Consider the following 57,671-nt stretch of genomic DNA (forward strand, 5'->3'; position numbering starts at 1 on the left):
TCGGTGACGCGTTCCACGTCCCCCGCGGTCGGTTCGACTCGCCGCCACAGCAGTTCGGCGAGGCGGGCCACCACCGCCGCCCGATTCGTACCCTGCCCGGCCGGCGAACCCGGCACCCGCATGTACCGCACCGGCGACCTCGTCCGCTGGAACACCCACGGCGACATCGAATTCGTCGGACGCAACGACTTCCAGGTCAAAGTCCGCGGCTACCGCATCGAACTCGGCGAAATCGACGCCGTCCTCGACGCCCGCCCCGACACCGCCTTCGCCGTCACCATCGCCCACCGGCAAGGCAACGCCCCCGCAATGCTGGTCACCTACGTCGTGCCCGCACCAGGCGCCACACCCACCGCCGCCCAACTCACCACCGCACTCGCCGACGCGCTCCCGCCCTACATGGTGCCCGCCGCCGTCATGATCCTCGACGCGATCCCACTGTCGCCCAACGGCAAACTCGACCGCAACGCACTACCCGAACCCATCCTGCACACCGAAACATTCCGCGCACCCGCCTCACCGGTCGAAGAAATCGTCGCCGGCATCTTCGCCGACCTCCTCGGCCTCGACACCACCATCGGCGCCGACGACAACTTCTTCGACCTCGGCGGCAACAGCCTCGTCGCCACCCGCGCCGCCGCCCGCATCGGCGCCGCCCTCGACACCCGCGTCCCCGTGTCGATGATCTTCGACGCGCCCACCGTCGCCAAACTCGCCGCCCGCGCCGAATCCCACGCCGACACCCGCCGCATCGCCCTCACCGAACAACCACGCCCACAACACATCCCACTGTCCTACGCACAACAGCGGATGTGGTTCCTCAACCGCTTCGAACCCGACACCCCCGCCTACAGCATCCCCATCGTCATCCGGCTCACCGGCCGCCTCGACACCCACGCCCTGCACGCCGCCATCGGCGACGTCATCACCCGCCACGAAGTACTGCGCACCATCTACCCGGCCGTCGACGGCGAACCCACCCAGAAAATCCTCCCGGCCACCGAAGCCGTCCCACCCCTCACCATCACCCGCATCCCCGAAACCGAACTCCCACACACCCTCTCGGCGCTACTGGCCACCGTCTTCGACGTCACCACCACCGTGCCGCTGCGCATCCGGCTCTACGAGATCGCCGACGACACCTGGATCCTCGCCCTCGTCGTCCACCACATCGCCGGCGACGGATCCTCCCTCGCACCACTGGCCCGCGACCTCACCCTCGCCTACACCGCACGACTCGACGGCGACGCCCCCGCCTGGCCGCCGCTGCCCGTCCAATACGCCGACTACGCCCTCTGGCAACGCACCGTCCTCGGCGGCGACGACGACCCCGACTCGCTGCTGCACGCCCAAATCGACTACTGGACAACCCAACTCGCCGACGTGCCCGCCCTGCTCGCCCTGCCGACCGACCGGCCGCGACCGCCCGTGCAAACCTACGCCGGCGCCACCGTCCCCCTCACCGTCGACCCCGAACTCCACGCCCGGCTGCAACACATCGCCCGCGCCCACAACACCACCCTGTTCATGGTGTTCCACGCCGCACTCGCCGCCGTCCTCGCCCGCCTCGCCGGCACCGACGACATCACCATCGGCACCCCCTACGCCGGACGCGGCGAACCCGAACTCGACGAACTCGTCGGCATGTTCGTCAACACCCTCGTCCTGCGCAGCCACCTGCGCACCGACATGACGTTCACCGACCTGCTCGACCAGGTCCGCGACACCGACCTCGCCGCCTTCGGACACGCCGACGTCCCCTTCGAACGACTCGTGCAAGAACTCAACCCGGCCCGCTCCCACGCCCACCACCCGCTGTTCCAGGTCATGCTCGCCTTCCAAAACCTCACCGGCACCGAATTCGAACTCCCCGAACTCACCCTCTCCGCCGTCGAAGCCGACATCGACACCTCACTGTTCGACCTGCAGATCACCGTCTCCGACAGCTACGACGACCACGGCGGCCCCGCCGGCATCACCGGCGGCATCACCTACGCCCGCGACCTGTTCGACCCCGACACCGTCACCGGCATCGCCGCCCGCCTCGACCGGTTGCTGCGCGCCCTCGTCGCCGACCCCACCGGCCTCGTCTACGACGTCGACCTGCTCGACGCCGACGAACACCACAACGTCGTCGACCGCTGGAACACCACCCACCACACCCTGCCCACCGACGAAACACTGACCTCCATGTTCGCCGACGCGGTACCGGCATACCGCGACCGCACCGCCGTCACCTACGGCGACCTGTCGCTGACCTACGCGCAGTTCTCCGCCCGCGTCAACCGGCTCGCCCGCTGGCTCATCACCCGCGGCGTCGGCCCGGAAAAGCTGGTCGCCGTGCGGATGCGCCGCTCGCTCGACCAGGTCACCGCCCTCTACGCCGTGCTCGCCGCCGGCGGCGGCTACGTCCCCGTCGACCCCGACCTGCCCGCCGACCGCATCGACTACATGCTGGCCACTGCCACACCCGTCGTCGTCCTGTCCACCCTCGACGACATCGACCTGTCCGCATTCGACGACACACCCGTCACCGACCACGACCGCCACGCCCCACTGCGACCGACCAACGTCGCCTACGTGCTGTTCACCTCCGGATCCACCGGCCGCCCCAAAGGCGTCGCCGTCCCGCACGGCGCCGCAGTCAACCAGATCCGCTGGCTCAGCGACGAATACGGCCTCGACGCGGACGATGTGGTCCTGCAGAAGACACCGGCCACCTTCGACGTCTCGGTGTGGGAACTGTTCGCCACCCTGGGCGTGGGCGCCCACCTCGTCATCGCCCGCTCCGACGGCCACACCGACCCCGCCTACCTCGCCGAAACCATTGCCGCACAACAGATCACGATCACCTCGTTCGTGCCGTCCATGCTCGCCGTCTTCGCCGAAGCCGCACCCGTCCGCACCCTGACCTCGCTGCGCGCACTGCTCATCGGGGGAGAGGCATTCGGGTCCGACACCGTCGCCGCCGTCCGGCGCGTGCTGCCCGACGTCGAACTGCACAACCTGTACGGGCCCACCGAATTCACCGTGCACGTCACCTCCCACCACGTCACCGACACCGACCAGGGCAGCGTGCCGATGGGCATGCCCGTCTGGAACGCGCGCGCCTACGTCCTCGACGCCCGGCTCAACCCGGTACCGCCCGGCGTGGCGGGGGAGCTGTACCTCGCCGGCACCCAGATCGCGCGCGGCTACCACGCCCGCCCCGTCCTCACCGCCGAACGGTTCGTGCCCGACCCCTACAACAACGGCGGACGCATGTACCGCACCGGCGACCTCGTGCGGCGCCGCCGCCGCGACGGCGAACTGGAATACCTGGGCCGCACCGACTTCCAGGTCAAACTGCGCGGACTGCGCATCGAACTCGGCGAAATCGAAACCGTGCTCGCCGAACACCCCGGCGTCGCCCGCGCCATCGCCGTCGTCCACTCCAGCGAGATCGCCGCCCAGCTCGTCGGGTACCTGGTGCCCGCCGCCGGCGCCACCGTCGACACCGCCGCGGTCCTCGCGCACGCCGCCGCCGAGTTGCCCAACTACATGGTGCCCAGCACCCTCATGGTGCTCGACACCGTGCCGCTCACCGCCTCCGGCAAACTCGACCGCGCCCGGCTGCCCGAACCGGTGGCCGCGGTAGGGGAGTTCCGCGAACCGTCGACCTGGCTCGAAGGTGAGGTCGCGCGCGCCTTCGAACACGTCCTCGGCCTCACCCACGTCGGCGCCGACGACGACTTCTACGCCCTCGGCGGCAACTCGCTGCGCTCGGTGCAGGTCGCCAGCGAACTCACCAAGGAACTCCACTTCGAGATCCCGCTGGGGTGGATGCTGTCGGATCCGAATCCGGCCGACCTGGCCAAGCGCATCGAAACCGGAATGAGCAACGGCCACCACGAATCCGGGCCGGCGGCATTCGGTCTGGACGTCGTGCTGCCGATCCGGACGGGCGGCAGCCGGCCACCGCTGTTCTGCATCCATCCCGCGTCGGGCCTGTCGTGGTGCTACTACACCTTCGGCGACCACCTTGCCGGCGACCGCCCGATCTACGGTCTGCAGGCGCCGCAGATCGGTGGGGAAGTGCCGGGCCCGCAAACGTTCGAGGAGATCGCGCGCCGCTACTTCCAGGAAATCCGCGCCCTCCAGCCGCACGGGCCCTACCATCTGCTCGGCTGGTCGCTGGGCGGGCAGATCGCACACGCCGTCGCCGCCGAAATGCGTTCGGCCGGTGAGGAAGTCGCATTGCTGGCGCTGCTGGACGCCGAGGCCGAAGGGATCGACGCCACGGAGGTCACCGAGGCCACGCCAGGGGAGCTGATCAGCAATCTCGGTCCGGTCATGGGCATCGACGTCGTCGGCGCCGACGCGACCGCGGAAGAGGCCGCCGAACTGATCCGGCAGCAGCTGGGGGACAGCTTCGCCATCGACGCCGCGACCATCGAACGCATGACCGACGCCTACAACCTGTCCATCCGCGCCGCGAGCGCCTGGCAGCCACCGGTCATCGATGCCGACATGCTGTATTTCACCGCCACGACGGACCGGCGTGACGACGCCGCGGGCCACGAGGGTTGGGCCCGGTTCGTCACCGGTCAGATCTCCAACGTCGACATCGCGGCCGAGCATCTGGCGATGACCGAACCCGGGGTGGTCGCCGAGATCGCGAAGATCCTCAATCGTCGGCTGGATCGGTGAGGGGATCGGGCCCCGGGGACCGCGACTGCCGTGCCGTTACTGGTAACCCTGCGTACTCGATCCCTGCATAATCGTTCTACCCCTGACGACTGCCCGGATGAAAAGCCATCGTGATCGTGTTCGACCATTCTCCGAGCGTATCGGTCGGTCCGTGCCGTGTGTATGCCGATAGGCTTTAACGCGATCAGACCAGACTTCCCTTCTGCAGTACCACCAGAGAGTTTGCGATGGCTCGCTGGATCACCTCAGGAACGCCACCGTCGTCATCGTTGACGAAGACCCTTACGTCGTTCTCTGCCCGGCTGATCCCGAGGTAGAGGAGCGACAACAGTCGGGTAATCTCGCTCGGCGTGCGCGATCCATGACTCAGATCGGGAATCCCGGCGACCAGCACGGTGCCGAATTGGAGTCCGGCGAGATACTCAGCGGGGCCGACTACCAGTCCGCGCTTTCGATACCCCAGGCCTTCTACGTCCCCACGCCCAGCGATAGTTGAAACGTGATACTTTTGGGACTGGTCTATCAGCGACGCAAGTTCACTAAACCGACTCCACTGTCGAGTATCGACGACCGCCAGCGCAATCGTCCCCGTCTGATACCGGTCGTGTATTGCTCGAACGATGTCGGTCTCTTCGCCAGTACGGCTGGCGGAAGTAACTAGCGTTGGCACCGGCCCATTCTCACGTGCAGACTCGACCGAGCTGAAATCGATATTCCAATCGCGACCCAAGTCCAACGTAGGAAACTCGTGGTGGACATGTTTTACCAGTCGAAGGATCTGCGGCGTATACCTGTGGACGTGGTTCAATTCGAAGCTCGTGACCTCCCCGAGACCGTCGCCAGCCTCAAGCGAGGCTGAGGACCTGGTGCCGTCGGATGCCAAGCCGATGAATGCCTCTGATGGTGACTGCCGGGGATCGAGGGCCATGAAGATTCTTGGATACACCGTCACATCGCGGGAAAGGTAGTGAAGAACCTGCCGCTCCAAGGGGTTAAAAAGGTGGAACTCGTCTACAAAGATCAGGTCATACCCTTTGTCGCGCCGTGACCGGTTCCAGGAGTGTTTCTGAAGGTCGTTCAAGAGATCCGCAAGTACTTGGTCGCTAGTCCAGAGTCCGCGAGCGTCGAGGCTGTCCATATAACGGCTATACAACTCGAAAATCACTCGCATGTCGGCGCGACCTGAGAGGGGAAGCATCCACGATGCACGCTCCAAGTTGAAATATCGGCTCTCTGAGCCGGCGCCTGGGAAAATTGCCGCAGCGCCTATGACAGAGCCGAACTCGATCAGGAGATCCCAGGCAAGTGCCAGTCGCTCGTCCGAGTCCGACGAATCAAATCGATCGCGCAGCGATGGGTTGACATCAGCCTTATAGGTGATCCAGTCACCTGCGACGAAATCACTAAGTAGGTCCAGGATCTCATCAAGCTGTGCCTGCTTTCCGCTGAAGCTGTCATCACCGATGAGTTTGTACGAGCCGTCGCTATTCCCACCTGGTGAGATCTCTGCTGCGATCTCCAACAATGGAAAGGCATCGATCTCGTGCAACGACCCAAGACCGAATGCATCGGTGGAATCCGCAATCTCCGTCGCCAGTGACCAGCTGTGGGTGACCATAAGAATCCTGAGTTGCTCGCCGGATTCGCGGGCTTTGAGGAGCTCGTAAACAGCCTTTAACGTGAGGGTCAGTGTTTTGCCAGAGCCCGCAGGACCGCGGAGTCGGATGGATCTGTCGGAGGGAGCGAGCACAAACGCACGTTGATCGGCACTGATGGCTTCCATCCATTGGCCGTAGGTCCAATTTTGTGTCGCGGCGCGTTCGAGCTCTGGTAGGGCGATTTCAACGTCAGACGGTTGAGGGCGCTTCGCGGCCTCAAAGTGTATCGCTGCGGCCCCCGCAGCTTCGATCCACTCGTTGTTCCGCAGGGGGTTCGGCGGCTTCGTGGCATCGAACTCCTCTAGACTCGTCTTCTCGTCAGATGTTGTCGCCTCCCAGAAGACGACATCTGAGCTGTCACCTGTCAATACTTCGGCAATCCAGCGTGTTGTTTCCGTGTCCCGCCCCGGCACTGCGAAGAACGCCATCAAGTTGTTGTGTTTGTACTGGCGCCAGGCTCGGGGCAATGTGATCGGACCTGCCGTCCGCGCGCGCTCGGCGAATGCGGCCATCCGGCTAAGCACCGCCCGACGATCAACTCTGAGATGGTCCGGGACGAAGGGGTCGCTAATGAATGAGTCTCGAACGACTACGACGCGCTGATCGCCGGCATAATCACTGTTCGTGAGCAAGTAATCGGCACCTACACCTTCCCACGAGAACAGGGAAGTCGAGGTTGAAATGGCAGACGGAGCCACGCCGGTTGCCAGCTCCTTAAGGGCACTTGCTGTCGTAACCAATGGCTTCACGAAATGTCCTCTACGAGTAGGTCCGAGTGAAGGTTACGCATCTCTTCGTATGCGTCAGGTAGGCCAATCGCCGTAAACACGAGCCCAAACCGCTGCGCAATTGCATGGGTGAAATTGTCTTGCAGCCGGGATAATCTGCGGTATTCCATTACCTTGCGTGAAGGACTAAGCGCCACTCGGGGCTCCCAGATCTGTTCCAGATGTCGCAAATAAACGAAGTATCCGTAGTCGTGGCCGTCGGCGATCGCCGACAGGAATAGTGCGTCACCAGGCGGATTCTTGAAGACGTTCTGGAGTGTGTTAACTATCTTCCTTCTCAGGTTCTTCTCGCTTTGAGGGTTTGGTAATTGGAGCTGTGCTTGGACCAGAATGTTCGTTGTTTCAGCGAGTGACGACTCGCTCATACCTAGTGCGCGAATGGCATCAAACATGCCGCGTACGGTGTCGTGCTCGTCAGCTGGAATTGGCAGAGACGTCAGAATTCTTTCGGTGGACTGCTCGGTGGGCCACTCTCTCAGGCGCGCCTCCGAGATGCTGATCGTTCCCAGTTTTGATAGCAAATCTTGTAGGCTCTTCGTAAGGTCAACGACTGCCTTACTACGGAGCTTTGGTATCTGGAGTTTGACAAGGTATTCGTCCTTGGTTAACAACGGTACGCACGTCACCCTACCGTGATGCTTGTTATGTGCGAAATCGCAATCTGCTGTCATCACCAGCAAATGCCGATTCCAGACAGTCGAATCATCTGCTACGCGCTCCAAAATGTCACCCTGCCGAAGGGGCTCCGTGATTGCGATTGATCGATACTCGACAAAACTGTTCGTTCCAACCATCGTGTCTACTTCCGAATTTCATGAAAAAGACTCAGAGCGCGCGGCCTTAACCTTGCGCGAGCACCGCGCGATCTTGAATCATCGTTGATTCGACTTAAACGGTTTGCCTCTTGCGGAGCTGGCGAGGAATTAGCCGCTGAATGCTGCGTCAGATGGCGTGCGCACCCTTCGTGTTGTGTGCTGATTGCATCGTTCAGGAGTACTCGCGCACGTAGCCGAGAGCTTTCTCGAAAACGTCGTTGCAAGGCCGTCGTGGACGAGGTAATACCGGGCCTGCCCTTCTTCTCGTGCGGACCTGACGAGATTACACTCAGTCTCGTCGGGGCGGAGGCGGTCATTGGTTTCGTCTGTAATATGCAGTAGTTGACTTGACATAATGTAGATTATCGGCGCAATGGAACGGGTGTCGGAGGCTGCATTTACCGTTGCGTGTCAGCATGTTTCGGCATCCGTCTCCCACGCTCGGCCGCGCTGCTCGGCTGTCCCGCATGCTGTCGACATTCGCGTTCGGCGCCGCCGTCTCGCGTAAATCTGCCGAATCCCTCCTGATGAACTTTTTCGCCGCCGGTCCAATTTGCCGGAAAATTTACTGGCGCGTCCATCGGGTAGATCCCGCTCCTATCGGCCACTTCCCTAGCTTCCCATTCCCGTCGTGAAACGTCACAGTGACGTATTGGGGGCGCTGGGCCCCGGTCTGCCGCCGACGGATCCGATACACATCACCGCGCGCCTCCCGCACGTCTTGTGATTCGAAGGCAGTGCGCACCGCCCGGTTTGGTACCCGCCACGAGACCGTCGCGGCCGCGGTGGTGACTTGTTAGCGTCCTCGGTAGGAGGTGTCATGAAGGCAGCGCGGCCTTTCGATGTCGATGTGGTGATCGTCGGATCCGGATTCGGCGGCAGTGTGACGGCATTGCGATTGGTGGAGAAGGGATATTCGGTCGCGGTACTCGAGGCCGGGCGACGCTACGAAGACGCCGACTTCGCCACCACGAGCTGGGATCTGCGGCGATATCTGTGGGCGCCGGCACTGGGCTGCTACGGCATCCAGCGAATCCACCGGCTGCGCGACTGCTTCATCCTCGCCGGCGCCGGAGTCGGCGGCGGCTCGCTCAACTACGCCAACACCCTCTACAAACCGGGGCGCGCGTTCTTCGAGGACCGGCAGTGGGCCGAGATCACCGACTGGGACGCCGAACTCACCCCGCACTACGACCAGGCCCGGCGCATGCTCGGTGTCGTGGAGAATCCGCACACCACCCCGGCCGATGAGATCATCCGCTCGGTGGCCGAGGATATGGGCGTCGCCGATACTTACGTCCCGACGCCGGTCGGCGTGTACTTCGGCGAGCCCGGAGTCGTGAGCGCAGACCCCTATTTCGGTGGCGTCGGACCGGAGCGCACGGGGTGTATCGAATGCGGCGAGTGTATGACCGGTTGCCGGCACGGCGCGAAGAACACGCTGGTCAAGAACTATCTCGGTTTGGCTGAAAGCGCTGGGGCGCAGATACATCCGATGACGACGGTGACCGCGCTGCGACCGCAGGACGACGGCAGCTGGCGCGTCGACACGCGCCGGACGGGCCGATTGCGGGGTGGCAAGCGCAGCTTCTCGGCGCGGTACGTGGTGCTGGCGGCGGGGACCTGGGGTACGCACCGGTTGCTGTTCCGGATGCGTGATACGGGGGTGCTGCCGGCGCTCTCGCCGCAGCTGGGCGTGCTGACCCGCACGAATTCGGAGGCGATTCTGGGCGCGGGCCGCACCCGGGTGCACACCGGCCTGGATCTGACGGCGGGTGTGGCGATCACCTCGTCGTTCCATCCGACCGCCGATACCCATATCGAGCCGGTGCGCTACGGCAAGGGCTCGAACACGATGGGGTTGTTGCAGACCTATCTGGTCGACGGCGGGAAGGCCGTGCCGCGGTGGGTGCGGGTGCTGGCGATCGCGGCCACCCATCCGGTGCGGACGGTGCGGTTGCTGCGGACGCGGCGCTGGAGTGAGCGGACGTTGATTCTGCTGGTGATGCAGAGTCTGGACAATTCGATCACCACGTTCACCCGGCGCGGGCTGTTCGGTCGCCGCTACACCAGCAGACAGGGCTACGGCGAGCCGAATCCGTCGTGGATTCCGGCCGGGCACGAGGTGACGCGGCGGGTGGCCGGCAAACTCGGCGCCACGGCGGGCAGTACCTGGCCGGATATTTTCGGTGTGCCGATGACGGCGCATTTCATCGGTGGGTGCGTGATCGGCGGCGACCGCGAGCACGGTGTGATCGATCCGTATCACCGTGTGCACGGTTATCCGACGTTGAGCATCGTGGACGGGTCGGCGATTTCGGCGAATCTCGGTGTGAATCCTTCGTTGACGATCGCCGCTCAGGCCGAGCGGGCGGCGTCGATGTGGCCGAACAAGAACGAGCGGGATTCGCGTCCGCCGATGGATCTGCCCTACCGGCGCATCGATCCGGTCCCGCCGGTGGCGCCGGTGGTTCCGCCCTCCTCCCCTGCCGCGTTGCGGCTGCCGATCGTGGAGGTCCGTCACACGGCCGCGGATGGCCGCCCGGCCTGAACCGGCGCGGCTGCGGTTCTGGGCGTCAACGTGTGAGGCGCCCCAACAGTGCTGAGGCACAGGCGATTCCGAGGAGGGCGGCCAGGACGAGGACGCCGAAGTCGGTCCACAGGTCGGCGGTGCCGCCGACGAGCAGGCCGCGCAGGGCGTCGACCTCGTAGCTGAGCGGGTTGACGTGGCTGACGGCGTCGCGGTCCCAGATCAGTTGGATGCCGTAGAAGATCGCGATGAACAGCGCCGATTGGGCGATGATGCCGGGTGCGAGGAAGTCCAGGTAGGGCATGTCGCCGTATTTTCCTGTGAGTCTCCTCCGGGTTCCGGGGCGGCTCCGGCGATCACTCCTGTGTTACGTTGTGATCGACATCACGCGGCCGGCGGTGTTCCCGGATTGGACGCCAGTGATCTCGGACGGCCGGTCGCCCATCGCACGGACCGGAAGGAGATCGCTGTGGCCACCGACCGGATTCTGGTCATCGTCACCAATGCCGGAGAGTACGAGAAGGTCGGCTATCGGACCGGGCTGTGGCTCGGCGAGCTGACCCATTTCTACGACTATGTCACCGAGCAGGGCTATACCGTCGACATCGCCAGTCCCGCAGGCGGATTCGTGCCCATCGACCCGGAGAGCCTGGCGCACGACGTCCTGGCCGACCTCGGCACCGACCGCCGTTACCGCGACCGGGAATTCATGGATCTGCTCGACCGTACGCGCAGCATCGGCGAGGTCGAGGTCGAGGATTACGACGCGATCTACTTCACCGGCGGGCACGGGGTCATGTTCGACTTCGGCGGCGACGATCTCGGCGCGCTGACCGCGGCGTTCCACGACAGCGGCCGTGTGGTGTCGGCGGTGTGCCACGGGCCGGTCGGTTTGCTGAACGTCCCGCTGGAAAGCGGGGCCGCGCTGATCGCCGGGCGGCGGGTGACCGGGTTCTCGTGGCCGGAGGAGGAAGCCGCCCAACGTGCGGACGCGGTACCGTTCAACCTTCAGGACGAACTCGTGAAAGTGGGCGCCGACTACAGCATGGCCGACGAGCCGTTCGGGGTTCACGTCGTGACGGACGGGCGGCTGATCACCGGTCAGAATCCCGCCAGTGCCCGCGGCGTGGCCGAAGCTGTGGTCGCGGCCCTGAGAGGAGATCAGCGGTGAGCGATTCCGGCAGCGATATCGATGTCGAGGTGCCCGCCAGCGGGACCGGTTGCGCGGAGTGTGTGGCCGCCGGCGGCTGGTGGGTGCATCTGCGTCGGTGCGCGCGCTGCGGGCACGTGGGTTGCTGCGACACCTCCCCCGCCCAGCACGCCACCGCCCACTTCCGCAGCACCGGCCATCCGATCATCCAGAGCTTCGAACCGGGTGAGGACTGGTTCTACGACTACCGCGACGGTGCGGTCGGTGAGGGTCCGCAATTGGCGCCGCCGACCAGCCGTCCGGAGACGCAGCCGGTGCCGGGGCCGGCGGGGAAGGTGCCCGCCGACTGGCAGGACCATATCCACTGACGCAGGCGCGGCGCCGGGCCCCGGTGGTGTGGCGAGGCCGCCCACTGGGGACGTTCGTCCTCATCGCATGAGGTACGCCGCCTCTGGGAGGGGTCGCGCGCCGGGGTGCAGGCTCGACGTATGACTCACGAAACTGTTCGCATCGCAGTCGTTTTCGCCACCGCGCAGGGCTCGACCCGTGAGATCGCCGACTATATCGGGGCGGCGCTGGCCAACCGCGGAGCGGATGTGGAGGTCGCCGATGTGGCGCATGCGCCCGAGTTGTCGCGGTTCGACGCGGTGATCCTCGGCAGTGCCGTGCACAACATGGATGTGCTTCCCGAGATGTCGGGGTTCGTTCGGAGTCATCGCTACGAGCTGGCCGCGACGAATGTGTGGCTGTTCACCGTGGGGCTCGGACCGGCGCTGCGGGGGCCGCTCGGGCGGCGGATGGGCAGAATCGTGCCGCCGAAGATCGCCGCGTTGCGCGATTCGATCCATCCGGTCGGCTACCGCGCCTTCGCGGGCCATTTCGAGAACGTGGGGGTGTCGTTGAAGGCGCGGATCATTTACCGCCTGCTCGGCGGGGGTCGCTTCGGTGACCTGCGCGACTGGCCCGCGATCGGCGAATGGACGGCCACGATCGGCCGGATCCTGCTTCTGCCCCAGCCCGCCGCGAATATCGCCTATCCGTAGTCCGCCCCTTGCGGCCGGTGAGAGGAAGGTGCGCCGTGACATCGGAACCTGTTCTCGTGGCGTACGGCTCCACACGGGGCGGTACTGCCGAAATGGCGGAGTGGATCGGCGAGTCGCTGCGCTCGGCCGGTGTCGACGCCGAGGTCCGCAATGCGCGTGAAGTCCGCTCCCTCGACGGCTATGGGGCGGTGGTCCTCGGCGGTGCGCTCTACACCGGTCGCTGGCATCGTCACGCCCGCCGCTTCGCCCGTCGTTTCGCGCGGCAGATGCGCATGCGGCCGGTCTGGCTGTTCGCCAGTGGGCCGCTGGACGACTCGCTCACCTCCGGCGGTCCCGAAAAGGTGCCGGGGGTCAAAGCCGTCGAGCGAGCCGCCCGTCGCGTGAATGCCCGGGATTACACGATTTTCGGTGGCCGCCTGCAGGCCGATGCCCACGGTTTCCCGGCCGCGGCGATGGCCAAGACGGTGGCGGGCGATTTCCGTGACCCCCAGCATGTGCGCGAGTGGGCGAGCGGTCTGGCCGCCGAGCTCGTTCCGGGCCCGCGTTGATCGCTGCGCCGGGCCCGTATCGGGCTGTCGTTCAGGACTCCTCGTAGCGGATGCTGTGGGCCGCGGCGATGGGGTTGATCTTGCGTGGGTCGAGCGCGCCGTCGGTGAGCACGGTGGGTCCCGCGTCGAACAGATCTTCCAGATAGCATTCCCATCCGCCCGGTGACGATATCTGGATCACTGTGGGCGGCGGGTTCGAGACCGCGCGCAGGGCGTGCGGGATGCCGTGCGGCAGCAGGACGAACGTTCCGGCGGGCGCGACGTACGACCGGTCGTCGAAGTCGACGCCGAGTTCACCGCTGAGCACATAGATGGCTTCGTCGGCCACCTCGTGGGTGTGTCGCGGGATGTCGCGGGCCAGGGTCACCTCGAGCAGGGAGAACCGGCCCTCGGTGTCGGCGGTGGTGGCCTTGACCGCGAAGGCGGGCGGCATCGGAATCCGGCCCGGGCGTACCTGGCCCGGGGCCAGTCGGAGAAATCTGTTGTGCGGCATCGTGTGCTACCCTTCCGGCGACAAAACGGAATCGGAATCCGCTTCCGTCTAGATGGTAGCCGGAAAGGACGCACGGATGTCAACGCCCCCGACGCCACGAAAGACACGCGCCGACGCGGCACGCAACCGCGACCGCCTCCTCGAGGCTGCTCGGGAATTGTTCGCCGAGAAGGGCTCTCAGGTGCAGTTGCCCGACGTGGCGCGCGCGGCGGGTGTCGGGGTCGGCACGGTCTATCGCCACTTCCCCACCCTCGCGGAACTGGTCGACGCGGCCGCCGAACAGCGCTTCGCGCAGATCGAGAACTACGCGCGCACAGAATGTCTCACGCATGCCGGTGCCGGCGAGGGGCTGCGACGCTATCTGATGCATGTCGGTGAGCTGCTCAGCGCCGATCGCGGCCTGTCCGCAGCCGTCGAAGCCGCCCGCCGCTCGCCCGGTAGCGAGCCGCGCGGAATGTCTCGCGCCCGGCTGGAAGCCGTTGTCGGCGAGATCATCGCGGGCGATCGCGAGGCCGGTGCGCTGCGGCAGGACTGCACCGCCGCGGACGCCTACCTGCTCGTCGGTGCGATCTCGGCGACGATCCGCACGGGCAGCGGGGACTGGCGGCGCCTGCTCGACCTGATGCTCGACGGCCTACGGCCGCGTACGTCGTAGCCGTCGCGGATCAGCCGAGTTGTCGTGCGGCCGAGGGGTTCACGGGGACACCGCGGTCGACGAGGTCGGCGGCGAAACGGCGCAGCAGTGGATCGGCGGGGGTGGCGAGCAGGCAGACGAGATCGCGGGACACGCTGGGGTGCAAGCGTTTCAGGGTCGCGGGCAGGCCGGGGCCCAGAGCGGTGACGGGGACCAGGGCGATGCCGAGTCCGGCCGCGGCCAGTTGTGCCGCGGTGCCGGCCTGCCGGGTGCGCATGACCGGGCTGAGGGTGACGCCGTGGACCGCGGCTCGGGCGTCGAGCCAGCCGGCGAGGCCGTTGTCGGGGTGGTAGTGCACCACCGGTTGGTCGTGGAGGTCGTCGAAGCCGAGCCGATCCTGCCGGGCCAGGGCGTGGTCGGCGGGGAGGACCGCCACGATCTCCTCGGTGCCGACGAGTTCGGATGCGCCGGTCCAGCGAGTCGGCCGCGGCCCCAAAGCCAGGTCGGCCGTTCCGGATTCGAGGTGGCGGACGAGGTCGTCGGCGCTGGTGGCCTCGGTGAGCGTCACGTGCACCGCGGGGTGGCGACGCAACCAGGTACGCAGTACGGGAGCGAGCAGACTCGCGGTCAGGCTCTCCGCACAGGCCAGTCGCAACAGGCCGCCTTCGCCCCGGGCCGCGGCCCGCCCGCCGTCGACGACGCGAGCGGCCGCGGTCAACGCCGCACGGGCGTCGGCTTCGATAGCGCGGCCGATGGCGGTGGCGCGCACCCCGCGCGGGAGCCGTTGCAGCACCGGTGCCCCGATCTCGCGTTCGAGCGCCGCCAACTGGTGCGACAGCGCGGGCTGTGACATGTGCAGTGCGGTGGCGGCGTCGGTGATCGAGCCGGCGTCGAGCACGGCGAGGAGGCATTCCAGTGCCCGCAGCGTTGGCATTCGTACATCCTATGGCAGCGATCGAAAACATTCATTCGGCGAAGGGATTATCCGGCGCTGTCGCGCTGCTGAACCGGGCATGACAACGCTGCAAGACAAGAAGATGGTCATCGTCGGCGCCGGATCGGGCATCGGCCGTCGTCTGGCCGCCGACGCCGAAGCACAAGGAGCGCAGGTGATTTCGGTCGGCCGGCCCGAACTGGACCTGGCCGACGAGGCAACCGTGCGTGCCGTGGCCGAACGTATCGGCGAGGTGGACTACCTGGTGTCACCGGCCGCCGACCACGCCAACGGTCCGGTCACCACACTCGGCCACGATGCGGTGCGCCGCGCCTTCGACGCCAAGGTGATCGGGCCGATCCTGCTCGCCAAACACTTCGCTCCGCGATTCCGCGCCGGAGGTGCGATGCTGCTGTTCTCCGGTGTCGCGGCGTGGCGACCGTCCCCGGGACGGTCGGTCATGGCCACCACCAACGCCGCGGCCGCCGCTCTGGCCGAGGCGCTGGCGGTCGAGCTGGCGCCGGTGCGCGTCACCGCGATCTCCCCCGGCATCGTCGACTCGGGCGTGTGGGACGGCCCCGGCAAGGAGGAGTTCTTCCGGACCGTCGCCGATCGCAATCCGGCTCGCCGGGTCGGGACACCGGCCGACATCTCCGCCGCGGCACTGCTGGCGCTGACCAACCCCTTCCTCACCGGCACCACCCTGCATGTCGACGGCGGCGGGAGACTGGCATGAGGATCGCGCTGTTCGTCTGCGCCGCACTGCTTCTGGGTGCCTGCTCGGCGCAGCCGCCGCACCCGGCCGACCCCGTCGACCGTTCCGGCGACCTGGTCGTACCGCGCGCCGTGCACATCGACGGCGGACTCGACGCCGACCGGGCCGCACGCGAAGTTCGTGCGGCACAACGGCTCTACACCTTCTGGAACACCGGCAACGTCGACTACCTCCAGCAGGCTGTCACACCGTCGTTCCGGGACAACACCCTGCCGCCGGGCCGGCCGCAGGGACCGGCCGGACCCGCCGCGGCGTCGAAGGCCTTCCGCGCCGCCGTCCCCGACCTCACCTGTGAGCTGTCGGATCTGTACGTCACCGGGGACACCCTCACGGCCCGGCTGGTCTTCCGCGGCCATTTCACCGGCAGCTACAACGGGGCCGGCGGTTCCGGGCAGGCCGTCGAATTCGACGCCATCGACATCCAGCACCTCGGCGACGACCACGCCCGGATCGTCGAGGATTGGCATATCGAGGACAACCTGAGGTTCCTGCGCCAGATCGGGTAGACACCGTGACCGGCCGTCCCGATCGGCAGGGTGGGACCGAGCGCTCCCAATATCGCCTTACGGCCGGATTGACACCTGTAAGGTGCAGGCTGCCGGGGTCGTGCGACGGCGCCCGGCAGCCGCCGACAGGCGATCTCGTGATGTGGGCAAGCGTGATGTGGGCAAGGAGGTGACACGTCGTGCACGAGGACATCGACCTCACCGACCTGGACCGGTTCACCAACGGCTTCCCACACCGGATATTCGATCGGCTGCGGCGCGAAACGCCGGTCTGGTTCCATCCGCCCACCGCGCACAGCCCCGGCGGCGACGGTTTCTGGGTGCTCAGCCGATACGCCGACATCGTCGCCGCGGCCACCGACACCACGGTATTCTCCTCCGAATCCGGCGGCGGACGCGACGGCGGCGGCACCACGCTCGAGGATATGCCGCTGGGTGTGCCGGTCGGGGCGCTGCTGAACATGATGGACGATCCCCGCCACGCGAAAATCCGTCGCCTGCTCGCCCCCAGCACCACTCCCCGAGCGCTGCGGCGGATCGAGAACGACCTGCGCCGGCGCGCGGCCGATATCGTCGACGCGGCCGTGGCGAAGGGAGACTGCGACTTCCTCACCGACGTGGCCGCGGAACTGCCGCTGCAGGCCGTCGCCGAACTGGCCGGTGTGCCGCAAGCCGATCGCCACGAACTGATGAACTGGGCGAACGTCACCCTGGACTACGACGGCCGCGAAGTCGGTGAGGTCGACGACCGTCTCGCTCGGGCGCAGGCTCGCATGTTCGCCTATGCCGCGGATCTGCTGCAGCGCAAACGCGTCGCGCCGGGTGAGGATCTGCTGTCGGTGATCACGCACGCACTCGTCGACGACGAGCCGCTGACCGATGCCGAACAACACCTGTTCCTGTCCCTCGTCGTGGCCGCGGGCAGCGAGACGACACGCAACTCCATCGCCATCGGCACGGCCGCGCTCAGCGAATCGCCACAGCTGTGGAAACGGTTGCAGCAGGACAGGTCTCGGCTGCCGGCTGCCGTGGAGGAGATGCTGCGCTGGGCGTCCTCGACGCCCTACAACCGGCGCACGGCCACCGCGGACGTGTGGATCGGCGGCCACCGCATCGCCGCCGGTGACAAGGTCACGCTGTGGTGGGCCTCGGCCAACCGCGACGACAGTGTGTTCACCGACCCGCATCGCTTCGACATCACCCGAAACCCCAACCCGCACGTGGCGTTCGGGCGCGGCGCGCACTTCTGCCTGGGCGCGTCGCTGGCGCGGATGGAAATGCGGGTCATGTTCGACGCGCTGCTGGATCGGGTCGAAACCCTCACTCCGCGTGGGCCCGTCGAGTACGTCCGCAGCAACAAACACACCGGTATCCGGCATATGCCGGTCACGATCGGCGCCCGATGAGAGCCGCGCGGCCCGTGGGTGACCCGCCCGAGTGAAAGGAGGCAGCCAGTGGCTACCGAACCGACCGTGGAGAACGTCAGCCGGCTGCAGAGCTCGAGCCGCGACGTCACCCAGTTGCCCTCGATCCTCGCCGACTGGCTGGCCACGGTCATGCCGAACGGGCAGCGGCCCGAGATCACCGTGGTCGGCGGGATCGACGCCAACGGCATGTCCTCGGAGACGATCGTGCTCACCGCCCACTGGGACGACGACGGCGCGCCCGTGGACCGGAAATGGGTGATGCGGGTGGCGCCCACCGAGGCCGACGTCCCGGTCTTTCCGGTCTACCGCCTGGATCATCAGGCCCAGGTGATCGAGGCCGCCGGTACGAGGGCCGGCATTCCGGTCCCGCGGGTGCGGTTTCTGGAGAACACGGGAACGGTGCTGGGGGCGCCGTTCTTCATCATGGACTACGTCGAGGGAATCGTCCCGCCCGATGTGATGCCGTATACGTTCGGCGGCAACTGGTTCTACGACGCGGCCCCCGAACAGCAGCGCGAACTGCAGGACGCCACCATCGAGGTGCTCGCGAAGCTGCACTCGATTCCCGACGCGGACAGCGCATTCGGGTTCCTTGTCGCCGACCGCGCCGGCGACACCGCGCTGGGCAGGAATCTGGCCTGGCTGCGGGCGTGGTACGAGTTCTCGGTCCCCGACATCGGCGGTTCAGCGCTGGTCGAGCGCGCCTTCGACTGGCTCGACACCCACTGGCCCGAGCAGATCGCGGCCGGTGAGACCGTGCTGTTGTGGGGTGACGCGCGGATAGGCAATGTGCTGTACCGCGACTTCCGTCCGGCCGCGGTCCTCGATTGGGAGATGACCACGGTGGGCCCCCGCGAACTCGACGTCGCGTGGTGTGTGTTCGCGCATCTGGTGTTTCAGGAGTTGAGCGGGCTGGCCGGGCTGCCGGGGTTGCCGAATGTGCTGCGCGAGAACGATGTTCGCGACACGTATCGTCGCCTCACCGGTGTCGAACTCGGTGACCTGCGGTGGTTCTACGTCTACTCGGCCGTGGTCTGGGCGTGTGTGTTCCTGCGCACCGGCGCCCGCCGGGTGCACTTCGGGGAGATGCAGCGACCCGAGGATGTCGAGTCGCTGTTCTACCACGCGGGGTTGCTGCGCCGGCTGATCGGGGAAACGGCGCAGTGAACCGCGGCTACCGGCCCGGGCCGAGGTAGTCGAGGATGATCCGGTCGACCTCCTCCGGCTTCTCCAAATGCAGGAAATGCCCCGCGTCGGCGATGCGGACGACGCGGCTTCCCGCGGGCAGGTGGCGCTCCAGATCGTGGAAGAAGCCGGGGCGCAGGCATCCGTCGGTGGCGCCGTAGAGCTGCAGTATGGGGTGGATCGGTGGGCTCATCAGCAGTCGGTCGAGGTCGCGGGGTCGCGTCGGCCGCGGCCGGACCAGTTGCCGGTAGTAGCCGATGATCGCCGAGCGGTGTTGCAGCGGTGCGGCCGCGGCGAGGTGAGCGAGGTCGTCGGTGGCGTCGTAGCCGGGAGACCATCGCCGCCACAGGAATGCCGTCATCGAGGTGAACAACCGTTCGGGAACGGCCGGGAACTGGTTGGCGAGGATGTACCAGCTGTTCACCGACTGCGCCAGCGTCCGCCCGACCTGGCGGGCGAGGTCGCCGCGGGTGATCCGCACGCTCGCCAGGGGCGGAACGGCCGCGGCGACGAAGGCCCGGAACGGTGATTCGGGCAGTGCGGCAATGGCATTCGCGGTGAAGGCGCCCCAGTCGTGGCCGATGACGACGGCCCGGTCGGCGCCGAGGCGTTCGGCGATGCCGAGAGCGTCGGCGACGCGCGAGCCGGTCGACAGGTCACCGTCGGCCGGCACCGACGACGGAGCGTATCCGCGGCTGAACGGTGCGACGGCGTAGTACCCGTGCTCTGCCAGTGCGGGTCCGAGATGGCGCCACGTCCAGGCGGTGTCGGGGTAGCCGTGCAGGCACAGTGCGAGCGGCGCCGCGGGGTCGCCCCAGGTGAGGGCGTGCAGGGTGACCTGTCCCAGATCGAATTCGGTGCGCCCCGGCGCGGGAGTGGAGGTGGATGCCATCGTGCCTCGTCGGTCGTTCCGCACCCGCTGGGTCCGGCGTCGGCTTTGCTGTTTACAGGCGTATATCCTAGTGTCTGCCCCATGGTGGAGGCCGCGATACATCCTCGCCCGCCCCGGCGCTCTCTGGCCGGGCGCTCCGCCGAGACCGTGGACCGCCTGCTCGACGCCGGTCTGGACGTGCTGCGCGAACAGGGCTACGACCAGTTGTCGATGCGGGAGGTGTGCCGGCGCGCCGGTCTCACCCACGCCACGGCCTACGGCTACTTCTCGGCGAAACAGCATCTGGTGGCCGAGGCGTACTGGCGCCGGATCCGCACCTGGTGTGCGCGGCCGGTCACCGGAGATACGCCGACGCAGCGGCTGGCGGCCGTGTTCATCGAGATGGGTGACCTGATGGCCGAGGAACCGGAACTGAGCCTGGCCGCCTCCGCCGCGATCCTCAGCCACGACCCCGACGTGTCGGCCCTGCGCACCCGCATCGGTGCCGCCCTGAGCGAGCGCGTCCGCACCGCCCTGGGCGACGCGTGCACCGGCGAGCTTCTCGACGCCCTGACCATCGCCGTCAGCGGGGCGATGATCCAGGCCGGGATGGGCTACTACAGCTACCGGGAGATGGCGAACCGGCTGACCTCGGTGGCGCGTCTGCTGCTGGCGGCCGGCGATCGCTGAGCCGATGCGCGCGATCCCGGCGAGGCGGCACGCGCGGGATGCGCGCGGGCCGGTCGCTCGCGGCGGCCGTCGCGCAAGTGCCACATTTTTGCCCGATGGGCCCGAGTTGCCGGTCTAGACTGCTGCGGATCAGCTGGTGAGATTCCTGAGGTCCTCGCACAAGGATTCTCGCACCGGTAACGAGCGACGGCCGGGCAACCCGGCCGGGTGCGAGGGTGAGTCGATGAATGGCGGCAAGACACTGCGGGCCTGGTGGAACGATCCGGTCGACTACTGCTGGCTGGTACGCAGCCTGACGGCCCGATCGGCGCTGGGTCCGCTGAAAGTGCTGGTCGGTGTCGCCGGGGCGATGATCGCGGCGATGGGAGCGGTGATCACGGGCTCACCGGTGGGACCGCCCGGCCATCCCGGCGTCGCGTCCGCGGTCGGAGTGTCGTGCGGGGTGCTGTGGGCACTGCGCTGGTGGCTGCTGCGCTGGCCCGGCAAAACCGAATCGCTGCTGCTGATCGGCGGCGCCGATGTGCTGTTCATCCTGGAATTCCTGCAGGTGCCGGATCGGGTGTTCGCGGCGATGGGCACGGTACTGCTCGTGGTCACCGGCAGCTACCTCGGCTTCTTCCACAATGCGCGGGTGCTGGCCGCGCATTCGGCGTGGTCGCTGCTGGCGGTGGTCGTGGTGTCGGTGCGCATCGCCACCGGCGGCGGGCAACTGCGCCTGGCGCTCGCGGTCGGGCTGCTGCTGTTCGTGTCGGTGGTCAGTGCCCTGCCCGCGTTGCAGATCCTCTACTGGCTGCTGCGCACCGAATCGCTGTCGGACCCGCTCACCGAACTGCTGAATCGCCGCGGCCTCGAGATTCGGCTCCCGCTCCTGGTCGACCGGCACCCGGCGATCAGCGTCATGACCTTCGACCTCGACAAATTCAAAAGCGTCAACGACACCTGGGGTCACCGCGTCGGTGACACCGTGCTGGCGCGAACCGCCCGGCGCCTGCACGAGGCGGCGGGACGCTCCGCGGTGGTGGCTCGCACGGGCGGAGAGGAATTCGTGGTCGCCGCGCCGATCGCCGCCGATCTCGCTCGCGCGGAGGCCGAGCGCCTGCGCCGCACGGTCGCCGAACCGTCGGACACCACGGTCGAGGTCACCGCGAGCGTCGGTGTCGCCGTCTACGACGCCAGAATCTGCCCGCAATGTCCGCGACCGACCCCGGACCGGCTGCTGCAGTCCGCCGACGCCGCCATGTACCGGGCCAAACAGGCCGGGGGAAATCTGGTGGTGCTCGACGATCTCACCCCGCCGCCGGATCACCACCGGGCAACCGGATCACCCGTCCGCGGGTGATGTCACACCCGGGCGGTTCGGGGACTCTGTGGTGGCAGACGATCGAACGGCCGAGGAGGTTCACCATGGCGTCGACGCCGCAGCATGCCGCCGGCGACGAGCTCACCGATCGGTTTCTCGCCTACCGCGAGCTGCTGTTCTCGGTGGTTTACACCATGCTCGGCAGTGTCGCCGACACCGAGGACGTGCTGCAGGACGTGTGGCTCGCGTGGGCCGGGCGGCATCGCGATCCCGGCGCCGAGCCGGTCGAGAACCCCCGCGCCTACCTCGTCCGGGTCGCGGCCAACGCCGCGCTGGCCAAGCGGGCCGAGGTGAACCGACGCCGCGAGACCTACGTCGGCCAGTGGTTGCCCGAACCGCTGGTGTCCGGGGAGGAGGCGAGCGCCGGCGTCGAACGAGCGGAGTCGCTGTCGATGGCGTTGCTGGTGGTGCTCGAGACGCTGTCACCGCTCGAGCGGGCCGTCTTCGTCCTGCACGACGTGTTCGGCTTCGGTCATCCCGAGATCGCGCGGATTCTGGATCGCAATCCGGCGGCCGTGCGCCAGCTCGCGGCCCGCGCTCGCCGCCATGTGCACGCCCGGCGTCCGCGCCATCGCGCCGCCCCCGCGGTGCACGCCGAGGTCACCGAACGATTCGCGCGTGCGGCACTCGGTGGTGACCTCCCCGCGCTGCTCGAGGTTCTCGCACCCGAGGTGACGCTGTGGACCGACGGCGGCGGCAAGGGACCGGCCACGAGCCTGCAACCGGTGCACGGCCGCGACGCGGTGGCCGCACTGTTCGTCTCCGTCGCCGCCACCGTGCCGGCCGGGCTGGATCTGCGCTACCGCCGAGCCGGGGCGGATCCGTGTGCCCTGGTGTTCACCGGTCGCAGCCCGCTCGCGGTGGTCGTGGTGGACCTCGAACCGGAAGGCGGCCGGATCACCGCGATCTACTCGATCACCAACCCGGACAAGCTGAACGGCGTCCGGTGACCGCGATGTCACACACGCGACCCGCCACACCTCTTCGGTAGCGACCGGAGCGGTTCCGGGAAATGAGTGAGGAGATCGCTGTGACCATCGCGAACAACACCGAGGCCCTGCTCGTCCGCCACGACGACGCCGAAACACTCGACACCATGGGCGTCCGGCTGTATGCCGATCACGACACGACCGGCGGGGTGCTCAGCGCGAACCGGGCGTTCCTGCCGGCCGGCGCCGACGGGCCGCCGCCGCACTATCATTCGACCTCGGCCGAACTGTTCTACCTGCTCGGCGGACGGCTGCGGGTGCTCGCCGGAGACGAGATCCACGAGATCGGCGCGGGAGATTTCCTGCTGATCCCGCCGCACACCACCCACGCCTGGGCGGCTCCCGCGACCTCGGCGGCGGATGTGCTGATCGTGTTCACCCCCGGGATCGAGCGGTTCGACTACTTCCGGCTCGGCGACCGCATCCGCCGGGGACTGGCCGATCCGGCCGAAATATTGGACACCCAAGAGCGATTCGACAACCACTTCGTCGACAGCCCGATCTGGCGGCAGGCCACCCGCGGCGACGAACGCCCCGCACTCGATCACGACCAGCACCGCGGCGACTTCCTCACCGCCGACGTCTTCCACATACGGTCCGGCGGTGAGTGACCGGCCGGTGTGAATCCGCGGCGGGCGGTGTGGGAGCAACCCCTTCGCAAATGCCTCGATGCCTGCGAGGATACGAAGTATCGAGGGAGCCGTAGCGAAGGGAGCAACGCCGATGACGAGCAGTGGGCACACCACCCATCCCGGACACGAGCACACCCACGGCGAGGGCTGCGGGCACGTCGCGGTGCCGCACGGCGACCACGTCGACTACCTGCACGACGGCCATATCCACCGAGTGCACGGGGACCACGTCGACGAATGCGAACCGAGCGGGCACACCGAACACGCCGGACACGAGCACGTGCACGGCGAAGGCTGCGGGCACGTCGCCATCCCGCACGGCGATCATGTCGACTATCTCCACGACGGGCATCGGCACGCGCCCCACGACGGCCACTACGACGAACACTGACAGCGACACCCGCTACCGGCTGTTCGGCGAAAGCCCACGGCGCCGGCGTGTTTCAGCAGTCGTCCGGTTTCGATGCCCGGAGCGAGAACAGCAACGGAACCCGCGGCTGCCCGGGCGGCAGACGGTACCGGCCGCCGTCCCCGACCAGGTTGCGGAACCGCGGATACAGGGTGAAGTCGTGTTCGTGGAGGAACTCCAGGCGCAACCCGGCACCGGCGAGTGCGCTGATGATGTCGCCGATGCCGTGCTGCCACTGCACTGTCATGTTCGCAGTGGTCGCCGCGTCCGGGTCGGTGTAGGTGCCGGGCTCGTCGAACACCTGCGGCGCGGGATCGAAATAGTCGTAGGCGACGGTGCGGCCGTCGGCCTCGGCGAGAATGTCGCCGAACGGGTGGAATTCGGTCAGGTAGACGAAGCCGCCCGGCGTGAGCAACTCGGCCACCACCGACGCCCAGCGCACCAGATCCGGCAACCAGACCAGGGCGCCGACACCGGTGTAGACGATGTCGTAGCGGTCGCGGTCCAGTGCCGTCACCGCGTCGTAGACGTTGGCGGTCACGAACCGCGCGCCGGTGATACCGATGCGGGCGGCCAGGTCGGTCGCGGTGCGGACAGCGGGCTCGGAGAAGTCCACGCCGGTGACGCTCGCACCGCGACGCGCCCACGCCAAGGTATCGGTGCCGATATGACATTGCAGGTGCAGCAGGCGTTTTCCGCGCACGTCGCCGACCTCGTCGGGTTCGAAGTCGCGCAGCGCTTCGGCGCCGGAGACGAAACCGTCCAGATCGTAGAACTCGCTCGTGACGTGAATCGGTACGCGCTCGTCCCAATTGGCGCGGTTGAGTTCCACCCACTTGCCGGCTTGCGCGTCGATGCTCACGCCGCGCGACGTTAGCCCGGCTGAGGCACCGCCTCCACCGATTTTCCGCCCGAGCTCAGCCGGTGTGGATCGACAAGGCGATGAGCATCGCCGTGCGTTTGGCCGGATCATCCGGGTCGAGAAAGTCCAGCTCGCGCATGCGCCGCATCCGATGACGCACGGTATTGGGGTGCACGGCCAGGGTGCGGGCTGCGGTGGCGGGATCGCCGTGGGCTTCGAGCCAGGCCTTCAACGTGGGCAGGTACTGGGTGCCGGCCCGCTCGTCGATCTCGGCCAGCTGGGCGACGGGATCTCGGGACGGGAGCCGGCCGGTGGAGGCCATCGAGCGCAGGCGCTGGATCAGGACCCGGTCCCAGGCGGTGTCGTAGCAGGCCGGTTCCGGGGTGGCGGTCGCCGGCAGTGCCATGCACTCGTCGGCCTCCTGGCGGCTCGCGGGCAGCTCCCGCGCGTCGGCGGTGCCGCCGATTCCGGCGACCACGGTCATGTGCGCGGGCAGGCTCGCGGCGATGTCGGCGATCCACCGGTACGCCGGCGCCGGGTCCTCACCGGCCGGCAGCAGCGTGTAGACGGTATTGCCGAACAGCGTGCTGCGACCCACGCGCGACCAGCCGAAACCGGTGGTGGCGCGCTCGAACGCGAGCAGGATGCCGGCGTTGCGTTCCTGCTCGGCGTGGGCCTGCAACGCGATGACACGCAGATCGCGCGCCGGGATGCCGAGCTTGCCGATCGCGGCCTCCGCGTCGGGACTGCCTTCGATCAGTTCGATGACCAGCTCCGACTCGACCTGCCGTTCCAGATCGGCACTGACGCGCGACCGCAGCAGATGCAGCGCGACGGTGTGCGCGCCCTCCTGCAGGATTCTGGCCCGATCCGCCGAGAGCGGCTCACGCCCGGACACCCACACCGAACCCAGCAGCTCCCGGCCCGCGCGCACCGCGGCCACGGTGCGCCCGTGCAACCCGTGCTCGGGCGCGGGCGGGATGTAGCGCGGCGCGTCGGAGCGCGCGAGATGGGCGAAAATGCCCTGCTCCTCGAAGAATCGGCGTACCCGATCGGGCATGCGGCGGCCCAGAATGGTGTCCGAGCGCACCGGGTCGGTGTCGTGGTGCGCGGTCGAGTAGGCCATCACGCGCGAGAGCTGATCCTCGATCGTGACCGGCCCGTCCAGGGACGCCGAAATGGTGTCGGCCAGGGCGAACAGGTCGCTGGGACCGCGCCCGGATTCGGTTTCGCGGCCCTCGAGCACGAGCCCGTAGACCACCGAGGCGATCTGGCTCCAGGACACGCTCGGATCGACCGTCATCAGAGCCGGGCCGCGATCGTCGAGCAGCTGCCGGATCCGGGCGTCCGGTGTCTCGGAGGTGCGGGCCACGATCACGCCGGCGCGGGCGTCGATGCCCAGGGCGAGCGCTTCGGCCAGGTCGGCCGCGCCGACGGCGAGGAACACGTCACCGGTGGCCGCGTGCGGGCGAATCGGATCGTGGACCGCGACGCTGTGGATCTCGACGGTGCGGTCCACGACGGTGCCGTGCAGGCGGGCGCCGTAGCGGCTCACGATATTGATCAACCGATCCAGTTTCACCATCGGCGCAGATCACCGCTCCTTCCTGGACAGCGGGGCGAGCGCCACGCTGTTCGCCACTGACAATCTGTGCGATCGAGATTGTTTTCTGCTGACAATGTAGCCGGTGTGCCGGCGGGTCACTCTGGAGATGGACCTCGGTGCGGCGGATGTGGTGCCGTCCGGGGTCCGGGGTGTTGTCGGCAGTGGACGAAGAGAATGAGATGACCGGAACGGAAGGCGTCTGGTTGACGCAGGACGCGTACGAGCGGCTACGGCGGGAATTACTGGAGTTGCGGTCGGCGCAGCACGGTCCCGGGGACGAGGACGGACAGTCCGCGGCCGGGCGGCGGTTGCGCCGGCTGGAGTTGGAGGAGTTGCTGGATCGTGCCGTGGTCGGGCAGGCGCCCGCCGACGACGGCATCGCCGAACCCGGGATGGTGCTGACCGTCCGGTTCGACGACGAGCAGACCGAAACCTTCCTGCTGGGCCGGCGCGACGGTGCCGACACCGAGGAGCTGGAGGTCTATTCGCCCGAGTCGCCGCTGGGCAGCGCGCTCACCGGTGCCCGGCCCGGGCAGGTGTGCTCGTACCGGATTCCCAGCGGGGCGTCGGTGAACGTGACATTGCTCGAGGCGGTCCCCTACGGCATGCACCTGCGACGGCGTTGATCGCGGTCGGCCGCGGCGGACTGGGCCGGAAAGTGAGGTCGTGAAATGGATTGGCCACATCTGCTCAGGTTCGTCGGTGTCACCGTCGCGTTCTCGGCACTGGTACTGCTGGTTCTGGTGCCGCGGAAGGTGACGCGCCGACTGTGCTCGCACTGCGGGCACTCCAATATCGTGCACGACCCGGTATCGGGCCGCTGCCGCAGCGCCGTGGACGCCGGAGTCCTGGTCTCGCGCGACGGCGGCGCCGGGCCGGCGGCCGAGCGCTGCCGATGCCAGGACTATCGCGGCGAACGGTGACCGGCCTCAGGAGGGGGTGCGGCCCGGTTGCCGGCGTCCGGCGAGGAAGTAGGCGATCGGCACCGTACCCGCCGAGTTGAGCAGTGTCACCGCGGTCGCCCACCGCAGTTTCGACCCCCGGATCTCCGCGGCCGGCCGGCGCGCGATATCGATCAGCGCCGCGATTTTCAAGATCCCTTCGACCACCGTCGCGGCCACGATCAGCCGCCGTGTCCGCTCGTCCAGCTCGCTCCACCGTTTCCTCGCCACGAGCACCCCTTTCCGGTTCCGCCACATTTTGATCACCTCATAGTGCACGGCGGGCAACCGCCGATCCAGGGCCGAAGGGCCTCGCGTTTCGCCGCACCCGGGTAGGGTCGGTCCGGCGGCCGTGGCCGCGTCATCGGCGAGAATCCCCGATGGCCGTGCACTGAATATCGAAGCGCGACAAGCATTTTCGTCCGAGGCGGATTATCGGTCCGTGCCGGCGCGGCGAAAGGTGAATCGATGTGCCGATTGTTCGGGCTCAGCGCGGCACCGCAGCGGGTGCACGCGACATTCTGGTTGCTGGAGGCCTCCGACAGCCTGGCGCGGCAGAGCCGCCGCGAACCCGACGGCACCGGGCTGGGCACCTTCGAACCCGACGGCCGGCCCCTGGTGCGCAAGCAGCCCATCGCCGCCTACGACGACAAGCAGTTCGTGCGCGAGGCCATGGAGTGCGAATCGGCGACCTTCCTCGCCCACGTGCGCTACGCCTCCACCGGGGCGACGGTCGCGGCCAACACCCACCCGTTCGAGCAACACGGGCGGCTGTTCGCCCACAACGGTGTCGTCGGAGGTCTGCCGGAACTGGAACGCGCGCTGGGTGACTACCGCGATCTGGTCGCCGGGCAAACCGATTCCGAACGGGTCTTCGCGCTCGTCACCCGATGCATCGACGAACACGACGGCGATGTCGTCGCCGGGATCGGCGCGGCGGTCGGGTGGATCGCCGACAACCTGCCGGTGTTCGCGCTGAACTTCGTGCTCACCACCGCGCAGGATCTGTGGGCCCTGCGCTATCCCGACACCCACGACCTGTTCGTCCTCGAACGCGCCGCGGGCGGACCCGGCGGCGGCAAACACCTCGACCACGCCGGCACCGGCCCTATCCGCGCCCACTCCCCCGCGCTGGCCGACCATCCGGCCGTGGTCATCGCCACCGAACGCATGGACAGCGATCCCGGCTGGTGTGAGCTGCCGGTGGGCCGGTTGCTGCACGTGGGACCCGATCTGGTGACCGCCCGCCACACCGTCGTCGACCACGCGCCGCGGCACCGGCTCACTCTCGCCGATCTCGGCGAGCACGCCGCGGCCTCACAACGGGCCACCACCTGAGACAAACGTCTGTAACAGGTTCTATTTCCCGTGTTACTGTCACTGCCATGAGACGGGCAGCCGGCACGACCGCACGCAGTGGTGGGGTCCGCTGATGGTGGATTCGCGTACGCCGGTCGTCGTGGGCGTCGGACAGGCCATCGACCGCATCGACAGTTCCGAATACCGGCAGATGTCGTCGGTCGACCTCGCCGCCGCGGCCGCCCGCGCCGCCCTCGAGGACACCGAGGTCCGCTACGCCGACGCCGCCGCGAGCGTCGAACTCATCGCCGGGGTGCGCCAATTCGAAATCTCGGCGCCGGTGCGCGCCCCGCTCGGCCGCTCCGACAACTACCCGCGCTCGGTGGCGCGGCGACTGGGCATCGACCCGGCCCGCGCCGTGCTCGAGGTGGTCGGCGGGCAGGGGCCGCAACATCTGCTCACCGAGTTCGCCGCCGACATCGCCGCCGGGCGACTGGAATCGGTGCTCATCACCGGATCGGACGCGATCTCGACCGAGCGCCACTACGCCGGGCGAGACGACCGACCCGACTTCACCGAAACCGCCGCCGGCCAGCTCGAGGACCGCGGCTTCGGATACGAATCGTTCGTCGACGACAACCTGATCGCCCACGCCGTCATGGGCGCACCCACCCAGTACGGCCTGCTCGAGAACGCCCGCCGCGCGCGCGTGGGCGCGACACCGCAGCAGTATCGCCTGGAAATGGGAAAACTGCTGGCGCCGTTCACTTCCGTGGCCGCCAAGAATCCTCTCGCCGCCGCACCGGTCGAGCGCAGCGCCGAGGAACTGGCGACCGTCACCGACTCGAACCGGATGATCTGCGACCCGTTTCCACGCCTGATGGTGGCCCGCGATCTGGTCAACCTCGGCGCCGCGGCCGTGGTGATGTCGCTGGGCAAAGCCCGCCGGCTCGGCGTCCCCGACGACAAACTGGTGTATCTGCGCGGCCACGCCGACCTCGAGGAGCAGACCCTGCTCGCCCGCCCCGACCTCGGCGCCGCGCCCACCGCGTGGACGGCGGCGCGAGAAGCGTTGCGGGTGGCCGGAATCGGGCTCGACGACCTCACCACCCTCGATCTCTACAGCTGCTTCCCCGTCGCGGTGTTCAACTTCTGCGACGGCACCGGACTGGCCACCGACGACCCGCGCGGGCTCACCGTGACCGGCGGGCTGCCGTTCTTCGGCGGCCCCGGAAACAACTACTCGATGCACGCGATCGCCGAGACCGTGGCCCGGATGCGTGACCAGCCGGGCGCTTTCGGCCTGGTGGGCGCCAACGGCGGCATCATGAGCAAATACTCGGTCGGGGTGTATTCGACCACGCCGGCGCCCTGGGAGCCCGACCGCAGCGCACACCTGCAGCGCGCCGTGGCGTCGGCCCCGCAGGTGCCCAGCCGGGCGCGCGCCGACGGGCCGGCCCGGATCGAAACCTACACCGTGCGCCACGCATTCGAGCCGCGCACCGGACTGGTCGTCGGGCGCCTGCACGCCGACGACAGCCGGTTCCTGGCGATCATGGCGCCGGAAAGCCTTGCCGCGGTGGACGATCCGATCGGCCGCGACATCCTCGTCACGTCGAGCGAGAAGGGCAACACCGCGGTCATGGTGCCGTGACCGGCCGCGGACGCGGGAACGGAGAGATTGATGGGGTTCGTCCAGCCGGAACTGCCGGTCGTCGATCAACAGCAGTGGGAGAACAGCGGCCGCAGTGAGCGCATCCGGCTCATGGCGCGGCACTGGGCCGAGGTCGGCTTCGGCACACCGGTGGTGCTGCATCTGTTCTACGTCGTCAAGATCTGCCTCTACATCCTCGGTGGCTGGCTGTTCGCGCTGAGCACCAGCGGCATCGACGGATTCACCGATGTGGGCAGCTGGTGGTCGGAACCGATCGTGTTCGAAAAGGCCGTGCTCTACACGATGCTGTTCGAGGTGATCGGGCTCGGCTGCGGATTCGGGCCGCTCAACAACCGCTACTTCCCGCCGATGGGATCGATCCTGTACTGGCTGCGGCCCGGAACGATCCGGCTCCCACCGTGGCCGCGCGTGGTCCCGCTCACCCGCGGCACCGCCCGCACCCCGGTCGACGCCGCGCTCTACGCGCTGCTGCTGGTGGTGCTGCTGTGGGCGCTGCTGTCCGACGGCACCGGCCCGATCCCCGCCCTCGACACCACCGTCGGACTGTTGCCGGCCTGGCAGGTCGGCCTCGTCGTCGCCGTGCTGGCGGTGCTGGGACTGCGCGACAAGGTGATCTTCCTGGCCGCGCGCGGCGAGGTCTACGGCTCGCTGGCGGTGGCGTTCCTGTTCGGAGGCGCCGATGCGATCCTGGCCGCCAAACTCGTCTTCGTCGTCATCTGGATGGGTGCGGCGACCTCGAAACTGAACCGGCACTTCCCGTTCGTGGTCTCGACCATGATGTCCAACAGCCCGATCGTGCGCCCGCGATGGCTGAAGCGCCGCTTCTTCGCCGACTTCCCCGACGACCTGCGGCCCGGCTGGTTGTCGCGATTCGTCGCCCACAGCGGCACCGCGGTCGAGATGTGCGCGCCGATCGTGCTGTTCTTCTCCCACGGCGGCCGGCCCACCGCGGTGGCGGCGGTGATCCTGCTGTGCTTCCACCTGGCGATCCTGACCGCCATCCCGATGGGCGTACCGCTCGAGTGGAACGTGTTCATGATGTTCGGGCTCGGGGTGCTGTTCGTCGCCCACGCCGACATCGGCTTCGCCGACGCCACGCATCCCTGGCTGCCGGTGCTGCTGTTCGCGGTCCTCGTCGCGATCGTGATCACCGGCAACCTGCTGCCCTCCCGGATCTCGTTCCTGCCCGGGATGCGCTACTACGCCGGCAACTGGGACACCACGGTGTGGTGCGTCAAACCCTCGGCGGCGCAGAAGATCGACCGCAACATCGTCGCGATCGCGAGCATGCCGCAGGCGCAGATGGAGCGCTACTACGGCAAGGACCGGGCCCAGATCCCGCTGTATCTGGGCTACGCCTTCCGCGCCATGAACACCCACGGCCGCGCCCTGTTCACCCTCGTGCACCGCGCCATGCCCGCCGGCCGCGAGGACGAATACACCATCACCGACGGTGAACGCATCTGCAGCACCGCCATCGGCTGGAACTTCGGCGACGGGCACATGCACAACGAACAACTCATCGCCGCCCTGCAGCAACGCTGCCACTTCGAACCCGGCGAAGTGCGGGTCGTGCTGCTCGACGCCCAGCCCATCCACACCCAGGTCCAGGCCTACCGCCTCGTCGACGCCGCCACCGGCGAATTCGAAAGGGGCACAGTCCGAGTCGCCGACATGGTGGAAAGCCAGCCGTGGGCCGACAACCTCCCCGTCCACGTCACCAGCACCGCGGGCCCGGCCGTCACGGATTCGCACCCAGCTCCCTGACGACCTCCTCGGCGACGGATCGATCGGCATCAGAACGTCGGAATGGCCTTGGACGGAGTCAGTTTGCTGGTCCCCAGCCAGTACTCGGGCAAGGCCATCTTCCGCAGAATCTCCGACGCGGCCGGCAGATCCTCCGCCTGTGCGGCCGCGAGATAGCTGCGGCTGAGATGCACATTGATGAAGCGGTTCATCAATGCCGCGCGCTCGGGTTCGACGGTGCCGGTGATTCCGGGCAGCGTGGTCGCCGAACCGGTGGCGACCTGGTTGATTCGTTCGATCACCGGCTTGCTCGGGTTGGCGAAGTAGGCGCGCAACAACGCCTGCTCCTCGGCGTCGAAACTGCTGAACCGCAACTGCGGGTCGGCGAACCGGCGGTTGGCCAGCCGGTGGGCCGTGCGTTGGAACAACGCCACGTTCGCCGGTGTGCGCCCGAGTTTGAGGACGTTCATCGAGGCGATCGCCTGGCCGAGATGTTTGTCTCCGTCCCACATGTTGGGGCCCCAGCTGGTGCGGTAGTTGTAGGCGCGAATGGCATCCAGACGCATCTGCTTGTCGGTGAAACCGGCGCTGGTCAGGGCGGAATCGGCGTCACCGAGGCCGCCGCCGCGGTCGACGACGCGATCCACCGCGACCGCGGCGCCCAGCGGCGTGTGGCCGTATTCGCCGGCAGCCGAGCGAGCCGAGTCGATGATCTGTTCCCTGGTCCGGTTGTAGTTCAGGATCCAGCCTCGGCGCCCCGACTCCGCGGCGATGCGCATATTGGCCGTCTCCGCGTCCTGCCGCAGCCGCGAGCGCGAGCTGAGCGGAAAACGCCTGCGCCCCATCATGTATTCGGCCACCGGGTTCGCGTTGACGGTATTGATCGCCGCCAGCGCGGTGAGCAGCCGCTCCGAACCCGAGGGCGCGCCCGCGGCCGTCGCCGCAGCCGCACCACCGGCACCGGCCTGCCCGCCCGCGAGAACCGAACCGATCCGCGCCACAGCCTGATTGCCGCGCGCGGCGACGTTCTTGCCCACTCGGCGCAACAACACCACGCCGACGACCATCACCGCACCGCCGACGAAGATCACCTCCATCCCCTGGCCGGGGGTCTGCCGGAACAGATCGTCGAGCACCAGCGCGTACACACCGAGATAGATGGTGAACGCGACCATCTTGCCCGCCGAGACGAACGCGTCGACCAGATTGCGGACCAGGAAGGTCTGCGTCGGCCCGTAGACGAAACCGCCTGCCGCGAAACCGAATATCGCCATGAACGCGTGATAGATCGCCTCGGCCGCCGCCACCACGATCTTGCCCGACAGATACACCCCGAACAGCAGCAGCACCGCCGCGAACAGCAACAGCAGCAGACCGGTGCAGACCTGCCCGGCATTGGGGTTCTGAGATTTGGTGTAGGCCGCGGTATCGCCGCAGCGCTGCATGCCGCTCGCGACACGGGCGTCACTGCCCGCCGCGACTCCTGCCGACCATTCGGCCCGGCACGCCGGTGAGCGATCGACGACATGCCCGAAATTCCAGACCTGCAACGGGTGGCGCACGAAATTGTCGGCCAGCGTGTTCTCCATCGTGGCAATCACCGATTGGGGATTGGGATTCGCATCGCCGTTCAGCCCGGCCGCCACCGCGACTCCCACATCGCGGCCCTCGGCGAGCAGCCCGTGGGGCGACAGCACATCGGCCATCGGATGCGCGAGATAGCCGACCCCGAACAGCGCGACCGCCAGCATCGTCAGCACCTGCAGCGTGGCCTTGCTGAACAGCCCCCGCAGGACGAACCACGCGACGAAGAACGCGCCGACACTGGCGGCCACCGTCATGACCATCGGGGTGCCGATCTGTCCGGCGAGGGTATCGGCGACCTCGGTCAGCGGCACCGAGACCAATTGCAGCCAGCGAAAACTGATCGCGTACCCGATCAGCCAGATCGCGGTGACAGCGATCGCCATGAAACCGGCGAACTCCAAATCCAGCACCGTCGACAGCGCGGTGTTCCCAGGGTGCAGCAGGCTGCCGTGGTTGGTGGCGAAGACGTAGTCCGAGACCGCTGTTCCGGACGAATCCCGCACGTCCATCCAGCCGATCGCATCGATTGTCGAGGCACCCGCGGCGTCGGTCCGCGACTGCGCGCTCGCTACCGCACCCACACCGATCGGCGCGACGAACAGCAACAGGACCGTCAGCAGCAGCCACGCCGCGACCCGTCGTCCCCGGCTCGCGCCGAGACACCGCGCCCAGCGCCCGGCCACGACTGCGGGCCGCCACCGCGCCGTATCCCAGAAATCGCCCTCCGCACCGCTTCGCTCCGGAGCCCTGACACTCGTCACACCACTATCCCGTCGAAACCGAAACCAGGACCGGCGGAACCACGCGCCGGCGCCGCCACATGCCGACAGCGCATCGACGTGCTCGCCGGCGCTGATGATCACCGGGCACTGTACGGCCGGGCGGGAAGGCCGTAACCCGTTGCGCTCGAGGTGATTCCATCGACCCGCTCGGCGCGGCGACTACTGTGCACCACCGACCGCCGGGCCTGCCCGCCGACACCGGGGTGATCACCCGCCTGCGCCGGAGGTGGTGACGCCTCGGGACCGCCGCCCGGTGGATATGGTGAGTCATGTCTTTCCAGCCGACCCGGTGGACTCCCCCGCCGGCGCCCGCCCGGGCGCGCGCCCCGCACAGCGATCCGCCCATGCCCGACCTGCGGCTGCTCGAACTGCCCGGGGACGGTCCCGAGGATGTGGTGCTCGCACCCGACGGGCGGGTCGTCACCGGCATCGCCGACGGCGCCGTCCTCGCGGTCGACCCGGCCACCGGTGCGGTCGAGCAGATCGCCCACACCGGCGGGCGGCCGCTGGGCCTGCACGCCGAGGCCGACGGATCGCTGCTGATCTGCGACGCCGAGCGCGGACTGCTGCGCCTGGACCGCCCGCACGGCACCGTGGAAACCCTGTGCGACCGGGTCGACGGCGTAGCGCTGAACTTCGCCAGCAACGTCGTCGCCGACACCGACGGCACCGTGTACTTCTCCGAATCCAGCCGCCGCTACCCGCTCGACGACTACATGGGCGACATCCTCGAACACTCCGGCACCGGCCGGCTGTTCCGCCGCTGCCCCGACGGCCGGGTCGAAACCCTGGTCGACGGACTGCAATTCGCCAACGGGATCGTCCTGGCCTCCGACCGCTCCTGTGTGCTGGTCGCCGAAACGGGCGGCTACCGCATCGCCCGCCACCACCTCACCGGCCCCCGCGCCGGCGAGACCGACCATCTGGTGGAGAACCTGCCCGGCTGCCCGGACAATCTCGGCCTCGGCAGCGACGGCCTCGTCTGGGCCGCGCTCGTCACACCGCGAAACCCGGTGCTGGACACGTTGCTTCCGCTGCCCGGTGTGCTGCGCCGCTTCGTGCGCGCCATCCCACCGGCCCTGCAGCCCAAACCGGCCCGCACCGTCTGGGTACAGGCCTACGACTTCGACGGCACCCTCGTCCACGACCTGCAACGCGAACCCGACCGGTACGCGATGGTCACCGGCGTCGCCGAAACCGACGGGACCCTGTACCTGGGCAGCCTCAGCGAACCGGCGATCGCGGTGGTGCGCCTGCCGTCATGAGACGGCCGAGGCGACAACCGTTGTGCCGCAGCCGGTTTCACTGGCGCCGCAGTGTTCCCGTGATGGCGCCGATCGGGCCGGTCATCGAATAGGCGACGGTGTGGTCCGGGTTCAGGGTGAGGGTGGAGGACTGGCCGTCGTCCATGCAGGTCGCGCCCGAGACCAAGCGGGCCCGCAGCGTGATCGCAGAATCGCTCGCCGAGGTGAGGGTTTCGGCGCGCCGGCAGGTGAGACCACTGGTCCGGCCGGTATTGCTCGCCGTACCCAGTTCCGTGCCCACCGCGCCCGCGCGCAGGGTGACGACGATGTCGTAGGTGGCCAGCCCGTCGGTGGCGGTGCCCTTCCAGGTGCCCGCGTAATCGGCGGGCAGCGCCGCCAACTCGCTTCCCGCGACTGTCGTCTCGGCGGCGGTGGCCTCCGGAGCCGACGTGTCCTCGGTCTCGACCGAGGTTTCGGTACCGGGAGCAGACGCCGGCCGATCCGATGACGCGCTGCGGAAGGCGAGCGTGGCACTGATCACCGCCGCCGCCACCAACACCACGGCCAGGCATCCGATCATCACCAACCGGCGCCGCGACGAATTGCTGTGTGCGGGAGGGCTTTCAGCGTGTGCGCCGGCCTGGGTGTAGCCGTGGGGATCCCATGGTGCGGACGGTTGCGACGGCGCGCCGGGCCACGAACCCGTCCGCCCGGGCATACCGGTGTTCGGGAAGTGGCCGGGGGTGAAGGTCGATGACCGGCCCGCATCGCCCGGAAGCGATCGCCGTACGGTCGGCGGTGACGCCTCGGTCGGCGGCACGGGCGTGTGCGGGTGCCCTACGGCGCCGGAGCCGATCAGCGTGGAGGGAAGGTCGGGCGCGCTCTGCGGCGTGACCGGCGGAACGTTCGGCACCGGACCGTAATCCAGATCCAGCAGCATCACCGCCTGACGGCTGATCGCCTCCAGGATCGGTCCCGGCAACCACCCCGACCGGGCGTCACCCAATGCCACACACTGCCTTTCGACCTCGGCTGGCGTCGGGCGATTACCGGGTTGTTTGTCCAGGCATGCTCCCGCGAGCGGACGCAACGCCGCCGGCAGGCCATCAAGGCGCGCCGGTTCCTGCATCACCCGCCACAGCATCGGGATCGAATCACCCGAACCGAACGGCCCACTGCCGCTGGCGGCATACACCAGCACCCCGCCGAGGGCGAACACATCGACCGCCGGCCCCACCGGCGCATCGCCCGAAATATGTTCCGGCGCCATATAACCCGGCGAACCGATCACCTTGCCGGTCGTGGTCAGCGTGCCGTCGTCGTCGGCGGCGCGGGCGATACCGAAATCGATCAGCCGCGGCCCGTCGAGAGTCAGCAGCACATTGGACGGTTTCAGATCGCGGTGCACCACCCCGGCCGCGTGCACATCGGCCAGCGCCCGCGCCAGGCCCGCGGCCAGAGGAACCAGCGCCGATTCCGGCAACGGCCCGAACGAGTCCACGGCCTCGCGCAACGACAACCCCGCCACGTACCCGGTGGCCAGCCACGGCCGCTCCGCCTCCACATCGGCGTCCAACACCGGCACCGCATGCGCGCCCGTCACCCGCCGCGCGGCGGCCACCTCCCGCCGGAACCGGGTGCGGAACTCGGGATCATCCGACAGATCCGGTCGCACCACCTTCACCGCGACGGTGCGGCCACCGGCGTTGCGGCCCAGATAGACTCGGCCCATTCCGCCGGAGCCGAGTACCCCGAGCAGACGGTAGGGGCCGATGGTCGCCGGATCACCGGACTCCAGTGGGAGCATCTGGACTCGTCGTTCCTTCCCGGCCGTGCCCTGCCGCGTGCGGGCTCGCTCGATCACACACGAGCGCGGCATCCGCCGCAAGCGGTGGACCTAGGCAAGCTCCGGAAGCTCTAGCTGGGCTGCGGAACCGGTTCCTCGTCGGCCGCGTCGGGAACCTCGGTGCCGGCCAGCGAGACGCCCGCGGTCTCGCGCAGGAAGAACCAGGCCACCAGGCCGACCAGGCACGCGCCCACCATGTAGTAGGCGGGGAACAGATGCCAGCCGGTGGCGTCGATGACCGACTCGTTGATCAGCGGTGCGGTACCGCCGAACGCGGCGGTGGAGATGTTGTAGCCCAACGCGAATCCCGCGTACCGCACCTGCGTCGGGAAGATCGCCGGGAAGGTCGCCGAGATCGTGGACAGCTGGGGAACGTAGAGCAGGCCCAGCACGACGAAGCCGACGATCGCCCACACCGCGCCCTGAGCCATCAGCCAGTACATGGGGATGGCCAGGATCGCCAGCCCCACCAGCGACACCAGCCACATCGGCCGCCGACCCACCCGGTCGGAGACCGCACCCGACACCGGCAGCACCAGCGCCATCACGATCTGGCCGACCAGCACCATCGCCGTGGTCTCGGAATCGCCCATGCCCAGTGTGTTGTGCAGATAGGTCGGCTGATACGCCAGCAGCGTGTAGTTGACGACGTTGAGTGCGACCACCAGTCCGGCGATGGTCAGCAGTTCGCGGCGGTAGTCGCGCAGCAGCACCCGCAGCCCGCCCTGGGCCTTCTGATGCTCGGCGACCTCGGTGAACACCGGCGATTCGTCGAGCTTGCTACGCAGATACCAGCCGATCAGGCCCAGCGGCACCGCCAGCAGGAACGGAATGCGCCAGCCCCACGATTGCATCGCGTCGTCGGAGAGCAGAACCTGCAGGATCAGTACCACCGTGGAGCCACCGACGAATCCGGACAGGGTGCCGAATTCGAGGAAGCTGCCGAGGAATCCGCGGCGGCGCTCATCGGTCGATTCCGCGATGTAGGTGGCCGCGCCACCGTATTCGCCGCCGGTCGAGAATCCCTGCACGACGCGCAGCAGGATCAGCAGGATCGGCGCGGCGATACCCACCGCCGAATGGGTGGGCAGGATGCCGATGCAGCCCGTGGCCGCGGCCATCAGCAGGATCGTGGTGGCCAGCACCAGTTTGCGGCCGACTCGGTCGCCGAGCGGGCCCCACACCATGCCGCCGATCGGGCGCAGCACGAAGGAGATGGCGAAACCGAGCAGCGTGCCCAGCGTGCCCAGCGAGCCGGGGAAGAACGCGTCGGTCAGATAGGAGGCGGTGGCCGCGTAGACGCCGTAGTCGTACCACTCGGTGGCGTTGCCCATGGCCGCGGCGGCCACCGAACGTCGTTGCTGGGCGTGCGGCAGGCTGGTGCTCACGCGCGCTCCTCCTCACCTGTTTTCGGTTGCTGCGCGCCCGGCCGCGATGCCGCGACGTGGGACACGAAACACTCGGGTACCCGGTGGGTGGTCCGGCAAACCGGACGCGGGCAGCGCGGCCGGCTCGGTCGGTGGGATCCACCTGCGATGATATCGGGGTGGGTGACTCCCCTCACAGCGCGACGCGGCCGGTGAACGGGAGTCATCGGCCGGTCCTGCGCCGGATTTGCCGGATTGCGTGTCTGATTTGCCGTTTTGTGCTGTCGTGCACGACATCCGGTCTGCGTGGCTGCGGTGGCGGCCCACGTACATTGACGCGGATATCGCTGGACTCCGGGATGCCCGGACAGATGCTCCCGAGGGGGATCACGTGACCGCCACCGCCACCGGACGACCGCGTTCGGCTTTGACGGACTGGTTGCTGCAGGGCGCCGACGAGGACCGCTACTCCCGCCATCCCGGCCCGATGGTGAAGCAGGCCGAAGAGCAGCATCAACGGTCGTGGTGGCAGGTGATGTGCCTGACCGGTGTCGACTACTTCTCCACCCTCGGCTATCAGCCCGGCATCGCCGCGCTGGCCGCCGGCGTGCTGTCCCCGCTGGCGACGCTGGTGCTGGTCGCGCTGACGTTGCTGGGCGCGCTGCCGGTGTATCGGCGAGTGGCCCGCGAATCTCCACACGGCGGCGGTTCGCTGGCCATGTTCGCCGATATCCTGCCCCGCTGGACCGGCAAACTGTTCATCCTCGTCCTGCTCGGATTCGCCGCCACCGACTTCGTGATCACCATGACGCTGTCGGCGGCCGACGGCGCCGCCCACATCGTCGAGAATCCGTTCGTGCCGCAGGCGCTGCACGGGCACGGGCTCGCGATCACCCTCACCCTGCTGGCACTGCTGGCCGCGATCTTTCTCAAAGGATTCGCCGAGGCGATCCGGATCGCGATCGGGCTGGTCGGGGTCTACCTGGCGCTGAACCTGGTGGTCGCTGTCGTCGGGGTGTGGAAGGTCGCCACCGCCTCGCACCTGGTCGTCGACTGGGGCCACGCCATGACCGCCCAGCACGGCAGCGTCTTCGCGATGGTGGGCATCTCGCTGCTCGTCTTCCCCAAACTCGCGCTCGGACTCTCGGGTTTCGAAACGGGTGTGGCGGTGATGCCGCAGATCAAAGGCGGCCCCGGCGACACCGAGGAGCATCCGGAGCAGCGGATCGGCGGCGCGCGCAAACTGCTGACCACGGCCGCGCTGATCATGAGCGCATTCCTCATCGTCACCAGCTTCATCACCGTGGTGCTGATCCCGGAACGCGAATTCGAATCCGGCGGATCGGCCAACGGCCGCGCGCTGGCCTATCTGGCCCACGAGTATCTGGGCAACGGATTCGGCACCGTCTACGACATCTCCACCATCGCCATCCTGTGGTTCGCCGGCGCCTCGGCCATGGCCGGACTGCTCAACCTGGTGCCGCGGTACCTGCCCCGCTACGGCATGGCGCCGGAATGGGCGCGCGCCACCCGTCCGCTGGTGCTGGTGTTCGCGGTGATCGCTTTCGGCATCACCTGGTACTTCGACGCCGACGTCGACGCCCAGGGCGGCGCCTACGCCACCGGTGTGCTCGTGCTGATCACCTCCGCCGCCGTCGCCGTCACCCTGTCCGCGGCACGAAAACGCCAGCGCGGCAAGGTTTTCGGATTCGGTGCCGTGGCGGCCGTATTCGTCTACACCACCATCGCCAATATCGTGGAACGCCCCGAGGGCGTGCAGCTGGCCTCGCTGTTCATCATCGCCATCATCGTGGTGTCGTTCGTGTCGCGGGCGCGGCGCGCGTTCGAGCTGCGGGCCATCGAGGTCGACTTCGACGACAAGGCGGCCTGGCTCATCGACAAGATCGCCGCCTCGGGCACCATCCGCATCGTCACCCACGACCTCGACGACGTCGACGCCCGCCGGCCCGACGACTACCGGCAGAAGGAAGCCGAACAGCGGATCGAAAGCCACATCCCCGCCAAGGAGCCGATCCTGTTCCTCGAGGTGATCGTCAAGGACGCCTCGGAATTCTCCACCGACCTCAACGTCGGCGCGGTCGAGATCGACTGCTACAAAATCCTCTCCGTCGAAGCCGCCGCGGTGCCCAACTCGATCGCCGCGATCCTGCTCGCGATACGCGATCGCACCGGCATGAATCCGCACGTGTATTTCGAATGGACCGAGGGCAATCCGCTGCTCAACCTGCTGAAATTCCTGTTCGTCGGTGAGGGCGAGGTCGCGCCGGTGACCCGGGAGATTCTGCGGCGCGCTGTCGCCGATCCGAATCAGCGCCCGCACGTACACGTCGACAGCTGACCGGGCGCTCGCAGGAGGCAGTGCGTGGTCGGCGAGACCTCGGCATATCGCGGGCGAACGCGCCCGTCGCCCCCGCGAGAGCCCACGTGCGGTTGTGTTGGGACAATAGGGCGGGCCGACGGTGCGATCGTCGGGGGCTGTGGCGGCCCGGACGCGCGTGAACCGGACAGCTGGTGTTTGCGCAACGGTAACCCCAATGTGAGAGAACCGGACGTCCGATAGCCGGGAACGGGAGAGGCAGGCAGCAACGTGATCGTCGGTTCGCAGTCGGGCGCGGGCGCTACCGGCGCGCCACTCACCGCGCCCTCGGGCAGCGACACGAATGGTGAGCCCCCTGAACCCACAGCCTCTGCGGACTCCCCGGTCTCGACGGACTCCCAAGCGTCCGCGGGCTCCCCGGTCTCGACGGACTCCCAGACCGCGACGGACCCCGAAGCTCCGATGAGCTCCGAGACCGCGACGGATTCCCGAACCCGCGCAGATGCCGGCCCCTCCGCCTCGGCGGTGGCCGAAACCGACGGGACCGAGGTCGCCGACCCGGACTCCGGCCGGCGTACCGCGCAGGCTCCCGCCTCGCCGCTGCTGCGCGGCGCCGCCGCGGCGCAGCCTCGCACACTGGTCGACATCCTCGCCGAAACAGCACACGCGCACCCCGACGCCGATGCCGTCGACGACGGCACGGAGGTACTGACCTATCGGGAGTTGCTCGCGGCGATCGACGCGACGGTAACCGAGTTGCGGGCGGCGGGCATCCGGCGCGGCGACCGGGTCGGAGTGCGGATCCCCTCGGGAACCGCACGGCTGTATGTGACCATCCTCGCCGTCCTGCGCGCCGGGGCCGCCTACGTCCCCGTCGACGCCGACGACCCGGAGGAACGCGCCGAACTGGTCTTCGGCGAGGCCGCGGTCGCCGCCGTCGTCACTGCCGACGGCATCACCGCCGTGCGCCGAGACGACACCGCCGTGCGCGCGGACGACACCGCCGTCGGCCGAGACGGCACCGACCCGCGTGGAGACGGCAACCACGCGCCGGCCGATCGCGACGCGCCCGGCCCCACGATCGACGACGACGCGTGGATCATCTTCACCTCCGGCTCCACGGGAACCCCCAAGGGGGTGGCGGTCACCCACCGCAACGCCGCCGCATTCGTCGACGCCGAAGCGCGAGTGTTTTTGCGGCAGGACCCGATCGGGCCCGGCGACCGGGTGCTGGCCGGACTGTCGGTGGCCTTCGACGCGTCCTGCGAGGAGATGTGGCTGGCGTGGCGGCACGGCGCGTGCCTGGTGCCGGCGCCGCGGGCGCTGGTACGTAGCGGGATGGATCTGGGGCCCTGGCTGGTGCGCCGCGAGATCAGCATCGTGTCCACGGTGCCCACCCTGGCCGCCATGTGGCCGCCGGAAGCGCTCGACGCGGTGCGGCTGCTGATCTTCGGCGGCGAGGCGGTGCCCCCGGAACTGGCCGAGCGGCTCGCCGGCAGCGACGACCGCGAGGTGTGGAACACCTACGGCCCCACCGAGGCCACCGTGGTGGCGTGCGCGGCACAGCTCACCGGCGCGCCGCCGGTGCGCATCGGATTACCGCTGGACGGCTGGGATCTGGCCGTCGTCGACGCCGGCGGCACACCGGTCGCCGAAGGGGAAGCCGGTGAACTGGTGATCGGCGGCGTCGGGCTGGCCCGCTACCTCGACCCGGCCAAGGACGCCGAGAAGTACGCGCCGATGCCGACACTCGGATGGCAGCGCGCCTACCGCTCCGGCGATATGGTGCGCAACGACCCCGCGGGGCTGATCTTCCTCGGCCGCGCCGACGACCAGGTCAAAGTCGGGGGACGGCGGATCGAACTCGGCGAACTCGACGCCGCGCTGCAACATCTGCCCGGCGTCACCGCCGCCGCGGCCGCCGTGCGCACCACCGCCACCGGCACCCCGATCCTCGTGGGCTACCTGTCCACCGGCGACGACGGCATCGACCTGTCGCACGCGCGGGAACTGCTCGCCGAACGACTGCCCGCGGCCCTCGTGCCCCGGCTGGCCGTGCTGGACGAATTACCCACGCGCACATCGGGAAAGGTCGACCGTGACGCGCTGCCGTGGCCGCTGCCCGGCGCCGACGGCGAACCCGGCGCGGGTTTGGACGGCACCGCGTATTGGCTTGCGGGACTGTGGCATTCGGTGCTCGGCGCCGATGTCGACGACTTGGACTCGGACTTCTTCGACCTCGGCGGCGGTTCGCTGTCGGCGGCGCAGCTGGTCACCGCGCTGCGCGAACGGCTGCCGCAGATCACCGTCGCCGACCTCTACGATCATCCGCGCCTCGGCGCGCTGGCCGAATTCATCGACGCCGCCGCCCCCACCGAACAAGCGCCCACCCGCCACGTCACCCCGACACCGCGGCGCGCGCAATGGTTCCAGGTGCTGGCCTCGGTGCCGCTGACCACCCTCACCGGCCTGCAATGGCTCACCTGGCTCGGCGTGGTCACCAACATCGCCTCCCGCTTCGGTGCGCTGCCGTGGATGCCGGGACTGTCGTGGTGGTGGGCGCTGGCCGGATTCGTGCTGTTCATCTCACCGCCCGGCCGGATGGCGATCTGCGTGGCCGGCGCCCGCATCCTGCTGCGCGGCGTGCGAGCCGGCAGCTACCCACGCGGCGGCTCGGTCCATCTGCGCCTGTGGACGGCGGTGCGGATGGCCGAGGCCGCGGGCGCGGAAAACCTCTCCGGCGCACCGTGGATGGTGCCGTTCGCCCGCGCGCTCGGGGCACGCATCGGGCGCGGCGTCGACCTGCACACGCTGCCGCCGGTCACCGGGATGCTCGAACTCGGCGACGGCTGCAGCGTCGAACCCGAAGTGGACCTGGCCGGATACTGGATCGACGGCGACCTCGTGCACATCGGGGAAATCCGCATCGGGCCCGGCGCGGTGGTCGGTTCCCGCTCCACGGTGATGCCCGGCGCGGTGATCGGCAAGAACGCCGTCGTGGAACCGGGCTCGGCGGTATTCGGGAAGGTGAAAGCGGGCCAGAGCTGGGCCGGATCGCCCGCGGTGAAAGTCGGTCCCGCCGAACATCGCTGGCCCGCCGGCACACCGCCGCGCGCACTGCACTGGGTGCTCGTCTTCGGCGTCACCTCGATGCTGCTGTCGGCGCTGCCGGTGTTCGCCCTGGCCGCGGGCGGACTGCTGCTGGCCTGGTGGATCCGCGACGAAACAACGCTGACCGGGGCGCTGGCACACGCGATGCTGGTGCTGCCGGTGGCCGCGCTGATCGTGCTCGCGGTCTTCGCTGTGGTGACCGTCGTCGCGATCCGCGTGCTCGCGATCGGATTGACCGAGGGCTACCACCCCGTGCGTAGTCGTGTCGGCTGGCAGGCCTGGGCCACCGAACGGCTCACCGACTCCGCGCGGACCTTCCTGTTCCCGCTGTATGCCAGCCTGCTCACTCCGCTGTGGCTGCGGCTGCTCGGCGCCGACGTGGGCAAGGGCGTCGAGGCGTCGACGGTGCTGCTGCTGCCGAAATTCACCAAGGTCGCCGACGGGGCCTTCCTCGCCGACGACACCATGATCGCCGGCTACGAACTCGGCGGCGGCTGGATGCACATCGGCGGCGCCAAGGTGGGAAAGCGGGCCTTTCTGGGTAACTCCGGTATGACCGCGCCCGGACGGCGGGTGCCCAAGAACGGTTTGGTGGCGGTGTTGTCGGCGGCTCCGGAGAAGGCGAAGGCGGGTTCGTCGTGGCTGGGCAGCCCGCCGGTGCGGTTGCGCCGCACCGCCGGCGATTCCGACACCGCGCGCACCTTCGATCCGCCGCTGCGGTTGAAACTGGCGCGCGCGCTGGTGGAGACCTGCCGGCTGATCCCGGTGATCCTCAGCTTCGGCATCGGGCTCGGTGTGTTGTTCGCCTTGGCCTGGCTGGCCTCCGGGCCCGGATACTGGCTGGCCGCACTCTGTTCCGGTGTGGTGCTGCTGATCGCCGGCGCCGCGGCCGGTGCGTGCGCGGTGGCGGCGAAATGGTTGATCGTCGGACGTATCCGGAAGGTGGAACATCCGCTCTGGAGTTCGTTCGTGTGGCGCAACGAGGTGTGCGACGCGTTCGTGGAAACCGTTGCCGCGCCGTGGTTCGCGCGCGCGGCCACCGGCACCGCGGTGATGAACATCTGGCTGCGCGGGCTCGGCGCGCGCATCGGGCGCGGAGTGTGGTGCGAATCGTACTGGCTGCCCGAGGCCGATCTGGTGAGCCTCGGCGACGGAGCGACGGTGGAACGCGGCTGTGTCGTGCAAACACATCTGTTCCATGATCGGATCATGTCCATGGACAGCGTGACCCTCGAGGCCGGAGCCACCCTCGGCCCGCACTGCGTGGCACTGCCCGCGGCCCGCATCGGCGCCGGTGCGACCGTGGGCCCGGCGTCGCTGGTGATGCGCGGGGACACCGTCCCCGCGTCGACCCGGTGGCAGGGCAATCCGATTGCGCCGTGGCCGGATACCCGGCGCGGTAAGTGAAGGCAGGTCGTCGGTGAAGCTGGGCAAAGGTGGCGCCGAGGCGCCGATCGACGACTATCTGCCGCAGAACGGCAACCGCGGCTATCGGGTCTCGCGTTACGAACTGGACCTGATGTACAAGGTCGCCGCCAACCGGCTGACCGGGCGGGCCACCATCACGGCGGTGACCACCGCGGTGCAGCCGCGGTTCGCGCTGGATCTGTCGCAAACACTGAGTGTGGCAAAGGTTTTCGTCAACGGCGCCAAACCCGCCAAATACACCCACACCCGCGGGAAGCTGACGATCACACCCGCGCGCCAGGTCCCGCCCGGCGCGGCCTTGTCGATCGTCGTGCACTACGGCGGCACCCCGAAACCCGTGCGCGGGCCGTGGGGTGAGGTCGGCTGGGAGGAACTCACCGACGGTGTGCTCGTGGCGAGCCAGCCCAACGGCGCGGCGTCCTGGTTCCCGTGCGACGACCACCCCAGCTCCAAGGCGAGCTACCGGATATCGATCACCACCGACTCCCCGTATCACGCGCTCGCCAACGGCGTGCTGACCGCTCGCACCACCAAATCCAGCCAGACCACCTGGGTGTACGAGCAGTCCGAGCCGATGGCCTCCTATCTGGCCACCATCCAGATCGGTCCCTATCGCGCCCACCGCATCGACGCCGGACGCCTCACGAAGGTGCCGATGACCGCGGTGCTACCGCCGCGGCTGCGCATCGCCTTCGACCACGACTTCGCTCGGCAACCACAGATGATGGCCGAATTCGAGCGCCGGTTCGGGCCCTATCCGTTTCCCGGCTACACCGTCGTCGTCACCGACGACGAGCTCGAAATCCCCATCGAGGCACAGGGATTGTCGATCTTCGGCGCCAACCACTGCGACGGGCAGCGCGGCGCGGAACGGCTCATCGCGCACGAACTGGCCCACCAGTGGTTCGGCAACAGCCTCACCGTGCGGCAGTGGCGCGACATCTGGCTGCACGAGGGCTTCGCCTGCTACGCCGAATGGATCTGGTCCCAGGCCGGCGGCGGACCCAGCGCCGACCAGCTGGCCCGCGCCGCCCGCCAGAACCTCGCCCGGTCCGCGCAGGATCTCGTGATCGGCGATCCCGGGCCGGCGTCGATGTTCGACGACCGGGTGTACAAACGCGGCGCCCTCACCCTGCATGCGCTGCGCCTGCGCCTCGGCGACGACGCCTTCTTCTCCCTGCTGCGCGACTGGACCGCCCGGCACCGCTACGGCACCGTCGCCGCCGAGGACTTCACCGACCTCGCCGGCCACTACAGCCCCGCCCCGCTGCGCGAGTTGTGGGACAGCTGGCTCTACCGCGCGGCGTTGCCCGAGCTGCCGCAGCACGGGCTGGGCGCGGTCGGCAGCTGACTCAGGCGTCGAATCCGACGTCGACCAATTGCCGTGCCGCATCGGCGGATTGGCGCAACCCGGCTTCGTAGGCAGGGGTCAGCGCGGCCGGGTTGAACACGTCGATGCCGAAGACGGCCACCGCCTCGGCATCGGGGGCGATGGAGATCTCGGTCTCCGCGCCGTGCGCGCGATCGGTGCGGGTGCGGGGGAACATGTGCGCCAGCGGTTCCATGATCACCACGATCTGCGCGCCGGCGGCCAGGTCGGCATTGAGGGCCGAGCGCACACCGCCGTCGAAATAGCGGGATTCACCGATCGGGATCGGCGGGAAGACGCCCGGGACCGAGGTGCTCGCGGCCAGTGCCTGCGGCAACGTCGCCGCGGTGTCGCGGGTCCACACCTGCAGTTCGCCGGTGCCGATATCGACCGTGGTGACGCGCAGGTCGGCCTCCGGCCATTCGGTGACACCGGCCAGCCGGGCGATCCGTTCGACGTGGGCGTCGGGATCTCCGGCCTCGGTGGCCAGCGCCAATTCGCCCATGCGGCGGCGGATTTCGCGCGCGTCGCCGGGGGTGGTTCGCAATGAGAAGATCTCGGCGAGTCGGCGTGGATCCGGTGCGAACGATTCGCCGCCCGGCGACCGGGTGGCCCCCAGGTGTTCCAGATCCCCGCCCGCCGCGAGCACCGCACCGACCACCGACCCTGCCGACGTGCCCACGATCCGGTCCGCGCGCGCGGGATCGATCCCGGCGGCACGCAATCCGACCATCACCCCCGCCATCCACGCGATCCCGACGGGACCGCCGCCGCCCAGTACCAATGCGGTGCGGAATCGGTCGGGCGAGAGTGCGGCACACATGAGCGCGACACTACCGGCGCGCTCTCCGCCGCGCAGCGCCTCGGACCTCACGGAGCGCCTCGATCGCGCGCTGTCGGTGTGCTGTGCCGGTCGCGATCGTGTGGCGCACACCACCGAGTAATAGAGCAATTGCTCTGTTATGGTGAGGTCGTGCCCCGCCCCCGCATCCACGACCTCGATGTCGTTCTCGACCATGCCGAAGCGCTCGCCGTGGCCGCGGGTGTGCCCGCCGTGACGATTCGCGCGGTCGCGGCTGCCAGCGGCATGTCGAACGGGGCGATCTACCACAGTTTCGGCTCGCGCGCGCAACTGGTGGCGCGCATGTGGATTCGCGCCGCGCACCGGTTCCTGGACGTGCAGAACGAACTCGTCGACGAGGCGCTGGCGGACGGATCCGGCAGCGAGGCCGCCGTGCAGGCGGTCGTGCGCGCGGCCGAGGCGCCCGCGGAGTTCGCCGCACGGTATCCGGCCTCGTCCCGCCTGGTGACGATGCTGCGGCACGACGAGGTGCTCGCCGCGGAGCTGCCCGAGAGTGTGGCCGCCGAGGTGCGCGCACAGCACCGCGGGCTCGTCGCGGTGATGCGGCGGTTGTCGGCGCACCTGTGGCAGCGCGAGGACCGGCGCGCGGTCGAGGTGATCACCGCCTGCATCGTCGATCTGCCCACCGCGCTGCTGCTGTCGCGTGACCGCCTCGCCGACCCCGACACCCGGATGCGGTTGCGGGCCGCCGTCCGTGCCGCCGTCAGCGCCGGACCTCCACCGAAACACTGACCCCCACACCACAAACCGGCTACCAACGAAGCACCGAAGGAGATCCGATGTCCCCCGCTCTCACCTACCGTGACACCGTCGCCGTCCTCGACCTCGGCGCCGTCGAGAACCGCTTCTCACCCGAGTTCCTCGCCGCCGTGAACGCTCACCTCGACACCGTGCTCGCCGATGGCGCCACCGGATTGATCACCACCGCGAGCGGCAAGTTCTACTCCAACGGACTCGACCTGGAGTGGCTGGGCGCCCACGGCGAGCGCGCCCCGTGGTACGTCGAACAGGTGCAGGGGCTGCTGGCGCGGGTGCTCACGCTGCCGGTGCCGAGTGTGGCGGCCCTGCCCGGTCATGCCTTCGGCGCCGGCGCGATGCTCGCCCTCGCGCACGACCAGCGGGTCATGCGCGCCGATCGTGGCTACTTCTGCTTCCCCGAGGTCGACATCCGCGTGCCGTTCACCCCGGCGCTGGCCGCGCTCGTGCAGGCCAAGCTGTCGGCCGAAGCCATCACCGCCGCGGTGCTCACCGGACGACGGTTCGGCGGGGCCGAAGCCCACGAATACGGCCTGGTCGACGCCACCGCCGCCGCGGGCACGGAGGTCGAGATCGCCACCGCGCTGCTGGCCCCGCTCGGCGCCAAGGACCAAGGCACATTGGGATCGATCAAATCGGTGTTCTACGCCGGCGCCTACACTGCGTTGACCGCCTGATCGCGCTGCTCAGCGGCCCTTCCACTCGGGCGTGCGCTTCTGCGCGAACGCCAGCACACCCTCGGCCGCATCCTCCGACGACAGCGCACTGCCCGACACCTCGAGCTGGCGCGTGAACGCGATATCGGTGGACCAGTCCGGTGATTCGTCGATGATGCGTTTACTCGCCGCCAGACTCAGCGGCGCGTTCACCGCGATCCGCTGCGCCAGCTCCAGTGCGGCGTCGAGGGCCTTCCCCGATTCGGTCACCTGATTGACCAGTCCCAGTGCCGCCGCGCGTTCGGCGGAGATGGGATCACCGGTCAGCGCCAGCTCCATCGCCACCGCCCGCGGTAACCGCTGCGCCAGCCGCAAGACGCCACCGCCGACGGCCACCAGTCCGCGTTTGACCTCGGGGATCCCGAACGTCGAATCCTGTGCTGCCACCACGAGATCGGCGGCCAGCGCCAGTTCGCAGCCACCGGCCAGGGCCGGTCCCTCGACCGCCGCGATCAACGGCTTCACCGGTGGTTTCGCGGTGATACCGAGCGGGCCGCGCTTCTCGGTCATCGGCGTCTCGCCGCGCGAGGCGGCCTTGAGATCCATTCCGGCGCAAAAGTATCCACCCGCGCCGGTGATGATCGCGACCTGCGCCGACGGATCGGCCTCGTAGGCGTCCAGGGCCCGTTCCAGCCCGAGGGCGGTGGCCAGATTGACGGCATTGCGCACCTGCGGGCGGTTCAAGGTGATGATCGTGACCGGGCCGCGGCGCTCCACCAGCACCGGCGGGGCGGGCGGGGCCGGCAACTCCACCCGCTCGCGACCCTCGACGCTGATGTCGTGCCCGGACACCATCACCGGCAAACCCAGCAGATCGCCGTCGACCAATTGCGCGATCAGCTCGGAATCGGTGTTGCGCAGCAGAATCCGGCCGCCCGCGGGTTCGATCAGGCTCACAATCGCCGCTTCCGGCTGCCCGTCGCGAGCGTAGGAGACGGTGTAGGCCTCCACCACCGCGGGCCCGTCGTGGGTGCTGCGGGCCGGGCGAGCCGGCGGATTCTCGATGATCGGGCGCAGATGCCGGTACGGCCGGGCGGGCGGCAGCGACGAGTACACGCCCAGAGCGTGTTTGGTGACGTACCAGCCCAGCGAACTCGCCAGGCCGAAGGTGCCCGGTTCCGCGCGCAACCGCGCCACCATCGTCGCCACCGCGTGGCCGCCGTAGTTGTTACCCGGACCGCCGCCGAAGGTCAGCCCGCCGGTCACCGACAGCGGACGCGCCGGATCGTCGATCGCCAGCCCCAATTCGCGCGCGGCGATCTGCACCGCCACCGGGAAGCAGGCGTAGAGATCCACGTGGGTCAGCGCCTCGACGCCGATGCCGCTGTGCTCGAGCACCGCCCGGCCCAGCGTCGCGATCGCCGGTGAGGCCGCCAGTTCGGCGCGTTCACTGGTGAACCACTCGTCGTGCCCGGACGCGCCGGCGTGGATGAAGATCCACTTGTCCTGCGCGATTCCGGCCTCCTGCGCGGCCGCGGCACTGCACACCACGATGCCGCTGGCCATATCGACGGTCAGATTCGCGCATTCCAGTTTGGTGTAGGGCGTGGACACCATGCGATTGTCCGGACCGGGGGTGGCGATCCGGTCGGCGTCGAATTCCTCGGGCTGCCAGGCGTATTCGTTGCGCGCCGCCACCGCCGACAGCCGCGACCAGAGTTCGGCCACGGCCTCGGCGTGATCGCCGGGGCTGCGGCCCAGCCGATGCCGGTTCGCCGACTCCAGCAGGGCGTACATGTTGATCGGCGCGATCAGGCCCGCCGCGGTCTCGGCCGGATTGTTGGCCGGTTTGTCGATGCCGATCGAGCGGGTCGGCGCGACCTCGGAACCCTGCTGCGGCCACGACAGCTCGACACCGGCGCGCTGCGCGGCGGCCTGCGTGGCTCCGGCCTCCGCGCCGGTGACCAGCACCATGTCGTACTCACCGGCCGCGATCGCCGCCGCGGCCTCGTTGATCACCAGCTGACCGCCGTCGCCGCCGAAGGGACTCGACTGCGCGGTGTCGACATCGCCCACACCCAGGCGCTGCGCGATCACCGCCCCCATATCCCGGTACTGCCACGACGTGCACGCCACCGCGAACACCGCGTCCGCGCGGCGCAGCAGGTCCTCTCCGGCGCCGGTATCGGCCGCGGCGCGCCGCAACGCGGTCACCGCGAGCGCGGCCGGATCGCCGTAACCGGAATCCGGTGTGCGCTGGGTGATCTGCCCGACGCCCACCAGCACGGGGGTCCGGGGATCGATCTCGGTGCCCGAGGCACGATGTCGAATGGGCTGTGCCGCACGCTTTTTCACCGGTCCGGCCGCGGCGATCGCGTCGGGTAGCCGGGCCAGGGACTGCTCCATCGCCTCACCGAGGCTGCGGGCCACCGACGCGCCCAGCGGGCCCTCGACCGGCGGGCCGCCGAGCCCGGCATCGAAGTACACCGTCGCCTCGTCGCCGGCGCCGGCGACGGTCAGCCAATACCCCAGCCGCACTCCCTGCGGACCCTCGCCGCGCAGCGCGAAACCGCGCTCGCCGGCCTCGACGACCGTCCAGCGCAACTCGGCGGGGATGCCCATCACCAGCGCCTGCTGCGTGAACGTCAGGCACTCGCGCACAGCGCCGGGTGCCTCGCCCCGCCAGCCGGCGTGCAGGGTGAACCAGTCGGCCAGCCGGTTCAGATCCGAGAGATAGGCTGCCACGGCATCGGGTGCCACCCGAATGCCGCGGCGGGCATGTGCGGACCGGGCGTAGTCGCTCACACCGGCGGGCGTGAGATAACCGTCTGCCTCTTCGGCCGGTGTGGCCGCCGGGGCGGAGTGCGATCGAGCGGCGCCGATCAGGCCGGCGATCAGGTCACGCGCGATGCGCGGATCCTTGCGCACCGCCGCGAACAGGGCATTTCCCGCCTCGAGCTTGGTGCGTGCGGCGCGGATTCGATCCGATCCCGGCAATGGCGACACCGACAACCTCCTTGTTGCGTCCCGAGACAATTAATCACCCGCTCTTTCGGGGCGTCAAAGACTTGTGACCTGCGTTACGTAAGTCTAGACTTACGGTTCGTGGGGACTTACCAAGATGGTGCGCTCGACGCTCTCGGGGATCCGACCCGGCGAGCGATCTTCGAACGACTCGGGCGCGGACCCTGCGCCGTCGGTGAGCTGGCCGCCGAACTCCCGGTCAGCCGTCCGGCGGTCTCCCAGCACCTGAAGGTGCTCAAACAGGCGGGGCTGGTGGTCGACGAGGCGATCGGCACCCGCCGGATCTACCGGCTCGATCCGAACGGCATCGACGCCCTGCGCGGCTACTTCACCCGGTTCTGGACGACGGCGATGTCGTCGTTTCGCGACCGGGCCGAGGCCGCCGCACGCCCTCAATCGATCGAAACAATTAGCGGGACAACCATATTCGAGGAGCAGTCATGACACAGCAAACCAGCGAGACCCAGGTGCGCGTCGAACTCACCGTCGAGGCGCCCATCGACACCGCCTTCGACGTCTTCACCACCGGCATGGACAGCTGGTGGCCCCGCGAACACCACATCGGCGCGGGGCCGCTGGCCGAAGTGGTGGTCGAACCCCGCGTCGGCGGACGGTTGTTCGGCCGCGAGGCCGACGGCACCGAATGCCCGTGGGGTCGCGTCCTCGTGTGGGACCGTCCCGGCCACTTCGCGTTCTCCTGGGACATCTCCCTGGACTGGAAATACCAGCCCGACCCGGCCCTGACCAGCCGCGTCGATGTCACCTTCACCCCTGTCGATTCCACCCACACCGCCGTCACTCTCGTGCACGGTGACTTCGCCAACCACGGCGAGGGGTGGGAATCCATGCGCGACGCGGTCGGCTCGCCGGGCGGCTGGCCCGGACTGGCGGACACCTACGCACGCGCCGCCGCGGCCGCTGCCTGAACTGCTGCGCGCACTTCCGCGCCCCCATCGCGAGGCGGCGGCAGTGGTGAATCGGTTCAGCGCTGAGGTAAACGATCACAGCTGATCCGCAGGTGTCGCACCTGCGGATCAGCTGTCCGGCCTCGAGCCGCGGCGGCCTACTGCCTGCAGTCGTTGCGCATGTGCAGCCAGTGCACCGCGCACCCTCTGTTCAGAGAGTGACGCCCAGCAGGGCATCGACGGCCGTGCGAACCAGGCCCGGCGCCGCGGTGTCCGGCCCGCCGTATGTCAGGGCCTGCTGCACCCAGCTGTCCACGGCGGCAAGGGCTTTCGGGGTGTCCAGATCATCGGCCAGGTGCTGACGCAATCGCGCGACCGTCTCCTCGGCCCCCGGACCCGACTCCAGCGCCGCCGCCTGCCGCCAGCGCGCGAGCCGCTGCTGCGCCTGCTCGAGCACCGCATCCGACCACTGCCGATCGGTGCGGTAGTGGTCGGCGAACAGGCCCAGCCGGATGGCCGACGGATCCACGCCCGCGCGCCGCAACTTCGACACGAACACCAGATTGCCCCGCGACTTGGACATCTTCTCGCCGTCCAAGCCGATCAACCCGGCATGCACGTAGTGCCGGGCGAAGCGCCGATGCGACACCAGCGCCTCGGCGTGCGCGGCCGAATACTCGTGATGCGGATAGATCAGATCGCTGCCGCCACCCTGAATGTCGAATTCGGGGCCGAGCCGGTTCAACGCGATCGCCGCACACTCGATATGCCAGCCCGGGCGGCCCTCGCCGAACGGCGCCGGCCACGACGGCTCACCCGGCCGCGCCGCCCGCCACAGCAGCGCGTCGATCGGGTCGCGCTTACCCGGGCGCTCCGGATCGCCACCGCGCTCGGCGAACAGCCGATCCATCGTGGCCCGGTCGTAGCCGGATTCGTAGCCGAACTGCTCGGTGGCGTCGTGGCGGAAGTAGATGTCGCGGTATTCGGCGTCGTCGACCACATACGCCGCCCCGGCGGCCAGCAGTTTGTCCACCAGTTCCACGACCTCGCCGACCGATTCGATCGCGCCGATGTAGTCGCGCGGCGGCAGCACCCGCAGCTGCGCCATATCCTCGCGGAACAACTCGATCTCGCCGGTGCCGAGTTCGCGCCAGTCCACCCCGTCGCGCTCGGCCCGCTCGAACAGCGGATCGTCGACGTCGGTGATGTTCTGTACGTAGTGCACCTCGTGGCCGCCGTCGCGCAGGATCCGGTTGACCAGATCGAAGGCCAGATAGGTCGCCGCGTGCCCCAGATGCGTGGCGTCGTAGGGTGTGATGCCGCAGACATACATGGTGGCGGTCGCGCCGGGCGACACCGGGCGCACCTGCCGGTCGGCGGTATCGAACAACCGCAACGGCGGTCCGGATCCGGGGACGGCGGGAACGGAGATTTCGGACCAGGACTGCATGATTCGAGGGTAAGGGTCCGGGCGGGCACCTCGCCCGCCGCCCCCGGCTACCGGGCCCGTCGCGGGGTGTTCGCCACCACATCCGACCTCGGCCGGGGCCAGCGGTGCGGCGAAGTCAACCGTTGTACGCCGCGCGCACCGAATGCGGCGCGCACGTCGGCGGATCGGCGCGCCCGGATTCGCGCCGGCTCAGAACGCGGGCCAGGGAATGGGGCGAGAGCTGATCGGTTGCGGCAGCACCGGATCGTTCAGCAGCTCGCGGGCCCGCGCCTCCAGGGCCTCGATCTCGTCGCCGGTGATGTGCTCGGCCAGCGCCGAACCGATCGGACCCGCAATCCGGTCGGCGAACACGGCGATGTCACCGAGCAGTTCCTCCCCCACCGGCTCACCCGCCCAGCCCCACAGTACCGTGCGCAATTTCGGTTCGCTGTGCAGGCAGATCCCGTGGTCGACCCCGTAGACACCGCCGTCGACGCCTTCGAGGGCGTGCCCGCCCTTGCGGTCGGCGTTGTTGAGCAATACGTCCAGCACCGCCATCCGGCGCAGTCGCGGATCGTCGGCATGGACGAGTGACACGCGCGCACCCGTGCCGTCCACCGCCCGCAGCACTTCCCGGAACCCGGCGGGCACCGCACCGGCGGGCACCAGATCCACCAGATCCAGGCGCTCCGGTGCCGCCTCACCCGGGTCGACGGTCTCGATCCAGCGCTGCACCATGCCGGGCCCCAGCGGACCCTCCCGCAGAATCGTCTCCGGAATCACCGACCACCCCAGCGCCGCCGACACCAGATACGAGGCCACCTCGCGCCCGGCCAGCGTGCCGTCGGGGAAATCCCACAGCGGACGCTCCCCGCGCACCGGCTTGTACACCACTCGCAGCGGCTCCGCGCCACCGTCGACCGGCGGGTCGATCTCACAGACCAGGGTCAGGTTGCTGGCGGTGGTCACCCGCCCGATGATCGACAACTCACCGCTGTAGAGGCCGTCGCGGGCCGCGCCCTCGTCTGCGGTCGCCGCGCGCGTGGTCACCGGTCCTCAGTCCTCCAGATCGGTCGCGCCGAAGATGTCGCCGCGCTTGTAACCATTGGTGCGCACACACATGTGCCCCTTGGGCGAGAGCGGTTCCCCGCACAGCGGGCACGGCGGCCGTCCGGCCGCGATCACCTTCGCCGACCGCAACGCGAATTCGCGGGCCTGCTCCGGGGTCAAGAACACCCGCACCGCGTCGGGGCCCTCCTCGGTGTCGTCGAGGACCACCGATTCGTCGACCTCGGTCTCGGTGATGGCCAGCAGTTCCACCACCACCGCGCCGGCATCGGCGTCCCAGCCCAAACCCATTGTCCCGACCCGGAATTCGGTGTCGATCGGCATCTGGAGCGGAGCCGTGTCGGAGACGTCCTCGGCCTGCGGCGGCACCGTGGCGCCGAACCGCCGCGCCACCTCGTCCAGCAGCAGACCCATCCGGTCGGCGAGCACCTTCACCTGCTGCTTCTCCAGCAGCACGCTCACCACGCGAGGTTCCTGCACGGCCTGTAGATAGAAGGCGCGATCCCCTGGTTCACCGACGGTTCCGGCGACGAAACGGTCGGGGGTGCGAAACACATGGATTGCTCGGGCCATCTGCACCTCCTGAAACCGACTGCATCACTGATTACGCTCGTTCCCCGAATCGGGGGGATCCGCAATATTCCCATTATCCGCCCGCGGCGCGGCGCCCACCTCACCGCCGGGGACGGGCCCGGCCCGCTGCTCGGACGGTTGTGCGACCGCGGCCAGCGCCGACAGGTCGGAGCCGGTGTCGTTGACCCGCCACACGTAGGGGGCGGCCGGGGTGTAGCGGACGACGCTGATGGAGGCCGGTTCCACCACGATGCGCTGGAACCCGTCGAGATGGATGCCGAACGCGTCGGCCAGCAGCGACTTGATCACGTCACCGTGTGTGCAGGCCACCCACAGCACATCGCGGCCGTGGCGTTCGGCGAGTTCGGTGTCGATCGCGCGCACCGCGGCCACCGCCCGGTACTGCACCTGGGCCAGGCCCTCACCACCGGGGAACACCGCCCCCGAGGCGTGCTGCTGCACGACCTTCCACAGCGGTTCCTTCACCAGCTCCGAGAGCAGCCGGCCGGTCCATTCGCCGTAATCCACCTCGAGCAGGCGCTCGTCGGGTTCGGGTTCGAGGCCGAGTTTGTCGGCCAGTGGCGAAACCGTGCGCGTGCAGCGCAGTAGCGGGGAATGTGCGATGTGCTCGATCGGTAACGGTGCCAAACGTTCTGCCACCGCCAGTGCCTGCTCGGTGCCGCGCTCGGTGAGCTCGACCCCGGGACTGCGGCCGGCCAGCGTGCGCGCGGTGTTGGAGGTCGACACCCCGTGCCGCAGCAGGATCACCGTCATGGGACCAGACTAGGCGATCACCACCGCCGGGCTCGCGCCGTCACCGGCCCGCGACCTCGGCCGCCCGCCCCGGCGATGCGGAACCCGCTGGTATGCAACCTGTTTCGCTGTCGGAGGAATCGGCGACCGGGCCTGTGACCCGGCCTCCCCGCACCGGCGGGCGCTGTGGTGCACCTCGCATCTTCCGGCGGTTCGCGAGTGGTATCCGTTTCCGGGACCGGTTGTGGCCCTAGGCTCGGACACTGTGACGAGAGCTGGGGCGGTGTGGTGATGGAACAGCGGGCGGTGGGCCGCAGT

General features: G+C 68.7%; 46 protein-coding genes and 2 pseudogenes (1 of these 48 running past the window's edge). 30 read left to right on the plus strand and 18 right to left on the minus strand.

Going from position 1 to position 57,671, the window contains the following annotated elements; translation table 11 throughout:
• Positions 1-60 precede the first annotated feature (60 nt).
• Positions 61-4,689: pseudogene (locus tag A5780_RS04170) on the plus strand (amino acid adenylation domain-containing protein); the annotation flags it as partial.
• Between the two features lie 184 nt (positions 4,690-4,873).
• On the opposite strand, the gene A5780_RS04175 reads toward A5780_RS04170, so the two are convergent.
• Both A5780_RS04175 and A5780_RS04180 read right to left on the minus strand, forming a co-directional pair.
• Positions 4,874-7,096: a hypothetical protein gene (locus tag A5780_RS04175; RefSeq protein WP_156769356.1), complete on the minus strand. Its 2,223-nt coding sequence runs from the start codon at positions 7,094-7,096 to the stop codon at positions 4,874-4,876.
• Positions 7,093-7,929, minus strand: a complete 837-nt coding sequence (locus tag A5780_RS04180; RefSeq protein ID WP_156769357.1) for a hypothetical protein — start codon at positions 7,927-7,929, stop codon at positions 7,093-7,095. The genes A5780_RS04175 and A5780_RS04180 overlap by 4 nt, the downstream gene beginning before the upstream one ends.
• An 841-nt stretch (positions 7,930-8,770) precedes the next feature.
• Here A5780_RS04180 and A5780_RS04185 point away from each other — a divergent pair.
• Entirely contained in the window at positions 8,771-10,501 is a 1,731-nt protein-coding gene (locus A5780_RS04185; protein WP_064907758.1) for an FAD-dependent oxidoreductase, read from the plus strand.
• Positions 10,502-10,526: 25 nt separating this feature from the next.
• On the opposite strand, the pseudogene A5780_RS04190 reads toward A5780_RS04185, so the two are convergent.
• Positions 10,527-10,790: pseudogene (locus tag A5780_RS04190) on the minus strand (hypothetical protein); the annotation flags it as partial.
• Between the two features lie 159 nt (positions 10,791-10,949).
• On the opposite strand from A5780_RS04190, the gene A5780_RS04195 reads away from it, so the two are divergent.
• The 4 genes from A5780_RS04195 (at position 10,950) to A5780_RS04210 (ending at position 13,221) form a co-directional block, all read left to right on the plus strand.
• Positions 10,950-11,651, plus strand: a complete 702-nt coding sequence (locus tag A5780_RS04195) for a type 1 glutamine amidotransferase domain-containing protein (protein WP_082857229.1) — start codon at positions 10,950-10,952, stop codon at positions 11,649-11,651.
• A complete protein-coding gene (locus A5780_RS04200) occupies positions 11,648-11,998 on the plus strand; it encodes a UBP-type zinc finger domain-containing protein (RefSeq protein ID WP_063016149.1) in 351 nt (116 codons plus the stop codon). The genes A5780_RS04195 and A5780_RS04200 overlap by 4 nt, the downstream gene beginning before the upstream one ends.
• A 120-nt stretch (positions 11,999-12,118) precedes the next feature.
• On the plus strand, positions 12,119-12,673 hold the full coding sequence (locus A5780_RS04205) for a flavodoxin domain-containing protein (RefSeq protein ID WP_063016147.1): 555 nt from the start codon (positions 12,119-12,121) through the stop codon (positions 12,671-12,673).
• A 35-nt stretch (positions 12,674-12,708) separates the two neighbouring features.
• Positions 12,709-13,221 (plus strand): flavodoxin domain-containing protein, encoded by a 513-nt coding sequence (locus A5780_RS04210; protein ID WP_197521660.1) that lies wholly within the window; start codon positions 12,709-12,711, stop codon positions 13,219-13,221.
• A gap of 31 nt (positions 13,222-13,252) precedes the next feature.
• Here the strand turns inward: A5780_RS04210 and A5780_RS04215 are convergent, their stop codons facing one another.
• Complete coding sequence (locus tag A5780_RS04215; protein ID WP_063016143.1) at positions 13,253-13,714, minus strand: cupin domain-containing protein; 462 nt, start codon at positions 13,712-13,714, stop codon at positions 13,253-13,255.
• Positions 13,715-13,790: 76 nt separating this feature from the next.
• On the opposite strand from A5780_RS04215, the gene A5780_RS04220 reads away from it, so the two are divergent.
• A complete protein-coding gene (locus A5780_RS04220; RefSeq protein WP_064907796.1) occupies positions 13,791-14,369 on the plus strand; it encodes a TetR/AcrR family transcriptional regulator in 579 nt (192 codons plus the stop codon).
• Between the two features lie 10 nt (positions 14,370-14,379).
• On the opposite strand, the gene A5780_RS04225 is transcribed toward A5780_RS04220, so the two are convergent.
• The gene (locus A5780_RS04225; RefSeq protein ID WP_064907761.1) at positions 14,380-15,282 is read right to left on the minus strand and encodes a LysR family transcriptional regulator; all 903 of its coding nucleotides are present in this window, start codon (positions 15,280-15,282) and stop codon (positions 14,380-14,382) included.
• A gap of 79 nt (positions 15,283-15,361) precedes the next feature.
• On the opposite strand from A5780_RS04225, the gene A5780_RS04230 reads away from it, so the two are divergent.
• From A5780_RS04230 to A5780_RS04245, 4 genes are all read left to right on the plus strand, one after another.
• On the plus strand, positions 15,362-16,018 hold the full coding sequence (locus A5780_RS04230; RefSeq protein ID WP_064907762.1) for an SDR family oxidoreductase: 657 nt from the start codon (positions 15,362-15,364) through the stop codon (positions 16,016-16,018).
• Positions 16,015-16,563 carry an ester cyclase gene (locus A5780_RS04235; protein WP_064907763.1) on the plus strand — a complete coding sequence of 183 codons (549 nt, stop codon included), beginning with the start codon at positions 16,015-16,017 and terminating at the stop codon, positions 16,561-16,563. Before A5780_RS04230 ends, A5780_RS04235 begins: the two co-directional genes overlap by 4 nt.
• A gap of 179 nt (positions 16,564-16,742) precedes the next feature.
• A complete protein-coding gene (locus A5780_RS04240) occupies positions 16,743-17,969 on the plus strand; it encodes a cytochrome P450 (protein WP_064907764.1) in 1,227 nt (408 codons plus the stop codon).
• Between the two features lie 48 nt (positions 17,970-18,017).
• On the plus strand, positions 18,018-19,157 hold the full coding sequence (locus tag A5780_RS04245) for a phosphotransferase family protein (RefSeq protein ID WP_064907765.1): 1,140 nt from the start codon (positions 18,018-18,020) through the stop codon (positions 19,155-19,157).
• A 7-nt stretch (positions 19,158-19,164) separates the two neighbouring features.
• Here the strand turns inward: A5780_RS04245 and A5780_RS04250 are convergent, their stop codons facing one another.
• A complete protein-coding gene (locus A5780_RS04250) occupies positions 19,165-20,067 on the minus strand; it encodes an alpha/beta fold hydrolase (protein ID WP_064907766.1) in 903 nt (300 codons plus the stop codon).
• Positions 20,068-20,148: 81 nt separating this feature from the next.
• Here A5780_RS04250 and A5780_RS04255 point away from each other — a divergent pair, with 81 nt between their 5' ends.
• From A5780_RS04255 to A5780_RS04275, 5 genes are all read left to right on the plus strand, one after another.
• Positions 20,149-20,736 carry a TetR/AcrR family transcriptional regulator gene (locus A5780_RS04255; RefSeq protein WP_064907767.1) on the plus strand — a complete coding sequence of 196 codons (588 nt, stop codon included), beginning with the start codon at positions 20,149-20,151 and terminating at the stop codon, positions 20,734-20,736.
• Positions 20,737-20,959: 223 nt separating this feature from the next.
• Entirely contained in the window at positions 20,960-22,075 is a 1,116-nt protein-coding gene (locus A5780_RS04260) for a GGDEF domain-containing protein (RefSeq protein ID WP_063016742.1), read from the plus strand.
• A gap of 65 nt (positions 22,076-22,140) precedes the next feature.
• On the plus strand, positions 22,141-23,046 hold the full coding sequence (sigJ, locus tag A5780_RS04265) for an RNA polymerase sigma factor SigJ (RefSeq protein WP_064907768.1): 906 nt from the start codon (positions 22,141-22,143) through the stop codon (positions 23,044-23,046).
• 80 nt (positions 23,047-23,126) lie between these two features.
• A complete protein-coding gene (locus A5780_RS04270) occupies positions 23,127-23,696 on the plus strand; it encodes a cupin domain-containing protein (RefSeq protein ID WP_231982845.1) in 570 nt (189 codons plus the stop codon).
• A gap of 112 nt (positions 23,697-23,808) precedes the next feature.
• Positions 23,809-24,108 (plus strand): hypothetical protein, encoded by a 300-nt coding sequence (locus tag A5780_RS04275; protein WP_063016746.1) that lies wholly within the window; start codon positions 23,809-23,811, stop codon positions 24,106-24,108.
• Positions 24,109-24,160: 52 nt separating this feature from the next.
• Here A5780_RS04275 and A5780_RS04280 read toward each other — a convergent pair whose 3' ends face one another.
• Positions 24,161-24,988: a bifunctional 2-polyprenyl-6-hydroxyphenol methylase/3-demethylubiquinol 3-O-methyltransferase UbiG gene (locus A5780_RS04280; RefSeq protein WP_231982846.1), complete on the minus strand. Its 828-nt coding sequence runs from the start codon at positions 24,986-24,988 to the stop codon at positions 24,161-24,163.
• A 55-nt stretch (positions 24,989-25,043) separates the two neighbouring features.
• Positions 25,044-26,573, minus strand: coding sequence for a CdaR family transcriptional regulator (locus tag A5780_RS04285; protein ID WP_064904366.1), 1,530 nt, complete (start codon positions 26,571-26,573; stop codon positions 25,044-25,046).
• A gap of 200 nt (positions 26,574-26,773) precedes the next feature.
• Between A5780_RS04285 and A5780_RS04290 the strand changes: the two genes are divergently transcribed.
• Together A5780_RS04290 and A5780_RS04295 are read left to right on the plus strand one after the other, a co-directional pair.
• Entirely contained in the window at positions 26,774-27,220 is a 447-nt protein-coding gene (locus A5780_RS04290; RefSeq protein ID WP_063016795.1) for a GreA/GreB family elongation factor, read from the plus strand.
• Positions 27,221-27,265: 45 nt separating this feature from the next.
• A complete protein-coding gene (locus A5780_RS04295; RefSeq protein WP_030516939.1) occupies positions 27,266-27,517 on the plus strand; it encodes a hypothetical protein in 252 nt (83 codons plus the stop codon).
• 6 nt (positions 27,518-27,523) lie between these two features.
• Here A5780_RS04295 and A5780_RS04300 read toward each other — a convergent pair whose 3' ends face one another.
• Positions 27,524-27,766, minus strand: a complete 243-nt coding sequence (locus tag A5780_RS04300; protein WP_227463174.1) for a hypothetical protein — start codon at positions 27,764-27,766, stop codon at positions 27,524-27,526.
• Between the two features lie 237 nt (positions 27,767-28,003).
• On the opposite strand from A5780_RS04300, the gene A5780_RS04305 reads away from it, so the two are divergent.
• The 3 genes from A5780_RS04305 to A5780_RS04315 all read left to right on the plus strand — a co-directional run bounded on the left by A5780_RS04305 (position 28,004) and on the right by A5780_RS04315 (position 32,276).
• Positions 28,004-28,873, plus strand: a complete 870-nt coding sequence (locus A5780_RS04305; RefSeq protein ID WP_064907769.1) for a class II glutamine amidotransferase — start codon at positions 28,004-28,006, stop codon at positions 28,871-28,873.
• A 91-nt stretch (positions 28,874-28,964) separates the two neighbouring features.
• Complete coding sequence (locus tag A5780_RS04310) at positions 28,965-30,488, plus strand: acetyl-CoA acetyltransferase (RefSeq protein WP_064907770.1); 1,524 nt, start codon at positions 28,965-28,967, stop codon at positions 30,486-30,488.
• A 30-nt stretch (positions 30,489-30,518) separates the two neighbouring features.
• Positions 30,519-32,276: a DUF3556 domain-containing protein gene (locus A5780_RS04315; protein WP_063016756.1), complete on the plus strand. Its 1,758-nt coding sequence runs from the start codon at positions 30,519-30,521 to the stop codon at positions 32,274-32,276.
• A gap of 29 nt (positions 32,277-32,305) precedes the next feature.
• Here A5780_RS04315 and A5780_RS04320 read toward each other — a convergent pair whose 3' ends face one another.
• A complete protein-coding gene (locus A5780_RS04320; protein ID WP_064907771.1) occupies positions 32,306-34,603 on the minus strand; it encodes a hypothetical protein in 2,298 nt (765 codons plus the stop codon).
• Positions 34,604-34,893: 290 nt separating this feature from the next.
• Here A5780_RS04320 and A5780_RS04325 point away from each other — a divergent pair, with 290 nt between their 5' ends.
• Entirely contained in the window at positions 34,894-35,889 is a 996-nt protein-coding gene (locus A5780_RS04325; RefSeq protein ID WP_231982847.1) for an SMP-30/gluconolactonase/LRE family protein, read from the plus strand.
• Between the two features lie 37 nt (positions 35,890-35,926).
• Here the strand turns inward: A5780_RS04325 and A5780_RS04330 are convergent, their stop codons facing one another.
• Both A5780_RS04330 and A5780_RS04335 read right to left on the minus strand, forming a co-directional pair.
• Positions 35,927-37,675, minus strand: coding sequence for a serine/threonine-protein kinase (locus A5780_RS04330; RefSeq protein WP_064907798.1), 1,749 nt, complete (start codon positions 37,673-37,675; stop codon positions 35,927-35,929).
• Positions 37,676-37,785: 110 nt separating this feature from the next.
• Complete coding sequence (locus tag A5780_RS04335) at positions 37,786-39,048, minus strand: MFS transporter (protein WP_063016801.1); 1,263 nt, start codon at positions 39,046-39,048, stop codon at positions 37,786-37,788.
• Between the two features lie 520 nt (positions 39,049-39,568).
• Here A5780_RS04335 and A5780_RS04340 point away from each other — a divergent pair.
• The 3 genes from A5780_RS04340 (at position 39,569) to A5780_RS04350 (ending at position 47,309) form a co-directional block, all read left to right on the plus strand.
• Positions 39,569-41,440 carry an amino acid transporter gene (locus tag A5780_RS04340; protein WP_231982850.1) on the plus strand — a complete coding sequence of 624 codons (1,872 nt, stop codon included), beginning with the start codon at positions 39,569-39,571 and terminating at the stop codon, positions 41,438-41,440.
• A 441-nt stretch (positions 41,441-41,881) separates the two neighbouring features.
• Positions 41,882-45,937, plus strand: a complete 4,056-nt coding sequence (locus A5780_RS04345) for a Pls/PosA family non-ribosomal peptide synthetase (RefSeq protein WP_082976275.1) — start codon at positions 41,882-41,884, stop codon at positions 45,935-45,937.
• Positions 45,938-45,950: 13 nt separating this feature from the next.
• Complete coding sequence (locus tag A5780_RS04350; protein ID WP_064903571.1) at positions 45,951-47,309, plus strand: M1 family metallopeptidase; 1,359 nt, start codon at positions 45,951-45,953, stop codon at positions 47,307-47,309.
• A 1-nt stretch (position 47,310) separates the two neighbouring features.
• On the opposite strand, the gene A5780_RS04355 is transcribed toward A5780_RS04350, so the two are convergent.
• Positions 47,311-48,150 carry a patatin-like phospholipase family protein gene (locus tag A5780_RS04355; RefSeq protein ID WP_064907773.1) on the minus strand — a complete coding sequence of 280 codons (840 nt, stop codon included), beginning with the start codon at positions 48,148-48,150 and terminating at the stop codon, positions 47,311-47,313.
• 150 nt (positions 48,151-48,300) lie between these two features.
• On the opposite strand from A5780_RS04355, the gene A5780_RS04360 reads away from it, so the two are divergent.
• Together A5780_RS04360 and A5780_RS04365 are read left to right on the plus strand one after the other, a co-directional pair.
• The gene (locus tag A5780_RS04360; protein WP_064907774.1) at positions 48,301-48,921 is read left to right on the plus strand and encodes a helix-turn-helix domain-containing protein; all 621 of its coding nucleotides are present in this window, start codon (positions 48,301-48,303) and stop codon (positions 48,919-48,921) included.
• Positions 48,922-48,968: 47 nt separating this feature from the next.
• Positions 48,969-49,622 carry an enoyl-CoA hydratase-related protein gene (locus A5780_RS04365; RefSeq protein WP_064907775.1) on the plus strand — a complete coding sequence of 218 codons (654 nt, stop codon included), beginning with the start codon at positions 48,969-48,971 and terminating at the stop codon, positions 49,620-49,622.
• Between the two features lie 9 nt (positions 49,623-49,631).
• Here A5780_RS04365 and A5780_RS04370 read toward each other — a convergent pair whose 3' ends face one another.
• Positions 49,632-52,607 (minus strand): crotonase/enoyl-CoA hydratase family protein, encoded by a 2,976-nt coding sequence (locus tag A5780_RS04370; protein ID WP_064907776.1) that lies wholly within the window; start codon positions 52,605-52,607, stop codon positions 49,632-49,634.
• Between the two features lie 99 nt (positions 52,608-52,706).
• On the opposite strand from A5780_RS04370, the gene A5780_RS04375 reads away from it, so the two are divergent.
• Positions 52,707-53,069 carry a helix-turn-helix transcriptional regulator gene (locus tag A5780_RS04375; RefSeq protein WP_064907777.1) on the plus strand — a complete coding sequence of 121 codons (363 nt, stop codon included), beginning with the start codon at positions 52,707-52,709 and terminating at the stop codon, positions 53,067-53,069.
• A complete protein-coding gene (locus tag A5780_RS04380) occupies positions 53,066-53,551 on the plus strand; it encodes an SRPBCC family protein (protein WP_063016773.1) in 486 nt (161 codons plus the stop codon). Before A5780_RS04375 ends, A5780_RS04380 begins: the two co-directional genes overlap by 4 nt.
• A gap of 190 nt (positions 53,552-53,741) precedes the next feature.
• Here the strand turns inward: A5780_RS04380 and mshC are convergent, their stop codons facing one another.
• The 4 genes from mshC to A5780_RS04400 all read right to left on the minus strand — a co-directional run bounded on the left by mshC (position 53,742) and on the right by A5780_RS04400 (position 57,374).
• On the minus strand, positions 53,742-54,980 hold the full coding sequence (gene mshC / locus A5780_RS04385) for a cysteine--1-D-myo-inosityl 2-amino-2-deoxy-alpha-D-glucopyranoside ligase (RefSeq protein ID WP_063016775.1): 1,239 nt from the start codon (positions 54,978-54,980) through the stop codon (positions 53,742-53,744).
• 189 nt (positions 54,981-55,169) lie between these two features.
• Positions 55,170-56,009 (minus strand): SCO1664 family protein, encoded by an 840-nt coding sequence (locus A5780_RS04390; protein ID WP_064907778.1) that lies wholly within the window; start codon positions 56,007-56,009, stop codon positions 55,170-55,172.
• Between the two features lie 6 nt (positions 56,010-56,015).
• On the minus strand, positions 56,016-56,600 hold the full coding sequence (locus A5780_RS04395) for a DUF3090 domain-containing protein (RefSeq protein WP_062964358.1): 585 nt from the start codon (positions 56,598-56,600) through the stop codon (positions 56,016-56,018).
• Between the two features lie 24 nt (positions 56,601-56,624).
• Positions 56,625-57,374: a histidine phosphatase family protein gene (locus tag A5780_RS04400; RefSeq protein WP_063016787.1), complete on the minus strand. Its 750-nt coding sequence runs from the start codon at positions 57,372-57,374 to the stop codon at positions 56,625-56,627.
• A gap of 270 nt (positions 57,375-57,644) precedes the next feature.
• Here A5780_RS04400 and A5780_RS04405 point away from each other — a divergent pair, with 270 nt between their 5' ends.
• A protein-coding gene (locus A5780_RS04405) for an aldo/keto reductase (protein WP_063016805.1) crosses the window boundary here: on the plus strand, positions 57,645-57,671 show its 5' portion. It continues 936 nt past the right edge of the window; the window shows 27 of its 963 coding nt (coding positions 1-27); the start codon lies at positions 57,645-57,647; the stop codon falls past the right edge of the window.

The sequence above is a fragment of the Nocardia sp. 852002-20019_SCH5090214 genome, from assembly GCF_001665865.1.
Lineage (GTDB): Bacteria > Actinomycetota > Actinomycetes > Mycobacteriales > Mycobacteriaceae > Nocardia > Nocardia nova.

Bases quoted from the DNA above. Each gene is read 5' to 3' on its own strand.
- A5780_RS04295 (WP_030516939.1), top strand. From the start codon at position 27,266: ATGGATTGGCCACATCTGCTCAGGTTCGTCGGTGTCACCGTCGCGTTC.
- A5780_RS04205 (WP_063016147.1), top strand. From the start codon at position 12,119: ATGACTCACGAAACTGTTCGCATCGCAGTCGTTTTCGCCACCGCGCAG.
- A5780_RS04340 (WP_231982850.1), top strand. From the start codon at position 39,569: ATGGTGAAGCAGGCCGAAGAGCAGCATCAACGGTCGTGGTGGCAGGTG.
- A5780_RS04325 (WP_231982847.1), top strand. From the start codon at position 34,894: ATGTCTTTCCAGCCGACCCGGTGGACTCCCCCGCCGGCGCCCGCCCGG.
- A5780_RS04285 (WP_064904366.1), bottom strand. From the start codon at position 26,573: ATGGTGAAACTGGATCGGTTGATCAATATCGTGAGCCGCTACGGCGCC.
- A5780_RS04290 (WP_063016795.1), top strand. From the start codon at position 26,774: ATGACCGGAACGGAAGGCGTCTGGTTGACGCAGGACGCGTACGAGCGG.
- sigJ (WP_064907768.1), top strand. From the start codon at position 22,141: ATGGCGTCGACGCCGCAGCATGCCGCCGGCGACGAGCTCACCGATCGG.
- A5780_RS04180 (WP_156769357.1), bottom strand. From the start codon at position 7,929: ATGGTTGGAACGAACAGTTTTGTCGAGTATCGATCAATCGCAATCACG.
- A5780_RS04365 (WP_064907775.1), top strand. From the start codon at position 48,969: ATGTCCCCCGCTCTCACCTACCGTGACACCGTCGCCGTCCTCGACCTC.
- mshC (WP_063016775.1), bottom strand. From the start codon at position 54,980: ATGCAGTCCTGGTCCGAAATCTCCGTTCCCGCCGTCCCCGGATCCGGA.
- A5780_RS04225 (WP_064907761.1), bottom strand. From the start codon at position 15,282: ATGCCAACGCTGCGGGCACTGGAATGCCTCCTCGCCGTGCTCGACGCC.
- A5780_RS04395 (WP_062964358.1), bottom strand. From the start codon at position 56,600: ATGGCCCGAGCAATCCATGTGTTTCGCACCCCCGACCGTTTCGTCGCC.
- A5780_RS04255 (WP_064907767.1), top strand. From the start codon at position 20,149: ATGGTGGAGGCCGCGATACATCCTCGCCCGCCCCGGCGCTCTCTGGCC.
- A5780_RS04315 (WP_063016756.1), top strand. From the start codon at position 30,519: ATGGGGTTCGTCCAGCCGGAACTGCCGGTCGTCGATCAACAGCAGTGG.
- A5780_RS04305 (WP_064907769.1), top strand. From the start codon at position 28,004: ATGTGCCGATTGTTCGGGCTCAGCGCGGCACCGCAGCGGGTGCACGCG.
- A5780_RS04250 (WP_064907766.1), bottom strand. From the start codon at position 20,067: ATGGCATCCACCTCCACTCCCGCGCCGGGGCGCACCGAATTCGATCTG.
- A5780_RS04185 (WP_064907758.1), top strand. From the start codon at position 8,771: ATGAAGGCAGCGCGGCCTTTCGATGTCGATGTGGTGATCGTCGGATCC.
- A5780_RS04380 (WP_063016773.1), top strand. From the start codon at position 53,066: ATGACACAGCAAACCAGCGAGACCCAGGTGCGCGTCGAACTCACCGTC.
- A5780_RS04275 (WP_063016746.1), top strand. From the start codon at position 23,809: ATGACGAGCAGTGGGCACACCACCCATCCCGGACACGAGCACACCCAC.
- A5780_RS04400 (WP_063016787.1), bottom strand. From the start codon at position 57,374: ATGACGGTGATCCTGCTGCGGCACGGGGTGTCGACCTCCAACACCGCG.
- A5780_RS04330 (WP_064907798.1), bottom strand. From the start codon at position 37,675: ATGCTCCCACTGGAGTCCGGTGATCCGGCGACCATCGGCCCCTACCGT.
- A5780_RS04260 (WP_063016742.1), top strand. From the start codon at position 20,960: ATGAATGGCGGCAAGACACTGCGGGCCTGGTGGAACGATCCGGTCGAC.
- A5780_RS04335 (WP_063016801.1), bottom strand. From the start codon at position 39,048: ATGGGCAACGCCACCGAGTGGTACGACTACGGCGTCTACGCGGCCACC.
- A5780_RS04230 (WP_064907762.1), top strand. From the start codon at position 15,362: ATGACAACGCTGCAAGACAAGAAGATGGTCATCGTCGGCGCCGGATCG.
- A5780_RS04220 (WP_064907796.1), top strand. From the start codon at position 13,791: ATGTCAACGCCCCCGACGCCACGAAAGACACGCGCCGACGCGGCACGC.
- A5780_RS04345 (WP_082976275.1), top strand. From the start codon at position 41,882: ATGAGCTCCGAGACCGCGACGGATTCCCGAACCCGCGCAGATGCCGGC.
- A5780_RS04235 (WP_064907763.1), top strand. From the start codon at position 16,015: ATGAGGATCGCGCTGTTCGTCTGCGCCGCACTGCTTCTGGGTGCCTGC.
- A5780_RS04355 (WP_064907773.1), bottom strand. From the start codon at position 48,150: ATGTGTGCCGCACTCTCGCCCGACCGATTCCGCACCGCATTGGTACTG.
- A5780_RS04215 (WP_063016143.1), bottom strand. From the start codon at position 13,714: ATGCCGCACAACAGATTTCTCCGACTGGCCCCGGGCCAGGTACGCCCG.